The organism is Mesorhizobium sp. M1329, assembly GCF_040318035.1.
In the GTDB taxonomy this organism is placed as follows: domain Bacteria; phylum Pseudomonadota; class Alphaproteobacteria; order Rhizobiales; family Rhizobiaceae; genus Mesorhizobium.
In genome coordinates this window covers 1-57,671 of record NZ_JAMYLN010000005.1, presented here as the reverse complement: position 1 = coordinate 57,671, position 57,671 = coordinate 1, and the positions used below count along the sequence as shown (strand labels likewise).

Genomic DNA, 57,671 nt, shown 5'->3' with positions numbered 1-57,671 from the left:
GAAAAAGACGATCATCGTCAGACACAGCATCGTCAATGCCATGGTGCCGAGACGCCTGATTACGAAAGAAAGCATGGCGGTCCCCTGCCGGTCGGGTTGGGGGTTCGAACCGGTTTGCAAGCCGTGCCCTGCCGTCAGCGGCAGAACAAGCCTTCAGACCAGTCCCAGATGCAATACCCTTTTTATTGCAGACCCAGGCCGAAGAGTCCGCAACTTTTTGCTGCGCCGACTTCCGGTCCAAGGACCATGCAAAGAGCGAGGGAAAGGGGCGAGACGCCCCTTTCCGGATCGTCCGGTCAGGCCTGTTCGAGCCAGACCTTGCCGTAGTCACGCTCGAAGGTCGGGTGCATCTTGTAGTTCTGCACCGCCTTGACCGAATGGCTGTAGAGCTTGCGCCAATAAGGCTGGATGATAATGCCGGAATCCTGCAGGATCTGCTCGATATCCTTCATCATTTCCTTGCGCTTGGCGGCGTCGGCAACTGCCAGCGCAGCGTTGAGCTTGGCGTCCCACTCCGGATTCGACCAGGCCGTCTCGTTCCAGGCTTCACCTGTGCGATAGCCGATCGCCAGAACCTGGACGCCGAGCGGCCGCATGTTCCAGTTGGTCATCGACAGCGGATACTTCGTCCAGTCGTTCCAGAACGTCGAACCCGGCAGCACCGTACGCTTCACCTTGATGCCGGCGTCGCGCATCTGCGCGGCGATCGCATCGCCTGTGTTCTTGTGCCAATCCTCGTCGACCGTGATCAGCTCGTGCTCGAAATCGGCCTGGCCGGCTTCCGCCATCAGCGCCTTTGCCTTGGCCGGGTCGCGAGCAACCTTCGGCAATTCGTAGTATTCCGGATGGATCGGGGCGACATGGTGGTTTTCGGCAACCGTGCCGGCATTGCCGTAGCCGAGCTGGAGGACGACATTGTTGTCGACTGCGAGCTGCAGGGCGTTGCGAACCTTCTGGTCGCCGTAAGGCTTGTTGGTCACATTGGTGCGACAGACGATCGTCGACGCGGTGACGATCTCCGACTTCACCAGGTCCATGCCGTCGAGGATCGACACATAGTCGGCTGACGTTTCGAAATTGGTATGGACTTCGCCAGCTTCGAAAGCGCTGACCATCGCCGCCGGATCGGTGCCGTAGTCGATGAACTCGATGCCGTCGAGGAAGACGTCACCATCCCACCATTTGTTGTCTTCGCGGCGCTTGTAGACCACTTTCTGGCCGACATCGTAGGAGACGAGCTCGAACGGCCCGGTGCCGATCGGGCAGGACTTGAAGTCGCCGCCTTTTTCGTCGAACGTCTTGTGGACAATGAGGCCGGGATAGTCGCACACGTTGGGAATGAGGGCGATATCCGGCTTGCTGAGCGTCAGCTTGATCGTGTGGTCATCGACCTTGGTCACCGCGCTCTCATCCAGCTTGTCGTCCTTGACCAGAGAACCGAGGCGACCGGGCATGGAATTGCCTTCGGCCTTCTTGTCGGCCCAACGCTTGAGGTTGAAGATGACGTCGTCTGCGGTGAACGGATCGCCGTTGTTCCAGGTGACGCCCTTGCGCACATGCAGCGTGTATTCGGTAGCGTCGTCATTCACGTCCCAGCTCTCCAGCAGATAGGGGCGGAATGTATATTCGGTTGTATATTTGACCAGCGGCTCGAGCGCCTGACGCTCGGCATTGGCGATTTCCGACCAGTCGGACTTGCGCGGATCCTTCGGATCCTTGATCCATTGCGCGACCTTCAATACGCCGCCTTTCTTGCCCTGGACCTCTTCCGCCCTGGCCGGCGTCGGGTCTGCAAGGCCAAGCATGCCATAGGCCATCGCCGTCGACGCGCCGAAGACGCTGGCGAGAGCCAGAAATTCGCGACGATCCATCTTGCCTGCCTTGGCGTCTTCGGCCATGGCTAGGATGTGATCGGGAACGCGGTCGCCGTTACTCTTGTAGATCGTCATGACTAACTCCCATTGTTGGCTTTCTGCCTTTTAACATTCCGCATTCGCGCCATGATGTCAAAGACGGCGCGGATTGGGAACATGCTAAGGAATGTGCAACTTTGAAAGCAGGGCGGTTCGCGCGATAACGACAGTCTTGGCGCAAATTTGCTACTGCGCCAGGGATTTCGTCCGAAATCTCAACGGGCGATTAAACTGGGACATTCGCCGCTGCGCCGCTCGTTCTTCGGAGACCAACTGTCCTGCGCGAACGGCCTGTTTCAATATTCTCGTTCGTAGAAAACACCGCCTTTGGCTTCGCCGGCGTCGGTTGCCTCACCACGCAGCTTGACGCCGCGCCCAACGTCGAGATCGACGGTTGCCTTGCCCGAACCCGGCCTATCGCCCTTCTGGATCGTCACGTAGGTGCGGTCGTTGAGATACTTGCCCGCCGAGACGGCGGTGCCGCCCTGTTCGTCGGTGATTACGTCGAGATCGTCGACGCCGATCGCGCTGCGCAGGTTCTGCAGCAGGGAGGTCGAGCCGCCGACGCCGGCCAGTTGTCCGGCAGCCTCGGCAAGCTGCGCGATCTGCAGCGGCGACAGGTTCGACATCGAACGGCCGAAGATCAGCTGCGCCAGCACCTCGTCCTCCGGCAGCGCAGGTACCGAGGAGAAGCTGAATTTCGGGTTGTTCGCCTCGCCCGACACCACGATGGTCACGGTGGCGCTGGTCGTCTTCGATTGCGCCGTAAGGTTGAGGTAGGGCACCAGAGAGCCGGAGAAGCCGACTGTGCCTTCGGTGAAGGTCAGCCGCTTGGCAAGGATCGTCAGCCGCCCGCGCCGCAAGGTGAAGGTGCCGATCGCCTGGGGTGACGATGCCGGACCGGTCAGCCGCAGCGAACCGCCGAGCTCGGCGTCGACACCCCTGCCCTGGATGAAGATCTGGCTCGGCGCATTGACCGTGACGTCGAGGTTGAGGCCGCTGCCTCCACTGCCGTTGCTTGCTGCGGCCGGGCGCAACGCCTTGTCCTGCGCACGCACGGCGGCCGGCGCATTCTTGTGCTTGACGTTGAGCTCGGCCAGCGAACCGGGCAGCTTTTCGGGTACGGTGATGACGGTCTTGGCCAGATTGACGGTACCGGAAATCACCGGCGCGGAGGTGAGCGGTCCCTTGACGGTCAGGTCGCCGCCAAGATTGGCGGTGACCACCTTGCCGTCGGTATAGCGGCCGTCGACGAGCTTGATCGACAGATCGGCCGGAAAGCCCTTAGCCGGATCGATGCCGACGGTGCCGCTGGCCGAAAGGCTGCCGCGCGTCGACGGCGTGCCGGTCAGGCGATTGATCCTTGCCACGCCGCCACCGATGGCGACGTCGGCAGTGATGTCGTTGATCGCAAGCCCCGAGCGCGCGTCGAGCAGGCGGGCGCCTGACGTGCGGACTGTGCCTGAGATCACCGGCGACGTCGCCGGGCCGCGTACCTGCAGATCGACGTCGGCCGTGCCGCTCAAGGACAGGCCTTGTGCGGCGAGTGTCCTGGTGAGAAAGGCGAACGGCACCTTGCCGGAAAAATTGAGATCAAGGGTGGGCGCGCCTGATGTCGTCATCGTGCCGCCGCCCTTGAGGCCGAGGCCAGCGGCATCGCTCATGTTGGCGTCGAACGTCAGTCTGTTGCCCGAATACGTACCTGAGGATGAAACGCCCATGCCGCCGAAACCTGCACCACGGGTCTGCGACGTCTGAACGCCTGCGGCGTCAATCTTGAAGGCAACGGCCGGATTGGCCGGCACGCCCGTCACCTTCACAGTGCCCGAGATGGAACCGGCGGCATCGAGGCCCGGCGAAAAACTGTTGGCTATCGAGATCGGTACGCGCGCCAGCGTCGCGTTGAGGTCGAGCGCTTGCCCAGCCTTGCCCGTGACCGTCGCCGTGCCGCCGCCGAGGTTGAGCACCAGCCTGTCGAGGCTGGTCACTCCATTAGCGATGTTGATGGTCGAGGCCTGGGCGATGGCCGCCTTGATGCCGCGGATGGTCGCCTCGCCGGAGGCAAGTTCGACCGTCGTCGTACCCTTGACTGCCTTGACCCGGCCGGCGGCCTTCAGCGGAATATCCTTGACGGAGGCGCCACCGGAAAAGCCGGTCCATTCGCCGTCGCGCTTGAGATCGACGTTGACGCCCCGAATAGCCGTGCCGCCGGAAGTTACGCTCTCGGCACGGATTTTGCCCGAGATCACCGGTGCCGCCAGATAGTTGGCGATCAGCGCATCGATGCTCACGGCCTTGGCCGAGACATCGCCGCGCGAGATCGAGGCCGTTGTCGCCTTGACGGCGACCTGTGGCACGGTGCCCGCCTTGGAGAAGGCGATCGTGCCGCGTACATCGCCATCGGCCTTTTCCAGTGCCAGGGCCGCAAGCGGACCGATATCGGGCAGGTCGAGTGCCACGGTGCCGGCTGGCACAAAGGCATCGTCGAGCGCCAGGTCGCCGGAGACACGGTTCTTGCCGAGCGACAGCAAAAGCCCGTTGATGGCGCGTTTGCCGTCCGATGTCGCCAGCACAGCGCTGCCCTGCAGCGGTTGGCCGCCGACATTTCCGGTGAGTTGCACATTCGCAGCCGGGTTGGCGGCATCAGCCTTGCCGGTGGCGGTGAGCTTCAGCCCGGTGATCTCGCGTGCGGCCACCGAAAGCTTGTCGCTGTTGACAGTCAGCGACAGATCCGGCGCGGTGCTGGCGCCTTGCGCATTCAGCGCGAAAGAAATGGCGCCTTGAGCGTCCTTGGATAGCAGCGAGACGTCGCCCAGCGCGCCTTTGACGTCGGCGCTGAGCTTGTTGTCGGCAAGGCTCGCCTGCCCGCCTGCCGTCAGCGAACCAGACGACAGCCTGACTGTGTTGGCGATGACATTGCCGTTGGCGTCACGCTTCAGCGCGGCACTGAATTGCGTTCGCTCGGCGAGCACGCCACGCACCGCCCCCGGCAGTGCCGCCGAGGCGGCGTCCGCCTTGACATTGAGGTCGATGGCGCCGTCGGCCAGCGAGACCCGCCCGTTGAAGCCGCTGTTCAACGCGTCGCTGGTCACCGTGCCGCTATCGACGACGATGGCATCGGCGGCAAGGCTGCCGGCGAGTTTGGCGGTGACCTTGCCGGCGATCAGCGGCGCGATGGTCGGATTGTCGAGGCCGATTTTTTCAGCGATCACCGAGCCGGAGATCGGCCCGCTCCGGGCTTTCACGTCGAAGCGGTCGGAGTGCAGCGCAAGCGTGATGCCCTCGATCTTAGCTAGATTGGTGGCGGCCGATGGCAGCGTCGCGGAGATGTCGAGCTTCGGCTGGGTGCCCTGCCCGGCCGCCTTCAACGACAGTGCCTGCAGCTCGAGCTTGATCGGGCTCGCCTTGCTGCCGAGCGACAGCGGCAGACTCGGGCCGGTGGATGCGAGGTCGAGCGAGAAATCGCTGGCGCCATTCGGATTGATGGTGCCGGCTGCCTTGCCGGAGATTTTCTCGCCGGCAAGCGTCGCCTGCTCGATGGCGAGGCCGCTGGCCGACGAGAAATGGCCTGCCGCATCGAGATTGAGCGGCCCGAGCCCAGCCTGCCGGGTCTGGCTGGTTTCGGCGCCGCTGAGCCGGGCGTTGAAGCGAATATCTGGGGCAGCCGACGATCCCGTGACCTGCGCGGTGCCGCTGAGCGCGCCCACGGCATCGAGGCCTGGTGAAAAATCATTGGCAAGTGCTGCCGGCAGCGCCGACAAGGTGGCAGCGAGATCGAGCGTCTGGCCAGCCGTACCCGACACAGCAACCGAACCGCCGCCGACACCGAGCGCCAGTTTCTCTATGCTCACCATGCCATTGGCGATTGTTAGCGCCGATGGCTGCGCGATAGCTGTCTTGATGCCGCGGATGGTCGCCTCGCCCGAGGCAAGCTCGATGCTGGTGGTGCCGTTCGCCACCCTGACCCGCCCGGACGCGCTGGCCGGAATGCTGGCGACCGTGGCGCCGCCGGTAAAGCCGGTCCAGTCGCCATTGCGCTTCAGGTCGACATCGATGCCGCTGATCACCGTGATTCCGGAGGTGATCGAGTCGGCCTTGATCTTGCCGGAGATTGCCGGTGCACTGAGATAATTGGCGACCAGCGCGTTGACAGCGATTGTCTTTGCCGCCAGTTCGCCGCGCGAGACCGCGGTGCTCGTCGCATCGATCGCGACCGTCGGCGCTCCGTCGTCGTTCGCAAAGCGGATGGTGCCGCGCACGTCGCCGGCTACCGTTTGGCCGGCAAGTCTGGCCAGCGGAGCAATATCGGCGGCATCGAGGGTCAACGTGCCGAGCGGCAGCAGGTTGTCGTCGAGCCCGAGGTCGCCGGAGACCCTGTTGTCGGCCAACGAGACGGCAAGTCCATTGATGGAGCGCTTGCCGTCGGTTGTTACCAGCGATGCCTTGAGGTCGAGCGGCTGGTCGTCGACCGAGCCGGTCAGCGAGACATCGGCGGCGGGACTGGCGATATCGGCCTTGCCGCTCGCACTCAGCTTGATCTGCTTCACAGCATGACCGGACGCCGTCAGGCTGTCGCTGTTGGCCGAAACCGAGAAATTCGGTGCGCTGCGCGCGCCGCTTGCGGTCAGCGCGAAACCGACCGCGCCGCCGACCTTGGCGCCGACCAGCGGCGACAGCACCGACACGTCGCCCAGCGTGCCTTTGATATCGGCCCGGATATCGGTGCCCTGCGCACTGGCGGTGCCGCTGGCGCTAAGCGTGCCTGAGGTGAGTTGCAATGCGTTGGCGGCGAACGCACCATCCGGGTCGCGTGTCGCGGTTGCGGAAAACTGCACGCGCTGGCCGAGAACCGAGCTGATCTGGGGCGGCAGCGCCGTCGAGGCCGCGTCGGCATTCATTTTGAGCGTCATCGACAGATCGGCAAGCGCTACTGTGGCCGTCACGGACGCATTGAGGGCGTCGCTGCGCAGCGTGCCTTCGTCGACGACGACCTGTTCCTTGCTGACCGAGCCGGCGAGACCGGCGCTGACCCTGCCCGTTACCAGCGGCGCCAAGGTCGCGACGTCGGTGTTCAGGCCGGCCGCCGTCAGCTTGATGGTGACGGGCCCGCTACGGTTCTGGATGTCGAAGCCGTCGGAATGCACTTGCCCGATCAGGTCGTCCACCCGCGTGCCGCCCGCCACCACCGAGACCAGCGACGCGCCGATATCCACCATCGGCGCCTTGCCATCGCCGAAAGCGCGGGCCGTGGCATCCTTGATCGCCACGGTTATCGGCTGCGCCTCGCTGCCGAGGCTGAGCACGATCGGCGGCCCCTTTGCGGCGAGCTTCACCGAAAGGTCGCTGGTGCCGTTCGGATCGACAATGCCAGCGGCGGTAGCGTGGATGGCGCCGCTGTCGATATTGGCGCGCTCGACATCGACGCCGCCGGCCGCGGTCGCTGTGCCGGCGAGGTCGAAGCTGGTCTTGCCGGCAAACAGCGGTTTCAGGGTTTCGGGCAGGAAGCGCTCGAATTCGCCATCGCCATTGGCCTCGACATAATGACCCTTGTCGGTGAGTTGATGGCGACCGGTAAGCTGGGTGACGATCCGGCCGTCGACAACGAAGGTCCCGATGCCATTCCAGTTGGCGAGCGGTCCGGTGCCGGAAACGACAATGTTGACCGGCGGCGCGCCCGGCAGGTTGAGCAGGTTGGCGATGATGCCGCCGGCCGGCTCGGATGCCTTAAGGTCGAGATCGAGTTTGTTGTCGGCCGGCGCGAAATGGGCTTTGGCGTCGACCATGCCTTGCTTGCCGTCATGGCGAACGATCTTGAGGTTGGTCTCGATCGCCAACGGTGAGGCGTCCGCCTTGAGTGCCCCCTTGGCTGCAAGTTCGGCGACACCGCTGCCGGCCAGAGCCTGCCCGAGCGCGATTTCGGGAAGGTCGAGTTGCCTGACGTCGATGGAAACCGGCAGCGTCGTCGCTCCGCCTTGGCTCGGCTGTGTACTGGCCACCGGCAGCCTTGCCAACTCGATACGCTCTGCCCCGATGCGATCGGCGCTGAAGCTCTTCGACAGGAGTGCCAGCGGCGACCAGTCGACGGCCACCTTGCGTGCCACCATCCAGGCGCCTTCGCGATCCTCCAGAACGACATGATCGACCCTCAGCGCGCCCGACCAGATGCCGTCGATGCCGACGACAGTGACCTTGCGATCACCGGTCGAGGCCATGGTCGAGATGATGCCGGCAAGGTTTTCGCGGCCGCCCTCGGTTTTGGTCAACACGACGAGCGCCCCCACCGCCGCTGCCGCGACGATGAGCAGCGTGTAGAAAAGGATACGGAGGATGCGCTTGAATATTGCCATCAGAATGCCTGGCCGATGCCGGCATAAATGCCGAAATGAGGATCGTCGGGGCCGCGGTTGAGCGGCACTGCCGCGTCGATGCGCAGCGGCCCGAACGCCGTCAGATAGCGCAAGCCTACACCCGCGCCGACCTTCATGTCTGAAAAATCGGGGACCTGCCTGGTCGACACCGTGCCGGCATCGACGAACGGCACGACGCCGATCTTGTCGGTGACGGCGATGCGCATTTCGACCGAGGTCTCGAAGAAGGAAAGCCCGCCGATCGGCTCTCCGTTGCTGTCCTTCGGGCCTATGCCTTGATAGGCATAGCCGCGCACCGAACCGCCGCCGCCTGAGTAGAAGCGTCGATCTGCCGGAACATCTTGAAGACCGGCGCCGATGATCGAGCCGATGGCGACACGTTCGGCGAAAACGAATTTCGAGGCCGAATCGAGCGACTGGTAGGCCGACCCCTCGCCCTTCAGCTTGACGAACGCAGCCCCGCTCAAAATGTCGTAGCTCGGCTCGCCATAGGCCAGCACCCTGAAGCCGCGGGTCGGATTGAGCTTGCTGTCGCGATTATCGTAGACATATTGCAGTGGAATGCTGGCGATCAGATAGGTGTGCTTGCCGAAAGCGTCGTGGATCCTCGAATAGTCCAGCGCGACTTGCGCGGAAACCGTCTGCTTCTTGTCGAGTTCGTAGGATAGGCCGGTGCTGCCCTTGACCGAGAAATGGTCGTAGGCGTCGGGGTGCTCCAAAACGGTATTGACGCTGGCAATGAATTTCGACGCCGGCCCGACGACGCCCGGCTTTTCGAACATGACGCCGGCATTGTAATTGAGCTGGGTCAAGTCGTTGCTGCCGATGCCGCTGATCTTGCCGTCGATGCGCAGCTTTTCGGCGCGGCCAAACAGATTGCGGTGCCCCCAATAGCCTTCGAGGCCCAGCCCTTCGGTATTTGAGAAGCTGCCGCCAATGCCGAAATAGCGTGGCTTGCGTTCGCTGACCTCGACACCGATCGGGATATTGCCCTCGGCGTCGAGCGCGTCGGCTTCCTTCACCGTCACGCTGTTGAAGACCTCGAGCCCGAGCAGCCGGTCGCGCGCATCGTCGATCTCATCGGGCGAATACTGGCGGCCGCGCTTCAGGCCGGTCATATATTCGGTGAAGTCGCGGTCGACCTTTTCGGTGCCCTCGACAGTGGTGTCGCCATAGCCGGCGACCGGCCCGGCCGCGACGGTGAGCGTCACGTCGAGCGTCGAACCGGCGTGCTCGGCGACGATCTCGCGGCCCGTCACCTTGGCCAGCGGCCTGCCTTCTTGCTTGAGTGCCCGCACGATCGCCGCCTCGGCCTTGAGCACGGCGCCCGAACTGGCGTCACCCCCGGCGATCAGGCCGAAATCGGCACTTGCCAGCCCCGCCGCATCGCCTTTCAGCCTGATGTTGCCAAGCGTGAATTTCGGCCCGGCCGCTATGCTGATCACCACCGGTATCGGCTGCGGACCCGAAAACTCGGCATCGGGCGGCAGATCGTCGAGCGGCTTGCCCTGAATAGTGATGGTGACGACACCCTCGTAGCGGGCGTCCGCGTAGAGCGCGGCGACAAGTTGCTCACGGTCGCTGCGCGCCTTGGCCAGCAGGCCGAGAGAACCGGATACCGGGTGTTCCTCGTCGGCCTTCAGCGCCGAGGCGTTTTCGAGCTTCTCGACGAGATCCTTGTCGGCGTCCGGCGCCTCGATCGTCACCGCATAGCGCAGCGGGTCGACGATATCGGCATCTTCGTCTTTGGATCCCCACAGCTTGATGCCGAAAATCTCGAAGGCTGCCGCACTTCCGGTTTCGGCAACAAGTGCCGTCGAGCACAACAATGCGAAAAGCAGGGCGCGCGAAAGCGCGCGCCGTGGCGCGGTTCCTCCCGACATCTGCCTTTCATACGCCGGCATTACGCTCCTAGCCTAACCCGCAAACCTAAAATTGGAATGAAGTTCTGAAGCACTCGTAAAGGGGCCACAATCCAATTGCTGAAATAGACAGGGCTTGGAACTCACACCTTCTGCGTCGCCGCAAGAAAGCGTGATCCCCTGTCCTATGGAGCTACTACCGGTCATCGGCCGGAAAGCAAACCGTTGGCAGGCGGATCCTGCCGCGTCCTGATGTTGACAAGCGCGACTGAAGCTTGAACATTTCTGGACGTAAGCACTTGTCTGGAGGGGTTTATGGCAATGCGCGCGGCTCGTGGTCTATCGATTCTTTTCCTTCTCTTTTTTGCCTGGAGCGGTGTCGCGCAAGCGGCCGAAGCCCGGCGGGTGGTGACATCGGACAATTCCGATTATTTCGGTTTCGATCTCAGATCCGACCAGAATGTCAGCCTCGACCAGTGCAAGACCACCTGCCTCGGCGACCCGGCCTGCCGCGCCTTCACCTACAACCTCAAGGCCAAATGGTGCTTCCTTAAATCCGATTACAATTCGTTGAAACCCTTCGGCGGCGCCGTCGCCGGCAAGGTCGTCAACATCGATGGCGATCCCGACATCCGCGCGCCACCCGAACTCGCCTTCTTCCCCAACTGGATGGCCGACCAGGCCCAGCAGTACCGCAACAAGCTCACTAGCCCGACCTACGTCAAGCCGACCGAGGGGCTGACGGCGCTGAGGGCCGCCGCCGAACAGTCGGCGCTGACGGGCGATCATCGCTCGGCCATGAACAAATACGAGGCGGCGGTTTCGGTGTTGCCTGATGATGGCCAGCTCTGGCTCGAGCTGGCGCGCGAAACGCTTGCCGTCCATCCGACCGCCAACAGTTCGGAGCCGTCGACGCTGCCGGCGAACGCCACTTCCGCCGCCTTCAACGCCTACAAATTGCTGCGCACCACAAAGACGCGCGCCGACGTGCTGGCCCTGCTCGGGGACGGCCTTGATCGCCGCGATCTCTACAGGCCGGCCCTGCAGGCCTACGAGGCGAGTCTCGCTCTCGTCAATTCGCCGGGAGTCAGGGCCGCCTACCAGGATCTCAAGGCCCGCAAGGGCTTCCGCGTCATCGATCATACCGTCGATGCCGACACCAGCGCGCCACGCATCTGCGCGCAGTTCTCCGAGGAACTGGTCAAGACCGGCGTCGATTACTCGCAGTTCGTTACCGTCGACAACGCCGCTCCCAAGGGCGTCGACGCCAAGGACAAGCAGATCTGCGTCGAAGGGCTCGAGCACGGCCAACATTATGACGTGACCTTCCGCGCCGGTCTGCCGGCCGCCATTGGCGAGGTCACCGCGGCACCGGTGGTTCTGTCGATCTACGTGCAGGACCGCGCGCCTTCGGCCCGCTTCACCGGCGACAGCTTCGTGCTGCCCGCCGGCGCACGCCGCGGCATACCGGTCGTCACCGTCAACATGAATGCCGCCGAAATGAAGCTCTTCCGCATCGGCGACCGCTCGCTGGCCCAGCTTCTGTCGGGATATCAGTTCCTGCGCCAACTCGACGGCTACGATATTTCGAACATCTCCGAACAGATGGGCGAGCCGGTCTGGCAAGGCCAGCTCGACATCGCCAACGACCTCAACAAGGAAGTCACCACCTCCTTCCCCATCGACGAGGCGTTGCCGAAGCGCAAGCCCGGCGTCTATGTGCTGACCGCACAAGCCGTCGACGATCGCAGCGACGACTATGATTCGCACGCCACGCAATGGTTCGTCGTCTCCGATATCGGCCTGTCGACCTATACCGGACAGGATGGGCTGAATGTCTTTGCCCGTTCGCTCGCAACCGCCAGACCGATCGCCGGCGCCGAGCTGACGCTGCTGGCCAGAAACAATGAAATCCTCGGCACCGCGACCACCGACGCGGAAGGGCGGGCGGTGTTCAATCCCGGCCTGACGCGCGGCGACAGCGGCATGGCCCCGGCCGTGCTGATGGCCAAACAGGGCGACGACGATTTCGTCTTCCTCGATATGGGCCGGGCCGGCTTCGACCTGTCCGACCGTGGCGTCGCCGGACGGCCGGCACCTGGCGCGCTCGACGTCTATGCCTGGACCGAGCGCGGCATCTACCGCGCCGGCGAAGATGTCCATGTCGCGGCCCTTGCCCGCGACAGTGCCGCCAAGGCGGTCGAGAATCTGCCGCTGACCTTCATCTTCTCGCGGCCCGACGGCGTCGAGGACCGCCGCATCGTCAGCGATGGCGCATCGGCCGGCGGTCACGCGGTCGACCTGCCGCTGGAACCCAACGCCATGCGCGGCACCTGGACGGTGGCGATCCATACCGATCCCAAGCAGGCGGCAGTCGCCAGCCAGATGTTCCTGGTCGAGGACTTCGTACCGGATCGCATCGAGTTCGACCTGTCCTCCGACAAGCAGGAGATCGCCCAGGGCGAGACCGCCAACATCACCGTCGACGGCCGCTTTCTCTACGGCGCGCCGGCGGCGGGCCTCGCGCTCGAAGGCGAATTGACGCTGTCGACCGGCCGCGACTGGGACCGCTTCAAGGGCTATTCCTTCGGTCTGGCCGACGAACAGTCGGCCGAACCGACGGTGACGCCCTTCACCGGCCTGCCGGTGGTCGGCGAGGACGGCAAGGCGACCTTCCCGGTTTCCGTCGATCAATTGCCATCCACCACCAAGCTGGTCGATGCAAAGGTCACGGTCAGGATGCGTGAAACCGGCGGCCGTGCGATCGAGCGCTCGCTGAACATCGGCATACGCCCGCAGGGCCACATGATCGGCATCCGCCCGGATTTCGACGACGACGAGGTGCCGCAAGGCGGCACGGCCAAGTTCAGCCTGATCGCTGTCGACCCAGACGGCAAGCGTGAGGCGCTGAAGGGCGCGCAGTGGTCGCTGGTCAAGGTGGAGCGTAGCTACCAGTGGTACCGCTCGAGCAACTCCTGGAACTATGAGCCGGTCACCTTCACCAAGGCGGTGGCCAACGGCCAGGTCGACCTGAGCACCGATGGCGAGGCGACGGTGTCGCTGCCGGTCGACTGGGGCCGCTACCGGCTCGAGATCGAGACAGCGGATCCGGAAGGCCCGGCCACCAGTTACGAGTTCGACGCCGGCTGGTATGTCAGTTCCACCACCACCGAAACGCCCGACGGCCTCGAGATCGCCCTCGACAAGGATACCTATGCGGCGGGTGAAGTGGCCAAGCTCAAAGTGTCGCCGCACTTTGCCGGCGAGCTGCTCGTCACCATCGGCGCCGACAAGCTCCTGAAGACCGTCACCGCCAGCGTGCCGGCCGGCGGCAGCACCGTCGATATCCCGGTCGGCGACGACTGGGGTGCCGGCGCCTACGTCACGGCAACGCTGTTCAGGCCGGGCGATGCGCAAGAGACACGCATGCCGGCGCGCGCCATCGGCGTCAAATGGCTGAAGCTCGATCCCGGCTCGCGCAAGCTTGCCGTCAGCCTGGCGCCGCCGGACAAGACCATGCCGCGCCAGCAGCTGTCGATCCCGGTCGCCGTTGCCGGCGTGCAGCCCGGCACCAACGCCTATGTCATGATCGCGGCCGTCGACGTCGGCATCCTCAACCTGACCAACTACAAGGTGCCGGATCCGGAGAACTGGTTCTTCGGCCAGCGCATGCTCGGTCTCGAGGTTCGCGACATCTATGGCCGGCTGATCGACGGCTCGCTGGGCACAACCGGTAAGCTGCGCACCGGCGGCGATGGCGCCAACATGCAATCGCAAGGCAGTCCGCCGACCGAAAAGCTGGTCGCCTTCTTCTCCGGCCCGGTCCAGCTCGATGCCGACGGCAAGGCGCGGATCGACTTCGACATTCCGCAGTTCAACGGCACCGTGCGCGTCATGGCCGTCGCCTGGACCAAGGAGGCCGTCGGCCATGCCCAGTCCGACGTCATCGTGCGCGATCCGGTGGTGATCACCGCCGGCCTGCCGCGCTTCCTGGCGCCCGGCGATTCCGCCGTCATGCGGCTCGACGTCTCCGACACCGACGGCCCCGCTGGCGACTACAAGCTGACCATCGACACGACGGGCGACCTGTCTACCGGCAGTGCCGCCTTGCCTGAAAAGCTGACGCTGGCCAAAGGCAAGCGGCAGACACTGACCGTACCATTGATTGCGCAGACTGCGGGCAACGCCTCGATCACCATCAAGCTTGCGCATGCCGACGGCACCGCCGTCGAGCAGACGCTCTATGTGCCGGTGCGCCCGGCGCAACTGCCGGTGACCACCCGCATGGTCGTCGACCTCAAGGGCAATGGCGGCGCGCTGCGCGTCGACAAGGAACTGCTGGCGGCAAGCCTGCTCGATGGCGCTTCGGTCAGCGTCGGGGTTTCGCAGGCGGCTGCCTTCGATGTGCCGTCGCTGCTGATGACGCTCGACCGCTATCCCTATGGTTGCGCCGAACAGACCACCAGCCGCGCCATGCCGCTTCTCTACGTCAACGAGATGGCTTCCGGCATCGGCATGGCCAGCGACCCCGATCTGCATGGCCGCGTCCAGGACGCCATCTACAAGGTGCTGAGCTACCAGGCCTCGGCCGGCAGCTTCGGCCTGTGGGGTCCGGGTTCCGGCGATCTGTGGCTCGACGCCTATGTCACCGATTTCCTGACCCGAGCACGCGAGCAGAAATACGACGTGCCGGCTCTGGCGATGAACCAGGCGCTGAGCAATCTGCAGAACGCGATCGGCTACGATCAGGACGTCCAGGATCGCGGCAGCGAGATCGCCTATGCGCTTTATGTGCTTGCCCGCAACAAGAAGGCCTCGGTCGGCGATCTGCGTTATTATGCCGACACCCAGCTCGAAGCCTTTACCAGCCCGATGGCCGTTGCCCAATTGGCGGCGTCTCTCGCGCTCTACGATGACACCCAGCGCTCGGAGGCAACCTTCCAGGCCGCGCTGCAGCTGGCCAAGTCGACGCCCGAGTATGACTATTACCGGTCCGACTATGGCTCGCCACTGCGTGACGGCGCGGCGATCCTGGCGCTTGCCGCGGAAAGCAAGCCGGTGCCGACCATCGTGCCGGCGCTGATCCAACTGGTGACCAGGGAACGCGCCGACGCCAGGTGGACCAGCACGCAGGACGAGTCCTGGATGCTGCTGGCGGCCCGCGCGCTGAAGGCCGGCAATGATTCGATCGCGCTGACCGTCAACGGCGCACCGCACGCCGGCGGTTATTCGGACCAGATCGCCGGCAGCGACCTGGCCGACAGTCCGCTGACCATCGTTAATACCGGCAGAAATCCGCTGCAGGCGGTCGTCACCACCGTGGCCTCGCCGATCCAGCCTCTGCCGGCCGGCGGCAATGGCTTTACCATCAGCCGTACCTACTACAGGCTCGACGGCACAGAGGCCAACGTGACGGAGGTCAAGCAGAACGAACGCTATGTCGTCGTGCTCAAGGTTTACGAGCAGAACACCTGGCCTTCGCGCCTGCTGATCACCGACCTGTTGCCGGCCGGCTTCGAGATCGACAATCCGGGCCTGGTTTCCAGCGCCCAATTGACGAACTTCTCCTGGCTGGCGCAGACCGATGCCGCCCATCTCGAATTCCGCGACGACCGTTTCGTTGCGGCATTCAATCCGAACGACGGCGACGGCGACCGCAATATCACGCTCGCCTACGTCGTGCGCGCGGTGACGCCGGGCACCTACGCCCACCCGGCAGCAACGATCGAGGACATGTACCGGCCGCAATATTCGGCCCGCACCGCCACCGGCATGATGGAGGTCAAGGCGCCGTAAAGGCACCGTTGGTGACGATCATGAACAGAACGCTGGTGCTGCCCCTCATCCGCCTGCCGGCACCTTCTCCCCGTACAGTGACGGGGAGAAGGGGACTGTCGCGATCGTCGGCACCTGTTTTTCAACGTTGGAAACTGGCGAAAGCCTCGATGCAGGCTCCTTTCTCCCCGTCACTATACGGGGAGAAATGCCCGGCAGGGCAATGAGGGGCAGCGCCATGTTCTCAAGAAAGCTCCTTCACCGCACCGCCATCGCAAGCATCTCCTTCGCCGGTCTCGCTGCAATCACCGCCGCCGCCCTCTGGCAGCTCGACCGCGCTTTTCCGCCGCCGCTGCCGATTGCGCTGACGGTCTCGACCGAAGTGCAGGACCGTGACGGCCAGCTGTTGCGCGCCTTCGCCACGCCGGACGGCTACTGGCGGCTCGCTACCAGCCTGGACCAGGTCGACAAGCAGTTCGTAGACATGCTGGTCACCTATGAGGACAAGCGCTTCTGGGATCATCAAGGCGTCGACGTGCTGGCACTGGCGCGTGCCGCCGGCCAGTTCGCGACCAGCGGCCATATCGTCTCCGGTGGTTCGACGCTGTCGATGCAGCTCGCGCGGCTGATCGAACCGCGCGACAGCCGCAGCCTCGGCTCGAAGATCAAGCAGATGCTGCGCGCCGTCCAGATCGAACGGCGGCTTTCCAAGCGCGAGATCCTGGAACGCTATCTGACGCTGGCGCCCTATGGCGGCAATCTCGAAGGTGTGCGCGCCGCTTCGCTCGCCTATTTCGGCAAGGAGCCGAAGCGGCTGACGGTCTCGGAGGCGGCCCTGCTCGTCGCGTTGCCGCAATTGCCGGAAAAGCGGCGCCCCGACCGCAACCTCGACGTCGCCCATGCGGCCCGCGACCGCGTGCTGACCCGCATGGTCTCGGCGGGCCTGCTCGGCGAACGCGAGGCCGCGCGAGCCGCGCTCGACGATGTGTCGGGGCTGCGGCGCACCTTGCCGGCACTCGCTGCCCATGCGGCCTATGCGATGCTGCCCAAGGCAATCCCCGGCCAGAAGCTGCAACTGACGATCCGCAAGAGTGTCCAGGAAGGGCTGGAGCAGGTGGCCAAGGATGCCGCCGCCAGGCTCGGCCCTCGCCTCTCGGTGGCCATGGTGCTGGCCGATTCCCGCACCGGCGATATCCTTGGCGAGGTCGGCTCCGCCGATTTCTTCGATGCCAGCCGTTCGGGCTGGATCGACATGACCAAAGTCGTTCGCTCGCCTGGCTCGACGCTGAAGCCGTTCATCTACGGCCTCGCCTTCGAACAAGGCCTGGTGGCGCAGGAGACGCTGATCGAGGACAGCCCAGCCGATTTCTCCGGTTACCGGCCGAAGAACTTCGACATGGGCTATCAGGGCGATGTCAGCATCAGGCAGGCGCTGCAATTGTCGCTCAACGTGCCGGCGATCCGCGTGCTCGACGCGGTCGGCCCGGCTCGGCTGATGGCGCGCTTTCGCCAGGCCGATGTGACCCCTATCCTACCCGTCAACGAAGCGCCCGGCCTGGCGATCGGCCTCGGCGGCGTCGGGGTGACGCTGCGCGACCTGGTTCAGCTCTATACCGGGCTTGCCAATGGCGGCAAGGCACACACGCTGCATGACGGCACCGAGCCGGCGAATGCCGAACGCTCAACCACCACCATCCTCGATGATCAGGCGACCTGGCAGATCACCGACATCCTGTCGGGCGTCAAGCCGCCCCAGGGTGCCGCCCAACGCGGCATCGCTTACAAGACCGGCACCTCCTACGGCTATCGCGACGCCTGGTCGGTCGGCTTCGACGGCCGCTATGTGCTCGGCGTGTGGGTCGGCCGCCCCGACGCCGGCGCGGTGCCCGGCCTGTCCGGCTACATCTCGGCAGCGCCCATCCTGTTCGAAGGCTTTGTCCGTTCCGGCCTGGCCGCCGTGCCGCTGCCAAGCCAGCCGTCCGGCGTCCGGCGTCCGAAGCGCGAGGAGCTGCCGGTGACGCTGACGCGCTTCGGCGTCGGCACCGATGGGCTGGTGCAGGCGACGCCGACCGAACCTGCGCCAACCATCATCTTTCCGCCCGACGGTGCCCGCGTCGATCTCGACACTTCCTCGGCCGACGCCTCGCCGCTGGTTCTCAAGCTGCAAGGCGGCCGCGCACCATTCCGCTGGTTGGCCAACGGCAAGCCGCTGGTCGGCATCGACCGGCGGCGCACCGCGACCTGGCAGCCGGACGGCGCCGGCTATTCGACCCTGACCGTGATCGACGCGGCGGGACGCGCGGCCAGCGTGAAGGTTTTTGTTGAATAGACGGCGCCAAGCGATTAACTGAATTGGTTTTCCATAGGTCGGCGGATAGCAGGATATTCACCCATGCCTGTTCCGAGGCACCCCCCTCTGGCCTGCCGGCCATCTCCCCCGCAAGGGGGGAGATCGGATGTCTCCATCGTTTTCGCCAATCACCAAGGTTGGAGAGCAAGCGAGGTGGCGGAGCTGCCAATCTCTCCCCTTGCGGGGGAGATGGCCGGCAGGCCAGAGGGGGGTGTGCCGAAGCGCGCCCTGCAAAAGATTGCCGCGGTCCTTGCCACGTTGTTCGCAATCATCCTCTCCGCCTCCGCCGCTGACCTCCCGGCCGGTTTCGTCCGCCTTGCGGACATCGACCCGACGATCCGGCAGGATATCCGCTATGCCGGCCTCGAAAATTTCCTGCATCGCAAGGTAAGCGGTTACGATGCGCCGGTATGCGTCCTCACTAGGCAAGCGGCGCAAGCGCTTTCGGGAGTGCAGAAAGTGATTGCTGCCGAAAGGCTGACGCTGGTCGTGTTCGACTGCTACCGCCCTGCACGGGCTGTCACCGACATGGGTGAATGGACAAAAACGGGCGGGCCACCGGACCCGCAATGGTACCCGAAGATCAAGCGCAAGGATCTCATCGCCAAGGGCTATATCGGCGAACTGTCCACCCATTCGCGCGGATCGACGGTCGATGTCGCGATCGCGCCAGCCGATCGCAAGAGCGCTCCGAAACCGGCCTGCGGCGCGACCGATGCCGACACGCTCGATTTCGGCACGGGTTTCGACTGTTTCGATCCGGCGAGCGAAACGGCTCACCGACCGATAGCCAGTGGAGCGGCGGCAAACCGCAAAAAACTTGTCGAGGCGATGCGGCGCCGGCGGCTTCAAGAATTACGCGCGCGAATGGTGGCACTTCACGCTGGAGAACGAGCCGTTTCCAAGGGAGCGCTTCAACTTTCCCGTTACCGCCGAATAGCCAGCCGAACCTTCGGACGCGACGCAGCCATTGCCGAAGAGCTGGCCGTCTCTAGTTAATCGCGTCGGGAGCGCGGTCGGTCCATGCGGGGAAAATAGTTCCTCGCATCGCCGAAACTAGGCGAAAAATTGCTTCAATGAGCCAAAAAAGGCAACATTGAATGCATCTAAATTCTATCAATTCGGTAGATTTGGCGCGAGTTCAACGGAGGCGGAAATGACCAAACCTCATTTCAGGAAACTGCTCGGCGCACTGGTCGCCACATCTGTCCAGTTCGGCACGCTCGGTTTCGCGTTTGCCGACACCACCATTCTCAACGTGTCCTATGATCCGACGCGTGAGCTCTACAAGCAATTCGACGAGGCCTTCATTGCCCACTGGAAGGCCGAGACAGGCGAGACGGTCACCGTCCAGCAGTCGCATGGCGGGTCGGGTGCCCAGGCCCGCGCCGTGATCGACGGGCTCGACGCCGACGTGGTGACGCTGGCGCTCGAAGGCGACATCAACGCGATTGTCTCGAAATCGAAGAGGATCAATCCCGACTGGCGGACGAAATTCGAAAACAATTCCGCGCCCTACACCTCGACCATCATCTTTCTCGTCCGCAAGGGAAACCCCAAAGGCATCCATGACTGGAGCGATCTGGTCAAGGACGATGTCCAGGTGATCACACCCAATCCGAAGACCTCCGGTGGCGCGCGCTGGAACTATCTCGCCGCCTGGGCCTACGCCAGCGCCAAGGATGGCGGCGACGAGGCCAAGACCAAGGAATTCGTCGGCAATCTCTATGCGCATGTCCCGGTTCTCGACACCGGTGCGCGCGGCGCCACCGTGACCTTCGCGCAAAAAGGGCTGGGCGACGTGCTGCTCGCCTGGGAAAACGAGGCCTATCTGGCGCTCGACGAGTTCGGCGCCGACAATTTCGATATCGTCTACCCGCCGACCTCGATCCTGGCCGAGCCGCCGGTCGCCGTGGTCGACGCCAATGTCGACGCCAAAGGCACGCGCAAAGTTGCCGAAGCCTATCTGAGCTATCTCTATTCCAAGGAAGGCCAGACGATCATCGCCAAGAACCATTATCGCCCTTCGAAGCCGGACCTGGTACCGGCGGAGGACCTGGCCAAGCTGCCTGAGATCAAGCTGATCACCATCGACGACCCGCTTTTTGGCGGCTGGAAGAAGGCACAGCCTTATCATTTCGGCGATGGTGGTATATTCGACCAGATCTACAAGCCGGCCCAGTAGCATTTAGATCAGGACGACATGACCACAGCACCCGCCAAGGCGGGGTGGCGGTTCAGACAGCCGAGCGTCATTCCGGGTTTCGGATTGACGCTCGGCTTCTCGCTTGCCTACCTCACCCTCATCATCCTCATTCCGCTGTCCGGGCTGATCTGGCGCTCGGCGGCGCTCGGCTGGACCGACTTCTGGGCGATCGTCACCGACCGCCGCACCATCAACGCGCTTGAAATCAGCTTCGGCACCGCTTTCATTGCCGCCGCCGTCAACGTCGTCTTCGGCACGATCGTCGCCTGGGTGCTGGTGCGCTACAGCTTTCCAGGCCGCCGCATCGTCGATGCCATGGTCGACCTGCCCTTCGCGCTGCCGACGGCGGTTGCCGGCATCGCGCTGACCACGCTTTACGCACCGAACGGCTGGATCGGAAGCCTGCTGACGCCGCTCGGCATCAAGGTCGCGTATACGCCGCTCGGCATCGTCATCGCGCTGGTCTTCATCGGCCTGCCTTTCGTCGTGCGCACCGTGCAGCCGATCATGGAGGAGATCGACAAGGAGGTAGAGGAAGTGGCCGCCACGCTCGGCGCCAATCGCTTCCAGATCATCAGCCGCGTTCTGCTACCCGGACTGGCGCCTGCTATCGTCACCGGTTTCGCGCTGGCCTTCGCACGCGGCGTCGGCGAGTACGGTTCCGTCATCTTCATCGCCGGCAACCTGCCCTTCAAATCCGAGATCGCGCCGCTTCTGATCGTCATCCGGCTGGAGGAATATAACTACGCCGCGGCGACCGCGATCGCGGCGATCATGCTGGCGCTGTCCTTCGTGATGCTGCTGGTCATCAACCTGGTGCAGACCTGGAGCCGCAAGCGCTATGGCTGACCCGGAGATCAAATCCTACGCGCCGCACCACGAGAGCCAGTCGCCGGCAGTGACCGAAAGTCGCACGGCGAGAACCGTGCTGATGATCGTGACCTTTGCCTTCCTCGGCATTTTCCTGCTCCTGCCGCTGATCATCGTCTTCAAGGAAGCTTTCGCCAAAGGCATCGAGGCCTACACACAGGCGCTGGGCGAACCGGACACGCGCTCGGCGATCCGCCTGACGCTTCTGGTGGCGGCGATCTCGGTGCCGCTCAACGTCGTCTTCGGTATTTCCGCCGCCTGGGCGATCGCCAAGTTCGAGTTCAAGGGCAAGGCGTTCCTGACCACGCTGATCGACCTGCCGTTTTCGGTCTCCCCGGTCATTTCCGGCCTGGTCTATGTACTTCTGTTCGGCGCGCAAGGCCTGCTCGGCGCCTGGCTCAAGGCGCATGGCATCGTCATCCTGTTTGCCGTGCCGGGCATCGTGCTTGCCACGATCTTCGTCACCTTCCCCTTCGTCGCCCGCGAATTGATCCCGCTGATGCAGGAACAAGGTAACGGCGACGAGGAGGCAGCCCTGTCGCTCGGGGCCAATGGCTGGCAGGCGTTCTGGTATGTGACGTTGCCCAACGTCAAATGGGGATTGCTCTACGGCGTGCTGCTGTGCAATGCCCGCGCGATGGGCGAGTTCGGCGCGGTCTCGGTTGTGTCGGGCCACATACGCGGGCTGACCAACACCATGCCACTGCATGTCGAAATCCTTTATAACGAGTACAATGCCGCCGCCGCCTTTGCCGTCGCTTCGCTGCTTGCCGGCCTGGCGCTCGTCACGCTGGTCTTGAAAACACTTCTCGAGATGCGCTACGGCGCCGAGATCGCCGCGACGCGCGGACACTGACAAAATGCATGTCGCCCAAAACTGGGAACCGGTTTTGGGATAACGACATGCATCAACTACAAAAGGGATTTGCATGGAAGTTCGCGTTGCCAACGTGCGCAAGGAGTTTGAGCGGTTTCCGGCCCTCCACGACGTTTCGCTCGACATCAAGTCGGGAGAACTGATCGCTCTGCTGGGACCTTCCGGTTCCGGCAAGACGACGCTGCTCAGGCTGATTGCCGGGTTGGAGCGGCCGACCCGCGGAAAGATCTTCTTCGGCGAAGAGGATGCCTCGCAAAAGTCGATCCAGGAGCGCAATGTCGGCTTCGTCTTCCAGCACTACGCGCTGTTTCGCCATATGACGGTCGCCGACAATATCGGCTTCGGACTCAAAGTCCGGCACGGGCCGTCACGCCCGTCGGCGAAGGAAATCCGCCGCCGCGCCTCGGAACTCCTCAACCTCGTTCAGCTTTCCGGCCTAGAAAAACGCTATCCGGCGCAACTTTCGGGCGGCCAGCGCCAGCGGGTGGCGCTGGCCCGCGCCATGGCGATCGAACCAGCCGTGCTTTTGCTCGACGAGCCGTTCGGCGCGCTCGACGCGCAGGTGCGCCGCGAGTTGCGCCGCTGGCTGCGCGACATCCACGACACCACGGGTCATACCACCGTCTTCGTCACCCATGACCAGGAAGAGGCGCTGGAGCTTGCCGACCGCGTCGTGGTGATGAGCCAGGGCCGCATCGAGCAGGTCGGCACCGCCGACGAGATCTACGACACGCCGAACTCGCCCTTCGTCTACGGTTTCATCGGCGAATCGAGCTCGCTTCCAGTCAAGGTCGAGGACGGCCAGGTCTGGATCGCCGACCGGCCGATCGGGCTTTCCGCACCGCACGCACCGCAAGGCGAAGCGACGCTGTTCTTCCGCCCGCACGACGTCGATCTGGTGGAAGAATGCAACGGCTGCATCGCCGGCACGGTCGCCGCCAGCCGCCGCGTCGCCGGCACCAGGCGGGTCGAGCTCGAAATCGGCGGCGAACGCCAGCGGGTCGAGATCGAATTGCCCGTCGATCATCCGGCAGCGCAGAAAAGTCGCGTGGCTTTTCGGCCGCGGCGCTGGAAGCTTTTTCCGGCTGCTTGATCCTCTATCAGGCGCTACACCAGCCAGTTCTCGACCTTCAGGCCTTTGATCCGGTTGAACTCCCCGGTGTTGGCGGTCACCAGGGTAGTTCCCAGCGCGCGGGCGTGGGCAGCAATAAAAAGGTCATTTTGGCCGATGGTCTGGCCCCTGTCTTTCAGTTCTGCGCGAATCGCGCCGTACTCGGTATCCATCGGCACATCGAGCGGCAAGACGGGAATCTCAGCCAGCAATTCCTCGACCTTCTTGTGCAACTTGGCTGATCTTTTCTTGACGCAGCCATATCGCAGTTCCGACGCAACCACGATGCTGGTACACACGGCGGCGTCTCCCACGCGCAGGACAGCGCTTGCGGCTTTCCCGGCCGGATTTCGGATCATGTCGCTGACAATGTTCGTGTCCAGCATGAATCGCATCAAAAAAATTCCTCGGATTTGACAGGCATATCCTCGACTTCGGGAAAGTCTTCCTCGGCACTCGGCGGCGGCTCTTTCGCCCATTGCGCGAGCAGTGCGGTGAGGCCAGGTTTGCGGACCGGCTCGATGATGAGGCGGTCGCCTTCACGGCTGATCAAGACCTTTTCGCCGGGAAGTTCGAACTCGACAGGAATGCGCACCGCCTGGCTGCGATTGTTACGAAACAGCTTCGCCTCCTTCGGCGGGGTTGCTGAATGGCGGTTTTGAGACATGACAACAGCTCCTTGTATATACTATTGTATATGCCAGACAGGGCGGCGATGCAATCGCCTTGCACCGCGTTGGCCGGCCGGGAACCATCGTGCACGCCGACGGCATCGGCACCGCTGCCAGGCTGTCCTGAGACTCTGCTTGAAAGAAAAAACTAGAAATCGCCCACAGCGGGAATATTTCTTCTATCGACAACGTGGAGCGGCCGCTCTGCGTCCCTCGTCGCGCACGATGTCTTGCCGCTATGGTCCGGCATTAAGCGCATGGCATTGGAGCCCTGTTTCATGAAGCGATTTTTGCTTGGCGTCGCCACGTTGGCTGGCCTGTTCCTCGCATCCTCCCAAGCCTGGTCGGCCGACAAACTGCTGAACGCTTCTTACGATGTCGGCCGCGAACTGTTTGCACAGGTCAACAAGGCGTTCGTCGCCGCGCACCCAGGCGTCACCATCGATCAGTCGCATGCCGGAACGTCGGCACAGGCACGCGCCATTGCCGAAGGCCTCGGCGCCGACGTGGTCACCTTCAACCAGGTCATCGACATCGACTTCCTGGTCAAGAAAGGCCTTATCTCCGCCGACTGGCAGAAGGACTTTCCGGACAACGCCTCGCCTTTCTATTCGCTGCCCTCCTTCCTGGTGCGCGCCGGTAATCCGAAGCACATCAAGGATTGGAACGATCTCGTGCGCGACGACGTCCAGGTGATCTTCCCCAATCCGAAAACATCGGGCAATGCGCGCTACACCTATCTCGCGGCCACCGCCTACGCCAAGGAAGCCTTCAAAGGCGACGATGCCAAGGTGAAGGAGTTTGTGACAAAGCTGTTCAACAACGTGCCGGTGTTCGACAGCGGCGGGCGCGCCGCGACCACCACTTTCGTGCAGCGGGAGATCGGCGACGTGCTGATCACCTTCGAGTCGGAAACGCGCGGCGTCCGCAAGGAGTATGGCGAGGACAAATTCGAGCAGGTGACGCCTTCGGTCAGCCTGTTGGCGGAATTTCCGGTGGCGATCGTCGACACGGTCGCCGACGAGCACGGCACACGCGATCTCGCCAAGACCTATCTCGACTTCCTCTATGCGCCGGAGGGCCAGGACATCGCAGCCCGCAACGGCCTGCGGGCCCGCGACCCGGCCGTCGCCGCCAGATACAAGGCTGAGTTTCCCGATGTCCGCCTGCTGACGGTGGATGACGTCTTCGGCGGCTGGGCCAAGGTCCAGGCCGAGCATTTTGCAGCGGGCGGCCTGCTCGACCAGACTTACGGCAGCCGCTGATGTCGCCAACCTCGCGGATTGATTGAAAGCCGGCGCTTGCCGGCTTTCTCTCCATTTTGCCCCGCCGAAATTGCAGCTTCCGCACATTCCGGACCGCCCGCCCGCCAAAACGTTACGAAGAATCAACGCGTTTGCGCGCAATATGTCGTCGGACGGCCTGTCTGCGCGAACGGCATCGCACGGCCAAACCGTCATTATTTGCACACAAACAGCCGCCAGATGCGGGTGGTTGGGGCTTTATGGGTCGGTTCGGGCATGCTTACCAAAAAAGGCAAATACGGCCTCAAGGCCCTCGTGCATCTGTCGGGCCTGCCGGTCGGCCAGCTTGCATTCGTCAACGACATTGCGGTCGCCAACAACATCCCCAAGAAATTTCTGGATGCCATCCTGGGCGAGTTGCGCAACGCAGGATTCGTCCAGAGCCGCAAGGGTAAGGAAGGCGGCTATCGTCTCGCCCGGCCGGCTTCCGAGATCAAGATCGGCCATGTCGTGCGCGTCCTCGACGGGCCGCTGGCGCCGATCCCCTGCGCCAGCCGCACGCAATACCAGCGCTGCGAGGATTGCGACGAGGCGACCTGCCAAGTCCGGCATATGATGCTGGAGGTCCGTCAGGCAATCGCCGAGGTGCTCGACAACCGCAGCCTCGCGGCCATGCGCGACGCCGACAATGACGATTTCCCAGTCGAACTGACGTCGCAAATCTAGCGCGCGAGCAGGCTCAAGGCGGTCGCGACGGTGTCGGCGACCGGACGCGTGCCATCCAAGGTTATCGCCGCCTCGTCCGCCGCTGGCGGCTCGAGCGTGGCGAACTGGCTGTCGACCAGGCTTGCCGGCATGAAATGACCCTTGCGATCGCCGACGCGCTTTTTTGCCGTTGCCGGGTCGATCTCCAGGTAAACGAAAACGATATCCGGGCAAAAGCCGCGCAGGCGATCGCGATAGCTGCGCTTCAACGCCGAGCAGGCGGCGACCACACCTTGCCCGCTTGCGACCGATGCTGCCATGCGCTGGCCGATCGCGTCGAGCCAGCCCTCGCGCAGCGCGTCGGTGAGCGGCTGCCCGCTCGCCATGCGCGCGACGTTTTCGGGCGGATGCAGCCTGTCGCCTTCGATAAAGACGGCGCCCGATGCCGCTGCAAGCGCTTCGCCGACGACCGACTTGCCGCAGCCGGCGACGCCCATCACCACGATGGCGGATGTCGCTCGTCCAGTGCTCGCCGGCTTATATGCCACGTCTTTCCCGGTCATGCAGGTCAGCGGCTTGCCGGCGCGCGGCCATAGAGCAGCAGCATGGCGACGATGACGACGCCGTAGATGATCTGCCGTCCCGCCTCCGGCATCTGCATGACAGAGAGAATGGATTGCAAAAGCGTGATCAGGATCACGCCGGCGACGGTGCCGAGATAGGAGCCGCGCCCGCCGAGGATCGAGGTGCCGCCGAGCACCACCGCGGCGATCGACGGCAGCAGATAGGCATCGCCCATCGATTGTGCCGCCTTGGAGGCATAGCCGGCCAACAGCACGCCGCCGAAGGCGGAGAGCCCGCCCGAAACCGCAAAGGCGATCATCACCACCCGCCTTGTATCGATGCCGGAAAGATAGGCGGCACGCTCGCGATTGCCGATACCGTAAACGGTGCGGCCGAAGCCAGTGCGGGTCAGCACGAACACCATTGCGGCGCCGATCAGCGCCCAGATGAGGACCGCATTGGGCACGCCAGGAACGGCAAAGCCGGTCGCCACATAGCGCATCGCACCGGTCGCGGAATCCTGCGGCGAGAAACCGCCCGTATAGACCACCATCAGCCCCTGCGCGACGGCGTTGGTGGCAAGCGTGATGATCATCGAGGGAATGCGCAGATAGGCTACGCCGATGCCGTTGACGATGCCGATCAGGACGCCGCAGAAGATGCCGAACGGAATGGCAAGCGCCACGCCAACGGGACCGTATGCGGCCGCAGCGCAGGCCATCATGGCGCCGGCCGCCACCGACCAGGGAACCGACAGGTCGATCTGGCCGAGCAGGATGACCAGCATCATGCCGGTGGCGATGACGCCGAGAAACGACGCCACCTTGAGCTGCTGCAAAAGGTATTCAGGCGACAGGAAGCTGCGCGAATAGAGGCTGCCGAGGAACAGCAGCAGCACGATACAGGCGAACGCCGTCAGCACCGCCGGATCGGCGCGGCGGAGGAATTTCGGCATGCGGCCGGCGAGACCGCTCACAGTCGTTTCGCTCACAGGAACCACTCCAGCCGGTTGCGGACCCGAAACAGGGCGAAGGCGCCGAGGCTGACCGCGATCAGCAGGATGACGCCCTGGAACAGGGGCTGCCAGAGCGGATCGAAATCGAAGACGAACAGCAGGTCGCCGATGGTGCGGAAGGCAAGCGCGCCGAAGATCGCGCCGATGGCGCTGCCCTTGCCGCCGAACAGCGACACGCCGCCGAGCACGACCGCGGCAATCGAAAACAGCGTATAGGCGTTGCCGCTGGCATAGGCCGCATCGCCGGTATAGGTGAAGAACGTCAGGAACAGCCCGCCGATCGCTGCAAGCAGCCCGGCAAGCGCATAGGCGGCGAACTTTCCACGCCGGATCGGCACGCCGGACATGTAGGCCGCCATCTCCGAGGAGCCGGCTGCATAGGCGGCCCGGCCGAGCACCGAGCGGCTGAACGGCACCCAGACAACGAGCACGACCGCCAGCAGCGTCACCAGGCTCGCCGGCACAAAACCAAACAGGCGCCCGGTCAGCGCATCGGCGAGCCCTTCATTGACCGAGCCGCCCGGAAACGGCCGAAGCAGCAGCGCGATGCCGAAATAGACCGCGCCGGTGGCGATGGTGGCGACGATCGGCTGCAGGCGTCCATAGATGACGATGGCGCCGTTGATTGCCCCGCACAGCAGCCCGGTGCCGAGCACGGCGATGACGCCGAAGGCGGTCTCGATGCCGGTGCCGACGACCAGCCACGACGCCAGGCAGTTGGTCAGCGTGAAGATCATGCCGACCGAAAGATCGATGCCGGCGGTGATCACCACCAGCGTCTGCGCCATGGCGACGAAGGCGAGCAGCACGCCCTTGTTCGAGGCCGTCTGTACGACGTTGGCGGTGAAACCCGCCGGATGGTTCGAGGTGTAGATGACGAACATGACGACGAAGATGCCGAACGCCAGCAGCGTTCCGCGCTGTTCGGCAAGCCAGTAGCGCCAATCCTTCACGCGTCCGCTCCTTGCCTTGGCATCTCTTCGTGAATGTTGAGCGCGCTGGCGATCAGCGCCCGCTCGGTGATTTCGGCGCCGACCAATTCGCGCTTGACCGCACCGTCATAGAGCACCAGCACCCGGTCGCAGCAGCCGATCAGCTCGTCATAGTCGGTCGAATAGAACAGGATCGCCGCACCCTGGTCGGCAAGCTTGCGCATCAACTGGTAAAGCTCCTGCTTGGTGCCGACATCGATGCCGCGCGTCGGATCGTTGAGCAGGATGATGCGCGGCTGCCGCATCAGCCATTTGGCGATGACGACTTTCTGCTGGTTGCCGCCGGACAGCGCGCCGACCGGAATGTCGAGGCCGGCCGTCTTGATCGCCAGAAGACCGACCATGTCGTCGATCAGCCGCTGCTCGGCGGCGCGATCGATGATGCCGGCCCTGGACAGCCGGTCGAGGGCGGCGAAGGAGAGGTTTTCGCGCACCGTCATCGGCAGCATCAACCCTTCCGTCTTGCGATCCTCCGGGATCAGCGCCATGCCGATCCGGTCGTCACGCGCCGCGGCCGGACTGGCGATCGCCACCGGCCTGCCGTCGATCAGGATCTGGCCCGACAGGCCGCGCAGCACACCGAAGAAGGCGAGCAGCAATTCGCGCTGGCCCTGGCCATCGAGGCCGCCGAGGCCGACCACCTCGCCCGCCCCGACCGACAGCGAGACATCGTGCAGCCGATCCGTCCAGGACAGGCTGCGCGCCTCCAGAACCGGCGTGGCTGCAGCAGCCGCCCGCGCGGGCTTGGGCGGAAAAATGTGGCTGTACTCGCGCCCGATCATCAGTTCGACGACCTCGTTGTCGCTCTTGGTGCCGGCCGCATAGCTGGCGACATTGCGGCCATTGCGGAATACCGTGCACTGGTCGGCCAGCTCGGCGATCTCGTTCATGCGGTGCGATATGTAGAGGAGCGCCAGCCCTTCCGAACGCAGCCGCTTCAACACGGCGAAAACCCTGGCGACGTCAGCCGCGGTCAGCGCCGAGGTCGCCTCGTCGAGGATCAGGATGCGTGGCTTGCGCGCCAGCGCCTTGGCGATCTCGACCATCTGCCTTCTCGAAAGTGGAAGATCCTTGACCAGCGCCAGCGGATGGATATCGGAGGCGCCGGCGCGAGCAAGGGCTTCTTCGGCGATGCGGCGCTGCGCCTTGCGGTCGATCATGCCGAAACGCTTCGGCGGATCGGAAATGACGATGTTGTCGGCAACACTGAGTTCGGGGACGAGCGACAGTTCCTGGAAGATGCAGACGATGCCGGCCTGGTTGGCAGCGGCCGGCGAAGCGAAGCTCACTTCGTTTCCGTCCAGCATCATGCGGCCCTCGTCGGGCGCGACAACGCCCGCCATGACCTTGATCAGCGTCGATTTGCCGGCGCCGTTCTCGCCGAGAATGGCGTGGATGCTGCCTGGAGTGACCGACAGTTCAGCCTTCTCCAGCGCCCGCACGCCGCCATAGCGCTTGGATATGCCTTCCATCCGGAAGAGCGGAACCGCACCGTCCATCGGCCCTCCCCAGGCGCTTGGCAATCAGGATGTCGAGCGCCGACGCCGCGGGATTTCCCGCGGCGTCGGGCTGTTGGAGTTTACTGGTTTTCCTTGCTCTGGCCCATGATTTCCTGCGCCGTGAAATTGATGCCGCAGGTCGGGAAGGAATTGCCGACGAAGAAATTGTCGGATTGGTCGGGGAAGAAATCCTGGCCTGCCTTGAAGTTCGGATCCTCGACGATCGCCAGCGGCAGCTTGACCGCTTGCGGCACGACCTGGCCTTCAAGTGCTGCAATCGCCGTCTTGATGGCAACCGCGACCTGAGCCGGGCCGGTGCCGGCCGACGAGCATTTCAGCCCGTCAGCGGCGAACTTGGCGCAGAATTTTCGGAAGCCATTCTCCGTCTCGCCGCCGAACGGCACAAACGGATGCTTGGCATCGATCATCGCCTGCACGATGCCGGTATCGCCGCCCTGTCCGGTAATGCCGTCGAAGGGGCCGTTGGTAGCAATGGCATCGGCCGTAGCCTTTTGCGCAACGCCGTCATCCCACTTGCCGACGACCTCGGTGACATCCCATTTCTTGCCGGAAGCGTCGAGAACCTCGTGGATGCCGCTATGGCGATCGGTGTCGACGGACGTGCCGGCGACGCCGCGCACTTCCAGCACCTTGCCACCGTTCGGTATGTGCTTGACCAGCCAGTTGCCCCACAATTCGCCAAGGCCTTTCTGGTCGACATTGACGTTGATGGCATCCTTGGTGTCGAGGATGTTGTCGAAGGCGACCAGCACCACGCCGGCTTCCTTGGCCCGCTTGATGACAGGGCCGAATGCGGTCGGGTTCTGGGCGTTGACGACAATCGCGTCATAGCCGGAATCGATGAAATTGTTGATTGCCGAAATCTGGGCCGGCACGTCTTCGCCGGTCGAGACCACCTTGAATTCCTTGAGCTTGGCCGCGACCTCCGGCTGCGCTGCATAGGCCTTTGCCGTCTGCACCATCTGGATGCGCCAAGTGTTGGCGATGTAGCCGTTGGCCAGAGCGATGCGGTACGGGCCGTCTTTCTTGGGAAACTTGAAGAACTGCGTATCGGCCGACCAGGGCGCGAAGCAGTCAGGCTCGGCCGATGGCCCCTTGACGATTTCAGGTTCGGCGATCGCCGACGAGCTCAGCATGACGAAAGCAGTGGCGGCAACGATACCGCCAACGAGTGACTTGATCATCGATATTCCTCCCAGTTGCAGTTTTGTTTGTTCTTACGCCGATGAATTTGCGCGTTTCGGCCCGGCACCTCCCGCCGTACCCGTTGCGCGTTCAGGTGGCCGAATGCCGACCCGATCCCCTCCCTTGTTGCTCCGGCTAGTCCCGCAAAAACTATCATATTATACATAATAAACAAGCGTGAGCTGTCGCTTATGTATAATAAACAGCCTACCATCTTCGGGGCGACATTCCGCCCGGCGACAACTGGTAGCGCTACCATGACGTAGTGTAAAGCGCCATTGCGTTGAAGCTCGCTTCAGCGCGCCGTGCTCTCGCGCCGCTTGAGTTCGAAGCCGAGGTCGACGACTCGCTGCTCCGGCCTGTTGCCCTCGATCGCCGCAAGCGCCATGGCGACCGCCCGCCGGCCGATCTCGTAACGGTAGGTCCGAACGCTGGTGACCGACGGGAAAGCTACCTCCATCATGTCGAGATCATTGAAGCCGACGATGCCGACCGTCTTCGGAACCGCGATCGAAGCGCGATGGCATTCGAACAGCACGCCGAGGGCGATATCGTCATTGTTGCAGAACACCCCGTCGAGGCTCGGCACCTTGGCCAGCGCGTCGCGGAACAATTCGCGGCCGAGGGTGACGCTGGAGGGCACCGGCGTCGTGGTGGTGAGCCGCGCATCGAACAGCCCGGCCGCCTCCATCGCTGCGCGATAGCCGGCCAGGCGCCGCTGCGAACGCGGATCCATGCGCGCACCGATGAAACCGATCCGGCGATAGCCTGCCTCGATCAGATGTTCCGCAGCCGCCTTGCCGCCCTCGAAATGTGAGAACCCGACCATCATGTCGACCGGATCTGGCCCGGTCTCCATCACCTGCACCACCGGACAGCCTGCCGTTTCCAGCAGTTTTCGCGACGCCGGAGTCTGGTCGATGCCGGCCACGATCAGCGCCGCCGGGCGTTGCGGGCCAAACACCTGCAGCAGCCGCTCTTCCTCGAGGCCGGAATAGTGAGTGTTGCCGAGTTGGATGCGGAAAGGGCCGTCCGACAGGCTGTCGTAGATGCCACGCACCACTTCGGCAAAGACGTTGTTGGTAAGCGAGGGCACCAGGACGCCAAAGACCTCGGCGCGCGCCGAAGCCAGCGCCCGCGCATTCGGGTCGGGCACATAGCCGAGCTCGTTCACGGCGGACTCGATCTGGCGGCGCAGATCTTCTGAGACACGTCCCGGCTCACGCAAGGCACGCGATACGGTAATGGCGCCGACGCCGGCCTTGCGGGCGACATCGGCGATGGTCGGGCGGCCGCCGCCGCGGCGTGAGCGCGGCTTGATCACCGTATTGGTCCCAAAGCCGGGCAACCGCCCGGACGCGACCGTGAGACGATGTTCAGCGTTTTTGCCACTGCTGCTGCCATGCCAACCTGGCCCGTTGCCACACCCTTGTCTGGCGTCGCGCAGCCTTCGGCTATTGTCAAGCGACGGCCGGAGAGACCGTATCCGTACCGCCGTGCTTCAGGCCGTCACGGCAGCGCTGCGCCGGGCCTTCCACAGCAGCAGCACCATGGCCAAAATATTCAGCAGGTTCCAGGCAATGCCGTTGAGGAACGCGGCGGCATAGGAACCGGTCAAATCGTAGATCCAGCCCGACATCCAGCCACCGATAGCCATGCCGAAGATGGTCGCCATCATGACGATGCCGACGCGCTGGCCAGCCTCCTTGGCTGGCATATATTCGCGCACGATGATCGCATAACAGGGCACGATGCCGCCCTGCGACAGGCCGAAGACCAGCGAGACGACATAAAGCGATGCAAGCCCGTCGAACGGGATATAAAACAACAGCGACAGGCATTGCAGCACCGAGCCGATCAGCAGGGTTTTCACGCCGCCGATGCGATCGGCAAGGAAGCCCGAGCCAAGCCGGCTGACAACGCCCGCGGCCAGCATGATCGACAGCATATCGGCGCCATGCGCCACGCCGTAGCCGAGATCCATGCAATAGGCGACGATATGGACTTGCGGCATCGACATCGCCACGCAGCAGCCGAGCCCGGCGACGATGAGCAGCGCCTGCAAGGCCGCCGGCGACAGCGAGATCGGCTGGACCACGCGGCTGCCCGGCGATCCCGGAGCCGCCTGGGGCGGTGCGCCGCGCCTGAGCAGCAGGATCAAGGGCACCATGGTGACCAGGCAGACGAGGCCGATCGCGGCATAGGTGAAGCGCCAGCCTTCGGTCTGCATGACATAGGGCATCGCCGTCGGCCAGATCGCTCCGGCGAGATAGTTGCCGGACGCGGCAGCCGTCACCGCGACACCGCGGCGCCGGTTGAACCAGTGCGAGATGTCGGCGATCAAAGGGCCGAAGATCGCCGACGAGCCGACGCCGATCAACAGGCCCTGGACGAGGGTGAACTGCAGGATAGAACTGGTAAGCGACGCCAGCAGGAAGCCGGCGCCAAGCGCGATCGCGGCAATCAGTGCCGGGATCCAATACCCCATGCGGTCGATGGCGCGGCCGAACAGCACATTGCCGGCGGCAAAGCCGACCATGGTCGCGGTGTAGGGCATCGAGGCAGCGGCGCGATCAACGCCGAATTCTGCCTGCACGGCGGGCAGCACCACGACCACCGCCCACATGCCGACCCCGCCGATCGTTGCCAGCAGCATCGAGATGCCCAGCCGTATCCAGGCATAGGCACTGTCGATGCCGGAACTTCCTGCCTGGCTTGAGACGATTGGGGTCAAGAGCGTTTCCTGTCCGCAGTTCTTGAATCGGCGGTTCTGACCACTATCGGCGCATTCGCATCGCCGAGCAGCGCCACGACAGGCAAATCCGTGGCTCCAGGGATTCGGGCCGAGGTGGAACAGGGGTGCGCCACAAGGCGTTTTCCCGGCAACGACCTAGTGGAAGGAGTTTGCCATGACCGCTCAACGGAAATGGTCCGCCGACGTCACCGAGCATAGCGACGCGCTGGACCTCGAGGAACACATCTTCGAATCCCACGATCCCAAAAAGATTGCCGCCTCTTTGAAGCGATCGGCCGAGCACAGCGATCGACGCAAGGCAGGGCCGTTTCAATCCGCCATGTCGATGCTGAATTTCTACATCAACCGCGCCGGCAAGAACCTGCCGGCGGCGCAGAAGAAAGTGCTGGAGGACGCAAAGGACGAGCTGCGTGCCCTCTTCGGGCGCCCCAAAGAGGACTAGGGTTAACATTGGTTCTGCCAAATTCGGCTGAACTGGACCTAGTGACAGGGCCTCTTTGTCGCCAGTTTGCAGGCTCGGCTTGTATTCCCAAGCCTGCAAAAGCCTGGCGTCATGACGGTCAAGATCGGCATCAATCCCATCACCTGGAGCAATGACGACGTTCCGGCGCTTGGCGGCGATACGCCCTTGGAGACCTGCCTGTCGGAAACCGCGCAGGCCGGCTACCGCGGCACCGAGCTCGGCGGCAAATTTCCGCGCCAGGCTGAAGTGCTTGGGCCGCTCCTGTCTTCCTATGGCCTGGAACTCGTCTCCGGCTGGTATGATGGCCGCATTCTCGACCGCACGGTCTACGAGGAATTCGCGGCGATTACCCCACATCTGCAGCTGTTGCGCGACCTTGGCGCCAGGATCGTCGTCTACGCCGACACCTCTCGCGGTCGCCATGACGGCATTTTCGCACCGATCTCCGAGCGTCCGCGCCTCGCCGACAGCGACTGGCCGTCCTATGGCGAGAAACTGACCGCACTCGCCGACCGCATGGCCGCATTCGGGGTCGGCATGGCCTTCCACCACCACATGGGCACCATTGTCGAGACGGACGATGAAGTCGACAGGCTGATGACGGCGACGGGCCGAAGCGTCGGCCTGTTGTTCGATACCGGCCATTGCCTGTTTTCGGGCGGCGACCCGCAATCGCTGCTGCAACGGCATCTCGACCGCATCGTGCATTTCCATTGCAAGGATGTTCGCAGGGCGGTGCTGGAACGGGCACGCCGCGAGGACATGAGCTTCATGGCGGCGGTAATGGACGGCATTTTTACCGTGCCCGGCGATGGCTCGGTCGATTTCCTGTCGTTGCTGAAACCCCTCGCCGCGCGCGGCTATGAAGGTTGGATCGTTGTCGAAGCTGAGCAGGATCCGGCCAAGGCACATCCGCTGACCTATGCCAGCAAAGGCTATTTCTCGCTGCTCGCCACCGCCCGCGAAGCCGGTTTCGAAGTGGCGACGCGGCAGGCAGACTGACCGGACCGTATTGCGAGCCGGAGGAACATGATGGGCGCGCGCCTCGATGGGGTTAGCGACGCGAAAGCGCCCGGCGATCCGCGCCGTCTTGCTCCCTGTGCGGCGCGGATCGCAGAATCCCGGCTCTGGATTTCAAACCCCGACTTTCAAGCTTGAGGCCGGCCGGAAGCCGTGCCTTGATGCAACCGAGGAGGAGCGACATGGCTTTCGAAGCTGCGCTTGGCATGGAACGGCTTTGCACCATCCGGGAGATCGCCGAGAAGGCGGAACTTGGCGCCGCCACCGTGCATCGCGCGCTGAAGAACAGCCGCGAGATCCGCCCTGAAACCAGGCGACTGGTGCTCGACACCGTCTGCCGGCTCAACGAGGAAAAGATCGCCCGCGCCGCCCGGTTCGTCGGGGGATAGTGCCGTGGCCGACCAGATGCGCCTTTCCCTCGACATCATGTCGGTCGACCGTGCTTCGGAAGAACCGATGCATCGTCAGATCTACGGCGCGTTGCGACGCTTCATCCTTGACGGCCAGATCCCGCAGAACACGCTGCTGCCGTCGACGCGCTCGCTGGCCGAAGATCTGAAGGTCGGGCGCAACACGGTCATCGCCGCCTATGACCAGCTCCTTGCCGAAGGTTTCATCGAGGCGCGTGCCGGATCGGGCACCTGGGTGGCGCCGATCCAGCAGAACCGTCCCCTGGCATCGCTGCGCGCCGGACTGGCAGCGCCGCAAAAGCTGTCGCGGCGTGGCCAGACCATCGTCAACGGCCCGCAACCGCCACGCAATGCCGGCGTCATCAATTTCCATCCGGGCGTCCCCGAAACGGCATCGTTTCCGTTCACCATCTGGTCAAGCCTTCTGGTGCGCAATGCACGCAGCCGCGACGAGAGCCTGCTTGGTTATCTCTCCTTTGCCGGCCACCCCGGCCTGCGTCAGGCTATTGCCTCGACCATCGGCCTGTCGCGCGGCATCAGCTGCACCGCCGACCAGGTGATCATCGTCACCGGCGCGCAGGCAGCGCTCGATCTCGTCTCGCGCGTGCTGATGGACGAAGGCGACCATGTCTGGATGGAGGAGCCCGGCTATCTCGGCGCCAAGAGCGCCTTTCTCGCCAGCGGCGCCAGGCTGGCACCGTTGAAGGTCGACCGGCGCGGCTGGCGTCTTGCCGATCCGGAGCTGCCGCCGCCGCGGCTGATCTATGTGACGCCATCCTGCCAATGGCCGTTCGGCACCATCATGCGCATCGAGGAGCGGTTGCAGCTGCTCGACATCGCCGAACGCAACGGCGCCTGGATCGTCGAGGATGACTATGACGGCGAATACCGGTTCCGCGGCCGGCCGGTGCCGGCGCTGCGCGGGCTCGATCATGCCGACCGCGTCGTCTATATCGGCAGCTTCGGCAAAACACTGATCCCGGCGCTGCGCATCGGCTATCTGATCGTGCCGCGCGAACTGTCGGTGCCGTTCGACCGGGCAGTGAGCATCACCGGCCAATTCGCGCCGCTGATCCTGCAGGCAACGGTCAACGACTTCATCACGCAGGGCTATTTCGCCACGCATCTCAAGCGCATGCGCCGGCTCTATGCGCGCCGGCAGGCGAACTTCGTCAAGCTGTGCCAGGAGCATCTGGCCGAATGGCTGACCGTCACGGAAAACGATTCCGGCATGCAACTGCTGGCGAGCTTCGTCAGGCCCTATAAGGACAGCGACGTGGTTGCCGCCGCCGTCAAGGAAGGGCTCGACGTCCAGGGCATCTCCATCAACTATCACTCTACTGAACCCGAGCACGGCCTCCTGCTCGGCTATGCGGCAATGGACGAACGCCAGATCCTGCGCGCCGTGCTTGCCCTGCGCGCCGCGTTTCTGAGGTTGGACAGAAGCTAGGGCAAGCGCGTCATCTCGTTCACCGCGGTTGCAACATTCGCCCGAGGCGATTAGAAATACGGCATCGGTCCTGGTCCTTCGCCGCGTTCGCGCAAGGAGCCACTCACAGGCCGAATCTCCCCGAAAACCAGAAGCATGCTAACCGCCGAAATTGGCGGAGCAACGCATTCGTCTGACCGTGAGGACTGCCATGAGAACCGCATCCTGTGCCTGCGGGCAACTGAGGATCTCCTGTGAGGGAGACCCGCGACTGGTCGCGCAATGCCACTGCCTCGACTGCCAGAAACGGACCGGCAGCACATACGGCGTCGCGGCCTTCTTCGCGCGCGACAAGGTAGAAGCCGAAGGCAACGCCAGTACCTACAGGCGATCGGCTCGGAGCGGCCATCACGTCACTTTCCATTTCTGCCCGGGCTGCGGCTCGAGCGTCTTCTGGGAGCCCGAGCGAAAGCCTGAATGGATCGCCGTCGCGGTCGGCTGCTTCGCCGATCCCGCCTTTCCGGCCCCGGCGCATGTTGGGTGGGAAGAACGGCGTCATCCCTGGGTTTCCGGTTAGCGACGCCAACCCGCCAGGGCAGCGCTTTATCTTACTGGTTGATCTCGGGTTCAACGAGCTTCGCCAGATTTCGCAGCGACTCCTGCCAGCCGAGATAGCAGGCCTCAACCGGGATGGCGTCTGGAATACCGGCCTGCGTGATATTCACTTCGGTGCCGACCGACACTTTCTTCAATGTCACGGTCACCTCGATCTCGCCGGCCAGGTTGGGGTCGTCGAACCGGTCGGTGTAGCGCAGCTGCTCATTGGGCACGAGCTCGACATATTCGCCGCCGAACGAATGGCTGTCGCCGGTGGTGAAGTTGCGGAAGGACATTTTGAACGTACCGCCGACTTTCGCCTCGAAGTGATGAACCGTGCAGGTGAAGCCGTTCGGCGGAAGCCATTTCGCAAGTGCATCCGCTTCGACGAACGCGCGGTAGACTTTCTCCGGGCCGGTTGTCAGAACGCGGTGCAGACGTACGGTGCCGGGCATATCGTTATTCCTCCGTATTGGTGATCGATGCCCCCTAGGACGAGCGGAGCCCGGCCTATCCGACACGGGCCTGCCGATTTTTTGATTACCGGTTATGCCGGCCGGACTCCTCGCCCGGCCACCGGACAAGGAACTCGGCCGCAGAGTAGCAACCCGCGTCGGAACTGGTCTAGTTCACACTGTCGAATTTCTGCAGATCAACCGGTGCCGCCTGGCGCAATTCGACATCATCGAGCGAGACATTCTCCAGCGCCACCCGCGCCGCCGCATCGATGTTGTGGATCATGTCCTGAGTATCGGTATCGCTGTGCGCCGGGTTCATGGCGACCATCACGGTGCGGTTGAGGATGTCGAGCGAGCGCTTGCCGAGGTCGTCGGAATAATCCAGCCGCAGGCCCTGGTTCTCGGGCAGTGCGTAAGGATTGAGCGCCGGATGATGCGCGCCTTCATGCATCAGCACCTGGTCCCACTGGGTGAAATTATGGCGGCCGGTCTTGCCGGCTACGACGCTGGGAATGGTCTTCGAAAAAGTCTGCGCCGCCTGCTCGCTCGGCAGCAGGTACATCACCTGTGCGGCACAATCGTCGTCCGCGCTGTTCATCGGCGACGGCGTCAGCCCGAGATTGCTAAGGTGGCGGGTGCCGGCCAGCACCGTCTTCTTCTCGGCCCGCATCGCCTCGATGATGCCGTCCAGCCGATCGAGCTGGACGTTGAGCATCGCCCCCATCAGTTCGGAAGCACGCGCGCCGATGCCGGCGAAGGGTTTGATGCTGTCGCTCCTGCCCTGCCAGTAGAAATGGCAAGGGTCGATGGCGCAGCGCGCCCGCTCTGCCACCTTCGGGTCGACGGTGGCAATGCCGCCGCCCTCGCCCGAGGTCATGTTTTTGAAGTAGTTGAAGGAATAGGCGCCGGCATGGCCGATCGAGCCGAGCTTGCGGCCGTCATAGCCGCCGCCGATGCCCTGGCAGACATCCTCCAGCACCAGCAAGCCGCGCTTGGCCGCAATGTCCATGATCGCATTCATGTTGCAGGCCGCGCCCCACATATGCACCGGGATGACCGCCCTGGTGCGCGGCCCGATGGCATCGCGCAAGGCGATGGGATCGATGGTCAGGCTCTCGTCGATGTCGACGATGACGGGAATGGCCCCGACCGACAGCACCGCGGTCGCGGTCGCCATATAGGTGTGCGCAGGCACCAGCACTTCGTCGCCGGGGCCGATGCCGAGCCCGATCAGGCCTGCGGCGAGCCCATAGGTGCCGCTGGCGGCCAGCGCGAAATGCTCGACGCCAAGATGCTGCGCATAGCGGGCCTCGAAGCGGTCGCATTCGCTGTCCTTGCCGTAACGAAACAGCGCACCCGAGCGGATCACCCTGGCAATGGCTTCGATTTCCTCTTCGCCGGCGGTGTACATGACAGGCCTCCAAGTTACTTGGTAGTTTGGGTCACTTGATAATGTGGTCGCTTGATGGTGTGGACAGCTGTAGGCTTGTCGGCACAGTTTGAAAGAACCACTCCGCCGCTATTCGACCAAGCCATCTGCGCCCGGAAGACGGTTCCTATGACTGGTTTTGAACCCTGATTGGGGAAATCGGCAGCTAAGTGTCTCAGCCGGCAGGCAAATCGTACCTATCCGAATTCGCCAAAGTGGCCCTGTCGGACAGGCAGGTTTCGGCGTTCCATTCCGGCCAGTTGGGCAAACGGTTGGTTCCATGAAATACGGGACACACTTTGGAAGACCCCCGAAGCCGGTATGCCGGCGGGAGGGCGGCCATTCGTGAGCGCCGCCGGCTCCAGCAAACGGATCGTGCTCCATGAGGACGATGTCGGCATGTGCCACGGCGCCAACAGCGCCTTCCTCGAATTGAGCGGACTGGGTGTCTGCAGTTCCGGCGCGGTGATGGTGCCGTGCCCCTGGTTCCTCGAAATGGCCGAAAGCACCGTCGCCAACCCTGCCCTTGACCTTGGCGTCCACCTGACGCTGAACAGCGAGAAGCAGCATTACAAATGGCGGCCGTTGACCGCGCCGTCGCGGGCGGCCGGCCTGACCGACGAGTTGGGCTTCTTGTGGCCCGATGTGGCGACCACGCGCCGCAAGGCGGTGCCGCAAGCGGTCGAGGCCGAGCTTCGCGCCCAGATCGACACCGCCTATCGCGCCGGCATCGACGTCACCCATCTCGACGCGCATATGGGCGCGGCATTGTCGCCGGAATTTTGCGACATCTACATCAAGCTCGGGCTCGAATATCAGCTGCCCGTGCTGCTGACCAAGACCCTGTCCGCCTATTCCCCCAACGACAATCTGGTCGGCGTCACCGAGGAGGCGTTCCAGCGCGGCGTGGCGCTGGCCCGTGCCGGCGGCTTTGCCATTTTCGACGCCGCGATCCAGACGACCTGGGGCCGGCCGCGTTCCAGGCCGATCGAGCCCGCTTACAAAGCGCTCATCGAGGGTGTGCGCGAGGGCCTGACCTTCTTTTGCCTGCATTGCAACGCGCCCGGTGAACTCGAGCTGATCGAGCCGCGCGCCGCCTATATCCGCACCGAAGAGTACGAGCTGTTCCGCGACCAGGGCTTTCGCGACTGGCTCGCCGCACAGCCGATCGAAATCATCGGCATGAAGCCGTTGCGCGAGGAGCTTCGCGCGACGCTCTCGGCCAGGCGCTCAACAACAACGCCCCGCGGCGACACCGCGGGCGAACAGCGATTGGCGTCGGCAAAGGCCCGCAAAGCGGCCACCCGATCCGCGACGTGAGCCGATCGTCGCGGCCGGAAAACGGCGCCAGAGGGATTGGAACTGCAACGACAGATGGGAGAATAAGATGAAAGCTCTTCTGAAAGTGGCATTGGGCGCCTTCGTCTCGGCGGGCCTGATGACAGGTATCGCGCATGCCGCGGGCCTCAAGGATCCGAAGGACGTCCGCATCACCTTCGTGGTGCACGGGTCGGCGTCCGATCCCTATTGGTCGGTGGTCAAGCGCGGCGTCGATGACGCGGCCGCCCTCACCGGCGCCAAGGTCGAATATTACGCGCCGCAGGTCTTCGACGTGGTCGAGCAGGCCCGGCTTCTCGACGCCGCCATCGCCACCAAGCCGGACGGCATCGCCGTCTCCATTGCCGATGCCAATGCACTCGGCAAATCGGTCAAATCCGGGCTTGCCGCCAATATTCCGATGGTGGTTCTGGATTCCGGCGAAAAGGAAGGCGCCGAGCTCGGCACGACGCTCTATGTCGGCACCGTTTCCGAATATGATTCCGGCAAGAAGGCCGGCGAGCGGCTGGCCAAGGAAGGCACGCTCAAGGTCGTTTGCATCAACCACGAGGTCGGCAATGTCAGCCTCGACCAGCGCTGCCAGGGCCTCAATGACGGGCTGAAGCCCTCCGGCGGCGGCACCGAGGTTCTGGCCGTGGCGCCGGATCCGGCCGACATCCAGCGCCGCACCGAAGCCTATCTGTCGGCGCATCCCGACACGCAGGCCGTCTTTGCGCTCGGCGCCACCGCCGCCAACCCGCTGATCCCGATGTTCCGCGACAAGGAACTGTTCGGCAAGCTCAAGCTCTACACCTTCGACATCAGCCCGGAGGTTCTCGACTCGGTCGTGGCCGGCGAAATGGGCTTCGGCATGGACGCCCAGCAATATCTGATGGGCTATCTGCCGGTGATCTATCTGGTCGAACAGGCGACGCACGGCTTCTGGCCGCAGAACAATTCCTATACCGGACCGCTGTTCATCGACTCGCCAGAAAAAGCCAAGGCGATCCTGGCCCTCGCCAAAGAGGGTATCCGCTAGGCAAGCGCTCCGACGGAACGGGAGAATGCGCCAAGCGCTCTCCCGATCCGTTCGAAGATTGCGAATTGAGCGATTGGAGAGCCTAATGGCGGTCGTGGAAGACAAGGCGATACCTCCGGGCGAACTGAAGGCGACCGACCGCTTCGGCATGACATCGAAGCGGGCCGCCGGCGCCGACGAGCGGTTGGCCAGCACCGGCAAGCTGACCCAGTGGTTGCGCCGGCCGGAAGCCGGTGCTGCCGGCGGGCTGCTTGCGACGATCATCATCTTTGCGCTGCTGCCGGGCGCGGCAAACCTCTATTCGCTGCAGGGATCGATGACTTTCCTGACGCTGTCGGCGGAGCTCGGCATCGTCGCCACTGCAGCAGCACTCCTCATCATCGCCGGCGAGTTCGACCTTTCGGTCGGCTCCATGGTCGGCTTTGCCGGTGTCGTCATCGGGCTGACGGTGAAGTACTGGGGCCTGCCGCTATGGGGCGGTATTGCCTGCGCCTTCGCCGTTGCCATCCTCACCGGCTATCTCAACGGCCTGATCGTGGTGAAGACGCGTCTGCCCTCCTTCATCGTCACGCTCGCCACGCTCTATATCCTGCGCGGACTGTCGATCGGCATCACCCGCGCCGTCACCGGCCGCACCCAGATCCCCTACATCCTCGAAGGCGCACCGGACCCGGCAACGGCCGGCATTTTCAACGGCCATCTGCTCACCGGCCTGTTCCACTGGATGGGCGCGCAAGGCTGGATCGCCACCCGCAGCGACGGCATTCCCTTCGTCGCCGGCATTCCGATGTCGATCGTCTGGTGGCTCGGCCTGACGGCGCTGGCCGGCTACGTGCTCACCCAGACGAAATATGGCAACTGGATCTTCGCTACCGGCGGCGACCTGATCGCCGCCCGCAACGTCGGCGTGCCGGTCGATCGCGTCAAGATCAGCCTGTTCGTCTACACCGCCTGCGCGGCGACGCTGCTCGCCACCATCCAGGTGATGGAGGCGGGCTCCGCCGACACCACGCGCGGCCTGCTCAAGGAATTCGAGGCGATCATCGCCGCTGTCATCGGCGGCGTGCTGCTCACCGGCGGCTACGGCACCGTCTATGGCGTGCTGTTCGGCGCGCTGATCTTCGGGCTGGTGCAGATGGGCATCTTCTACACCGGCATCGACACCGACTGGTTCAAGGTCTTCCTCGGCATCGTCATCCTGATGGCCGTGCTGGTCAACAACTACATCAGGCTGAAGGCGCTCGGCCGCGGAGGTGGCAAATGACTGCGCCAGCCCAAATGAGCGAACCGGCCCGAACGACCGAACCGGCAATGGAACTGCGCGGCGTCAGCGTCAATTTCGGCTCGGTGCGCGCGCTCCAGGACATCGACATCAAGGTCTATCCGGGCGAGGTCCACTGCCTGCTCGGCGACAACGGCGCCGGCAAGTCGACGCTGATCAAGGTTCTGTCGGGCGTCTACCGGCCGAGCAAGGGCGAAATCCTGGTCGACGGCAGACCGGTCACCTTCCGCAGCCCGCGCGACGCGCAGGAGCTCGGCGTGGCAACGGTATTCCAGGACCTCGGCATGATCTCGCTGATGTCGATTACCCGCAACTTCTTCCTCGGCCGCGAGCCGACCAAAAGCAGCCTGCCCTTCTCGCGCATCGACAAGGAGCGCGCCAACACCATCGCCAGGCAGGCGATGGCCGATATCGGCATCGACGTGCGCGATCCGACGCAAGCCGTCGGCACGCTGTCGGGCGGCGAGCGCCAGTCGGTGGCGATCGCCCGCGCCGTGCATTTTGGCGCGCGCGTGCTGATCCTCGACGAGCCGACCTCCGCGCTCGGCGTCCACCAGGCGGCGATGGTGCTGAAGTTCATCATCGAAGCACGCATGCGGGGCCTGGCCGTGATCTTCATCAGCCACAACATCCACCATGCCTATCCGGTCGGCGACACCTTCACGCTGCTCAACCGCGGCCGCAATCGCGGCACCTACGCCAAGTCCGAGATTTCGCGCGACGAGGTCATCTCGATCATGTCGGGCGGCGAGGATTTGAAAGCGGTCGAGGCGGAGATTGCCGGCCTGCTCGCCCAGATCGGCAACCGGCCGCCTGCGGCGCCTTGAGCTGACATCAGGACATTGCGGGGAATGATGGCATGAGCAGGTTACGCGTCGGGGTCGTCGGCGCCGGCATGATCTCGCAGGTCGAGCATATCCCCAATCTGCTGCGCCTCGGTGAATTGTTCGAGGTCGTCGGGGTCGCCGATCCCTCGAGGATTTCGCGGCAGTTCGTCACTGACACCCATGGCGTTGCCAATTTCGAAACGATCGACCAGCTCTTCGACCAGCGCCTCGACGCAGTGGTGATCGGCTCGCCGGACCCGCTGCACCACGAACAGGTGCTGGCGGCGCTGGCGCTTGGTCTGCATGTCTTTTGCGAAAAGCCGCTCTGCTATTCGCTGGCGGAAATCCTGGAGATCGTCGCCGCGCGCGACGCCGCCAGGAAAATCGTTCAGGTCGGCTATATGAAGCGCTTCGATCCGAGCTACCGGCTGGCGCTCGCTTCGCTGCCAGGGACATCAAGCACGCTGCGCTCGGTCTCGGTGGAAGTGAACGATCCCGACGCCTGGCCGTTCATCGCCCATCAGCCCTACAGGCGCGGTACCGATATCCCGAAAGACATGATCGCCGCTGTCGTCGCCAGGCAGAAGCGCCAGGTCGAACACGCCATTGGCGTGCCTTTCACCGACCTCGCTTTCCGTGGATTTACCGGCGCTTACAGCTCGGCCTTGATTCACGACGTCAATGCCGTCCATGGCCTGCTCGATGCGCTCGGCGTGCCGGACGGCGAAGTCGTCGGCGCGCAGATCTTCGCCAATGGCGACGGCGGCCAGGGCGCCGTCAAGCTTTTGGACGGACAGGCGCTGTGGACCATGACGCATCTCACCGCGCCCAGGCTCGCCGACTACAAGGAGCGGGTCACGCTGTTCTTCGACGATGCCAGCCTGGAGCTCGAATTCCCCTCGCCCTGGCTCAATCATCATCCGACCCGGCTGACGGTGACGACCTCGGACGGTCACACGCTGTCGAAGCGGGACTTGCGTGCCGGTTACGCCGAGGCCTTCGTCGAGGAGATGCGTGGCTTCTGGGCGGCGATCGTCAATGGCGAACCCGTCGTCAACCCGCCCGAACACGCCGCTCGCGACCAGGCCTTGCTGATCGGGCTGACCCGGCGGCATCTGGCGACCGCACCCGTCGACTGAGTGCCTGTAGCCGAACGGCAGCTACCTGGACTTGATGACGCTGTCGGTATTGGCCAAGAGCTTGCGCACCGCATTGCGCGCCGCGTCCGGCCGCTGCAGGCGGATGCTCTTCTCGATCGCCTCATGCAGCCGCTGAGCATGCTGCAAATCGTCGAGTTCCCGCGTGGTATAAGCGAACAGATGATCGAACGCCGATTCGATCAGCACGCCGAGCGGCACCAGCAGGTCGTTGCCCGACGCGCGCAGGATGGCGAGGTGAAACCGCGTGTCGGCGCGCGTGCGCTCCTGCAGGTTGGTCGCCTCGCCCATCTCGCGGCAGGCCTGGCTGATCTCGGCCATCTGCTCGTCGGTGCGCCGCATGGCGGCGAAGGCGCTGGCCTCCGGCTCGATGATGTGGCGGAATTCCTGCACGGTCCTGAGGAACACCTCGCGGTCCGGCGAGGTCGCATACCAGGCCAGCACATCGCGATCGAGCAGGTTCCAGCGTTCCTTCGGCTCGACCCAGCTGCCGATTTTGGGACGTGACGACAAAAGGCTCTTCGCCATCAGCATTTTGATGGCTTCGCGCACCGCCGAGCGGCTGACGTCGAAGGTCTCGGACCATTTGGCTTCGTTGGGCAGGATGGTTCCCGGCGGATAGTCGCCGCGCACGATCCTCAGCCCGATCTCATTGGCGAGCGATGCATGCACGCTCGACCCCGGCATGCGTGCCGCATCAGCCCGGCGAACACCGCTGGTGCGTTCGGCGAACGCCTCGGCCGCTGTCTTTCGCTTATTCGGCTTCGCGTCCTGCATAGCTCCACAAAGTCCGGATTTGGAGGCGTGTCAAGGAGATGAAATCGACGGCAATATCTCAGTTTGATTTTCCGTATCCGTCGCCTCGCTGGCCGACATCGCGCTTTGCCGAGCGCTCACGCCGGAGCGCCGCGAACGGCTTCTCCTTTATCCCGACTGAATTCCTCGATCAGGAAATCAAGGAAGACGCGGATTTTCGGGGCGAGATGCTGCCGTGCCGGATAGACCGCGTAGAGCGTGGTTTCGACCTTTTCCCAGTCATCCAGAGCCGATTGCAGCCGGCCTGCTTTCAGGTCGCTCTCGACATAGGGATGGGGGATCAGGCTGACGCCGAAGCCGGCGCGCAGCGCATCGCGCACGGCAAGGCTCGAGGAGACCGAATATCGTCCGTCGATGGCGATCCGCTCGCTGCGCCCGTCCTTGCGGAACTCCCATATGTCCACATGTCCCGAGAGGCTGAACCGGATGCAATTGGCCGCCTTCAAATCGGCAGGCGTTTTGGGCTGGCCATGCTTCTCGAAATAGGACGGAGCTGCGCAAAGCACGTGCGGCATGACCGCAAGCTTTCTGGCGACCAGGCTGGAATCCTCGAGATTGTCGCTGCCGCGAATGGCTAGGTCAAAACCCTCCCGCACGATATCGACGCGCCTGTCATCAAGGTGCAAATCGAGTTTCAAATCGGGATAGCGCGATAGAAACGCGGGAATGGCAGCCGAAAGCCGTGTCAACGTGACGGTCATCGGTGCGCTGACCCGCAACGTGCCGCTCGGCGCGGCCTTGATCGGACCGAGGACCTGGTCGGCCCTGGCCAGCGCATCGAGCCCCTGCGTGACATGCTCCAGATAGATCCTGCCTTCTTCAGTCAGGGCCATGCGCCGCGTCGTCCGGTTGATGCGCCGCACGCCCAGATGCGCCTCCAGCTCTGCGATGTTCTTGCTGATCGCGGGAGGCGAGAGACCGAGCCGCCGTCCGGCTTCGGCAAAGCTGTTCAGTTCAGCCACTTGGCGGAACACCTGCAGCGCGGTCAGGCGATCCATCTCACCATTCTCTTATAGTAAACAATGTCTTTCGATTGTCACATATTATCGTCTGTTGGTAAATTCTATATCTGCTTCCCGAACGGCTTTTTCAGGTTCGGAATGACATGATGACCAACCCCACAATCTCCCTTATCGAGCGACGCATGTCGGCCAATCGGTTCGATGCCTCGCACGCATTGACGGATGCCGAGGTCGACGAACTGGCACGTCTCGCAACGCGCGCGCCAACCGCCTACAACCTTCAGAATTGGCGGTTCATCGCCGTGCGGACGCCGGAAGCAAAGGCACGGCTGCGCAGCGTGGCCCATGGCCAGGCCAAGGTGCAGGAGGCAGCCGTCACGTTCATTGTATGCGGCGTGCTGCCCGACCACGCCGCCCTCAATGCAAGGCTGCTTCCTTTCGTCGAAGCCGGCTTCATGCCGGCGGATATGGCTTCGGGCTGGCAGGAAGGCGCCCGCACCCAATATGCCGATCCTCGGGCAGCCCGCGACGAAGTCGTGCGCTCGGCAACGCTTGGCGCTGCGACGCTGATTTTCGCGGCCGAAGCGCTGGGGCTCGTCGCTGGTCCTATGGGAGGCTTCGATGCCGAAGGCGTGGCTCGCGAGTTTGGCCTTGGACTGAATGAAGTGCCGGTGATGCTCATCGCGGTCGGCCGCGCCGCGCCCGGAAACTGGCCGCAAAAGCCGCGCCGCCCTCTTGCCGAAGTTCTGGAAATCTTATGAAAACCCACCGTTCCGATCTGTTGCTTACAGCCATTGCACCCGCGATATGGGGCAGCACCTATATCGTCACGACGCAGTTCCTGCCGAACTTTTCGCCGATGACGGTTGCGATGCTGCGAGCCCTGCCCGCCGGATTGCTGCTGCTCGCGATCGTCCGGCAACTGCCGACGGGCATCTGGTGGCTGCGCAGTTTCGTGCTCGGAGCCCTCAACATCTCGATCTTCCTGAGCATGTTGTTTGTCGCCGCCTACCGGCTTCCGGGCGGGGTCGCGGCGACGGTGCTGTCGGTCCAGCCGTTAATCGTGATTTTCCTTGCCTCTGCCCTGCTTGCCAGCCCTGTCCGTCGGTTGGCGATCGTCGCCGCCCTTGTCGGGATCGCAGGTGTTGCATTGCTGGTGCTGACCCCGAATGCGGCGCTCGATTTAATCGGCGTTGCCGCCGGCCTCGCCGGAGCGGCCTCCATGGCCTTCGGCAGCATATTGGCCCGTAAGTGGCAACCGCCAGTATCGCTGCTTACCTTCACGGCATGGCAACTGACCGCCGGCGGTCTCCTTCTCGTTCCGGTGGCCCTGCTTTTCGAACCATCCATCCCGCTCCCGACCGCGGCCAACCTGCTTGGACTGGTGTGGCTCGGGCTGATCGGTGCGGCGCTGACCTACGTCCTCTGGTTCCGGGGCATTGCGCGACTGGAATCCGCAGTGGTGTCATCGCTGCTTTTCCTCAGCCCGGTGACCGCCGTGCTGCTTGGATGGGTATTCCTGGACCAGACGCTGACCTTGCCTCAAATCGCCGGCGTCGTTTTCGTCATCGGCAGCATCTGGCTGGCTCAACGCCCTAGTCGCAACGAGTCCTAATGCATATCGCGCAAAAGTGTGCAGCGGTTTTGCGATTACGACATGCATCAAACAAGAACCTAAAGCGCGTCGCATGGAGGCCGGTCGAACGCGACGCGCTTTAGGCCGCCGACTTGTGTCGGCGGATTGTTCGGCACTATGGTCAAGCGGCGGAGGATCTGCCGATGCCACAACGCCCCTATGATGAGCGCCTGCTCCGTCAGGCGTTCGACGTCGCGCGCAAAGCCCGCGATGCCGGCGAACATCCCTTTGGTTCGCTCCTCGCCGACGAGGACGGCAATGTGTTGCGCGAGCAGCCCAACGGTTACAAAGCCGGCGGGGGCGACCGCACCGCTCATGCCGAAAGGCTGCTGGCCTCCTGGGCGGGGATGAATATCAGTCTCGAAAAACTGGCTTCCTGCACCCTCTACACTTCGGCCGAACCTTGCGCGATGTGCTCCGGGACGATTTATTGGGCGGGCATCGGACGGGTCGTCTTTGGGCAGAGCGAACACGACCTCAAGCGGCTGACGGGCGCACATGTCGAGAATCCCACACTCGACCTGCCCTGCAGGATCGTCTTCGAAGCCGGGCAGCGTCCGACTGAGGTCATCGGCCCGCTGCTTACCGATGAAGCGGCGCAACTCCAGGCCGAATTCTGGAAAGACAAGTAGGGTCGGGACTCGTTGATTCAGAGGCAGAGGTGACTGACTGCCACCTGATGCAATTCCAGGAAAAGTGTGAAACGGTTTTCCGTCCGGAATTTGCGTCAAAACAAAAAGATAGATCGGTTCGGCGTTCCGTGAAACGATGAAATCGTTCTAATTTAAAGGCCTGTCAGCAATTTCTTAAGCAGAGCGTTAAGAGTTTCCTGCTCCGCCAGCGTCAGCACGGAGATTAATTGCTCTTCCAGCGCCACCATTGGACCGATCAAATCGTCTGTCGCGCGCTTGCCGCCAGTCGTCAGCGCAATTTGCTTGCCGCGCCGGTCGGCGGGATCGGGGCGTCGTTCAACCAGCCCGGCGCGCTCCAGCCGGTCCAGGCGGCTCGTCATGCCGCCGGAGGAGATCATTGCCGATTCGTAGAGCTGAGTGGGTGAGAGCATATAGGGTTCACCGGCGCGCCTGAGCGGCGTGAGCACATCGAACTCACCTACGTTCAGGCCCGCTTCTTTGAGCAACGGGTTCATGTGATCGCGGATAACCCGCGCGGCCGCATCGAGCAGGCGACCTACCGTTTCAACAGGCAACAAGGGAAGATCGGGGCGCTCGCGAGCCCATTCCTTAGCTGCGGCCTCGGCGCGATCCATGGCAAAATATTCCCTCGGCAAAATGTATCTTGCAATCAAGATACATTGCGTCTACTTACATTGCAGCAAGATAATAGCGCAGCGCGCATCCCTGGAGAAGGCGAAATCGATGCCCAAAATGATTTTCGTGAACCTGCCTGTCCGTGACCTGTCGGCGTCGACGGCGTTCTACGTGGCGCTAGGCGGCACTGTGAACCCACAGTTTTCGGGCGAGAAATCCACCTCGCTCATGTTCTCGGACACGATCGGGGTGATGTTGCTGACCCATGACCACTACCGCGAATTCACTACACGCCCAATCGGCGACGCACGACGCGACAGCCAGGCAATGATCGCCCTCACTGTCGATAACCGCGACGCCGTTGATGCAACACTGACCAGCGCGGTCGCGGCGGGCGGTCGCGCCGATCCCAACCCGGCACAGGATCTTGGCTTCATGTATAATCGCCACATCGAAGACCCAGATGGCTACGTTTGGGAAATCGTATGGATGAACCCGACGGCGAACGCCTGAACGTAGGGCGTGGGCGCATCGGGCCGTAGCGGGTGTGAGCCTAGCCTCGCGACGAGCAATTGCGGGCTGGCACAGTGCCGGTTTCGCGTCAGCTGTGCCCGTCAGCTCGTCTTGACATATTTCCGCCAGCTGTGTTCCGGCCGGAAGCCGAGCATGTCGCGTGCCTTGCGGTTCGAGAGCAGCGTCTCGTATTCGCCAAGTTCGCCCTTGACCGGCACATCGGGATAAAACCGCTTCAGGAGTTCGGCCGTCGGCAGGTCGGACGAGGTGTCGTCATTGGCGGCGTTGAACACCTGATAGCCGAGCCCGTCCTTCTCGATGGCGCGCAGCGTGATCTGGCCGAGGTCGCGCGCGTCGATGTAGCTCCAGGCGATGCGCTTGCGGAAACCCGGATCGGCGAACCATTTCGGAAACAGCGAATATTCATGCGGCTCGATGACGTTGCCGATGCGCAAGGCATAGATGTCGGAGCCATCGCGTTGTGCAAACGCCCGCGCGGTCTTCTCGTTGACGACCTTGGACAGCGCGTAGCTGTCCATCGGATCGACGTCGTATTCCTCGTCGAGCGGAAAATGCGTCGGATCGCGCGGTTCGTTGGCGAAGACCAGGCCGTAGGTCGTCTCGCTGGAGGCGATCACCACCTTGCGGATACCGAGCTTCACCGCAGCCTCGATGACGTTGTAGGTGCCGAGCGCGTTGATGCGGAACACCTCGTTGTCGGGCGTGATCATGATGCGCGGGATGGCCGCGAAATGCACCACGGCATCGACCGGCTGCGTGCGCAGCGACGGGTCGAATTCATGCAGGCCCATATAGCTCGACAGCGCATTGAACACCTGCCCGCTATCGGTGATGTCGGTGATCAGCGTGCGCACCTTGGGATTGTCGAGCGGCTTGGTGTCGATGTTGAGCACCTGGCAGCCCTGCTCGACCAGATACTGCACGACGTGGCGCCCGGCCTTGCCGCTGCCGCCGGTGAACATGATCCGCTTCGTCATTTTGCTCTCCCTGGAATTCATGTGTATTGTCAGACAATATCGAACTCTGCAATCGCCTGCCACGGCATGCGGCAAAAACCCGCTTCAACAATTCGCCGGCCAGGGTGCAGCGCCGTCATCCATCATTGCAAAATAGGACGAAACGATATGAACACGACCGCCGCGAGCGAAAAGATTGGCTTCATCGGGCTTGGCCTGATGGGCCACGGGATCGCGAAGAACATCGTCGACAAGGGCTATCCGCTGACGTTTCTCGGCCGCAAGAACCGCACGCCGGCGGAAGACCTGCTCGGCCGCGGCGCCAGGGAAGCGGCGACCTCGCGCGACGTCGCGGCGGCATCCGATATCGTCTTCATCTGCGTCACCGGCTCGCGCGAGGTCGAAGCCATCATCCGCGACCCAGGCGGCCTCAAGGAAGGCCTGAAGCAGGGATCGGTTGTCGTCGACTGCTCGACCTCGGATCCTGTCTCGACGATGGCGCTGGCCGCCGAGCTCAAGGCGCTCGGCGTCGATTATGTCGATGCCCCGCTCAGCCGCACGCCGAAGGAGGCCTGGGAAGGCACGCTCGATGCCATGGTCGGCGCGCCCGACGCGGTCTTTTCCCGGGTGAAGCCGGTGCTCGACACCTGGGCCGGGCGCATCGTCCATATCGGCGACACCGGTGACGGCCACCGCATGAAGCTGCTCAACAATTTCATTTCGCTCGGCTACGCCGCGATCTATTCCGAGGCGCTGGCGCTGGCGCAGAAGGTCGGCATCTCGCCGCCGCGCTTCGACAGCGTCATCCGCAACGGCCGCATGGATTGCGGCTTCTACCAGACCTTCATGCGCTGGACGCTGGAAGGCGACCGCGACGCGCACAAATTCACCATCGCCAACGCCTTCAAGGATCTCACCTATCTCGAATCGATGGCGGGTGCTGCCGGCATCGCCAACCCGCTCGGCAACGCCACCAAGAACGCCTTCGCCGGCGCCTTCGCGGCCGGCCCCGCCGACCAGTATGTACCGATGCTGGCCACGCATGTCGGCAAGGTCAACGGCGTCGACCTCATGCCGACCAGGGATGGCAAGAAGCAGACGATCTGAGGCGGCCGATCAGCTCCCTGCCACGCAACATTCCGGGGTAAGCGCACCGGCGAAGCTGCCGACCTCCCCTGAGGCAGTGCAATCGCATGTAGGCAAGAGCCCCCTCACCCGGATTGCCAACCGAATTGCGAAGGGCAATTCGGGACAATCCGACCTCTCCCCTCGGGGAGAGGAGGTCGCCAGCGCCGGCGTCAGCCTCTTCTCCCCAGTGGGGAGAAGGTGGCCGCGAAGCGGCCGGATGAGGGGGGACCCCCTATGCGATTTGCCCTGCCTGCAACTTCCGAAACAAAAAACCCGCCTCGGTGGGCGGGTCGTTGGAGCCAATTGGCACCATTACCGAAATTAATAGCATAGCTGCCGGCACAAAGCAAGAACAAAATGCACTGCGGTCGCACAAAAAACACGATTTCCTTCACCGCCGCGAGCTTGCGCTCAAACATGCCGCAGCAGGCGCCGTCGGCGAAGCTGCCGATCTCCCCCCTTGCGGGGGAGATGCCCGGCAGGGCAGAGGGGGGTGCTGTCCCGCCGACCTGTGAACCAGCCGCAGTCAAGTCCTCAGGCTGAATCTCAGTTGGAATGCTGAGGGCCAAGTTGGCAATCCTTCCCACCCCCCTCTGTCCTACCGGACATCTCCCCCGCAAGGGGGGAGATCGGATGACGCTTCTGCTTTCGCCAATCACTAACATAAAGCAGGGCCTAGGCTGGCGTCAGCCTCGGTGCCTAAATCACCGTCGCGACCGCCCGATAACGTCGTCGGTGTTGGCGAGAAGCCTGTGCACCGCGGCACGGGCTGCAGCGGGCCGCTGCAGGCGGATGTTCTTCTCGATCGCCTCATGCAGCCGCTGAGCATGCTGCAAATCGTCGAGTTCCCGCGTGGTATAAGCGAACAGATGATCGAACGCCGATTCGATCAGCACGCCGAGCGGCACCAGCAGGTCGTTGCCCGACGCGCGCAGGATGGCGAGGTGAAACCGCGTGTCGGCGCGCGTGCGCTCCTGCAGGTTGGTCGCCTCGCCCATCTCGCGGCAGGCCTGGCTGATCTCGGCCATCTGCTCGTCGGTGCGCCGCATGGCGGCGAAGGCGCTGGCCTCCGGCTCGATGATGTGGCGGAATTCCTGCACGGTCCTGAGGAACACCTCGCGGTCCGGCGAGGTCGCATACCAGGCCAGCACATCGCGATCGAGCAGGTTCCAGCGTTCCTTCGGCTCGACCCAGCTGCCGATTTTGGGACGTGACGACAAAAGGCTCTTCGCCATCAGCATTTTGATGGCTTCGCGCACCGCCGAGCGGCTGACGTCGAAGGTCTCGGACCATTTGGCTTCGTTGGGCAGGATGGTTCCCGGCGGATAGTCGCCGCGCACGATTCTCAGCCCGATTTCGTTGGCGAGCGACGCATGCACGCTCGAGCCGGGAAAGTGTGCGGCGTCGGCACGCCGAACGCCGGCCGGCCGCGCAGCCTCGGCCTTCAACTTGGCGGGTCGCTTTTTTGATGTCGCGTCCGGCATTGGTATTCCCCGGCAGCTTCTTGTCGAAAGCCTGAATTCAGGGCACGACAAAGCAGCGGCCTACGCTCCAAAGCAGCGTCGCCTCGTGCGTTTTGTATGGACGATGCGTGACGGGGCGCCCGCCGGGCGCCCCGAAACTGCGAACCTACTTCTGGATGCAGGTGTCGACGGTGTCCTTGGTGCATTCGTCGAGGCCGGTGAACACCGGATCGGCGACCGGCTTGCCTTCGACCAGGTCGATCATCACCGAGGGCGCCTTGTAGCCCATCTCGAACGGCCGCTGGCCAACCAGTGCGGTCACCAGTCCGTCACGAGCAATCGCCACCTCGTCGCCGATCGTGTCGGCGGCGCCGATGACAAAGGCGTTGCTGGCGATCTTGTCGGCCATCGGCTTGAACAGGTCGCGGTAGGGCTGCGGAGCGCCGAACAGCGGCCAGCCGCCCATGATGCCGAAGGCGTCGAGATCGGGATTGGCGGCGAGGATGTCGGTCATCGCCTGCACGCCCTTGGCGCCGTCGTCATTGGTGAACACCGGGCAGCCGGCAACTTCCGTCCAGCCGCCTTCGCCCGCCAGCGCCGCGAGGCCTTCCTTGCCCGAAAGCGCGTCACGCATGCCCTGCGCGCGGCGCAGGATGTTGTCGGCCGCCGGATTGCCTTCGATGGTGCAGATCTTGCCGCCATTCGGCTTGGCCTTCTTGATGTATTCGCCGATCTTGTGACCCATCAGGTAGTTGTCGGTGCCGAGATAGGTCTTGCGCAGCGCCGCGTCCTCCTTGCTGAGGTCGGCGTCGAGGGTCATGATCGGGATCGACGGATTGGCGCTTTTGATCGTCTGCGCGATCAGCGGCGCGTTCGATGGCGAAATCGCCATTGCCACCGTGTCGGGCTTGCTGAGCATGTCCTGGACGATCTGGGCTTCACCGGCCTCATCCGAGGTCGATGCCGGTCCGGTGTAGAAGCACTCATATTCCGAGCTGGCGTTTTCCTTGTTCCATTTCTCGCAACCCTGGTGGATGGCCTCGAAGAATGGATTGTCGAGACCCTTCACCACGATGACGAGCTGTTTCTTGGCCATGGCCGGCCCGGCACCCAACGCCATGACGGCGGCGGCAGCGAGCAATAGTGATTTCCTCATGTCAGTCCTCCCTTTTGAAACAAACGGACACCGCGTGCCCGCCACACACAGACCGACCCGGAGCAAGATGACAGAGGACGTCGCACTCGTGTCGCCAAGCCAGGTCGATAAGCATTTTCATCTTCAGTCTCAGACCGGCACCGACAGATATCGCTGGTTGCCAAATCCCTGACCGACAAACCCTCACCGATTCCTTCCGGCAACCCGGGACATCGGCGCAAGCTCCTCCGACACTTAGCTAATATCGCCTTGTCACCGACGTCAATGCTATTTGTCCTACAAAACTGATTTTTCGAAAGAAGCCGTGGTTGACGCCAAGAAGGCTTATGCGTAAATGGGCGAAATCGCTGCTCCCGGGAGGAACTGGGGAGAGCGAAAGGCCGCGGCAGAACCGCAGGCCGCAACGCACGGGGAGGCAAGAAGGCTGGTGGCGGTTCTCGAACTCACCAACATCTCGAAGCATTTTGGCGCCATCCAGGCGGTCAACGACGTTTCGTTGTCGATCGAGGCCGGACAGGTTGTCGGCCTGATGGGCGACAACGGCGCCGGCAAGTCGACGCTGGTCAAGATGATCGCCGGCAATTTCCCGCCGAGCCATGGCACTATGCAGATGGACGGCAAGGAGCTGATCCTGCACAAGCCGGTCGAGGCGCGCCAGCACGGCATCGAAATCGTCCATCAGGACCTGGCGCTGTGCAACAATCTGACGGCAGCCGCCAATGTCTATCTCGGCCGTGAATTGCGCCGCGGCCTCGGGCCGCTTCGCATCCTCGACTATGCCGCGATGTACAAGCGTGCCGGCCAGATCTTCGCCGAACTGAAATCCGAAACCCGCCCGCGCGACCTGGTCAAACAAATGTCGGGTGGCCAGCGGCAAGCGGTGGCGATCGCCCGCACCATGCTTTCGCAGGCCAAGATCGTGCTGATGGACGAGCCGACGGCGGCGATCTCGGTGCGCCAGGTCGCCGAGGTGCTGAACCTGATCCGCCATTTGCGCGACCAGGGCATCGCCGTCGTGCTGATCAGCCACCGCATGCCCGACGTCTTTGACGTTGCCGACCGCGTCATCGTCATGCGGCGCGGCCGCAAGGTCGCCGACAAGACGATCGCATCGAGTTCGCCGGAAGAAGTCACCGGACTCATCACCGGCGCCATCGAACAGGTATGATTGACGCCTCAACCAGAGTAAAAAAGGTCGATAATGGCAGTCACCCTTGATCAGACGATCGCGCACAAGCAGCACACCTTGCTGAGCAAGGTGTTTGCCAGCCAGACCTTCTGGGTGGTGATCGCGGTCATCCTCGCCTGCCTGTTCCTGTCGGTGGCCACGGATTCCTTCGCCACGACCAAGAACCTCTACAACATCACCCGCAACGTCACCTTCGTCGCCATCGTCGCGCTCGGCATGACCTTCGTCATCATCACCGGCGGTATCGACCTGTCGGTCGGCTCGGTGCTTTGCCTGTGCTCAATGGTGCTGGCCGTGACCATGCATGCCGGCTACGGCATCGAGATCGGCATTGGCGCTGCGATCGCGACAGCGCTGATCATCGGCGCCTTCAACGGGGTTCTGATCGCCTATCTCGGCTTTCCGCCCTTCGTGGTGACGCTCGGCATGCTGTCGATTGCACGCAGCCTAGCCATGGTCGCCTCCAACAACACCGTCGTCTTCCAGTTCGGGCCGGACCACGACAAGCTGCTGGCGCTGGGCGGCGGCGCCTGGGTGTTCGGCATCGCCAATCCGGTGCTCTACATGATCGTGCTGGCGTTGATCACGGGCTTTGTGCTGCGCTGGACGAAATTCGGCCGGCACATCTTCGCCATCGGCGGCAACGAGCATGCGGCAACGCTGACCGGCGTTCCGGTGCGCCAGATCAAGGTTGTCGTCTACATGATCTCGGCACTGGCGGCTGGCCTTGCCGGCATCATCCAGACCGGCTGGCTGGGCGCGGTCACCACCAATCTCGGCAACGGCATGGAGCTTCAGGTGATCGCCGCCACCGTCATCGGCGGTGCCAACCTAGCCGGCGGCATGGGCACAGCCTTCGGCGCGGTCGTTGGCGCGGCGCTGATCGAGGTCATCCGCAACAGCCTCGGCCTGCTCGGCATCAATGCCTTCTGGCAAGGCGTGTTCATCGGCGGCGCCATCCTGCTCGCCGTGCTGTTCGACCGCATCCGCAATTTCAGGCGCAACGACTGACGTTCAAGCGCTAACGTCCCCTTCTCCCCTTGTGGGCCTGTTGCGCAGTAGCGGAGGGATGTTTGAAGGGATCGGATTGCAGGGATTTCGCTCGTATTCTTGAGCTCTGGCGCCTTGGTGGGGGTTTTGGCGGCGGTGCGG

General features: G+C 63.5%; 47 protein-coding genes (1 of these 47 running past the window's edge). 26 read left to right on the top strand and 21 right to left on the bottom strand.

Translation table 11 applies throughout. The features are described from left to right. The 4 genes from NKH21_RS06570 to NKH21_RS06555 form a co-directional block, all read right to left on the bottom strand. A protein-coding gene (locus tag NKH21_RS06570; RefSeq protein ID WP_352564378.1) for an ABC transporter permease crosses the window boundary here: on the bottom strand, positions 1-75 show its 5' end (the start). Its footprint begins 960 nt before the window's first position; 75 of the gene's 1,035 nt are visible here — the first part of the coding sequence; the start codon lies at positions 73-75; its stop codon lies beyond the left edge, outside the window. Positions 76-296: 221 nt separating this feature from the next. Beyond that, the gene (locus NKH21_RS06565) at positions 297-1,949 is read right to left on the bottom strand and encodes an ABC transporter substrate-binding protein (RefSeq protein ID WP_352491081.1); all 1,653 of its coding nucleotides are present in this window, start codon (positions 1,947-1,949) and stop codon (positions 297-299) included. Positions 1,950-2,209: 260 nt separating this feature from the next. Then, entirely contained in the window at positions 2,210-8,260 is a 6,051-nt protein-coding gene (locus NKH21_RS06560) for a translocation/assembly module TamB domain-containing protein (protein ID WP_352863642.1), read from the bottom strand. Beyond that, positions 8,260-10,185 carry an autotransporter assembly complex protein TamA gene (locus NKH21_RS06555; RefSeq protein ID WP_352564374.1) on the bottom strand — a complete coding sequence of 642 codons (1,926 nt, stop codon included), beginning with the start codon at positions 10,183-10,185 and terminating at the stop codon, positions 8,260-8,262. Before NKH21_RS06555 ends, NKH21_RS06560 begins: the two co-directional genes overlap by 1 nt. 273 nt (positions 10,186-10,458) lie before the next feature. On the opposite strand from NKH21_RS06555, the gene NKH21_RS06550 reads away from it, so the two are divergent. From NKH21_RS06550 to NKH21_RS06515, 7 genes are all read left to right on the top strand, one after another. Further along, complete coding sequence (locus NKH21_RS06550; RefSeq protein WP_352863640.1) at positions 10,459-15,939, top strand: alpha-2-macroglobulin family protein; 5,481 nt, start codon at positions 10,459-10,461, stop codon at positions 15,937-15,939. Positions 15,940-16,156: 217 nt separating this feature from the next. Then, positions 16,157-18,247: a penicillin-binding protein 1C gene (pbpC, locus tag NKH21_RS06545; protein WP_352564371.1), complete on the top strand. Its 2,091-nt coding sequence runs from the start codon at positions 16,157-16,159 to the stop codon at positions 18,245-18,247. A gap of 174 nt (positions 18,248-18,421) precedes the next feature. Beyond that, a complete protein-coding gene (locus NKH21_RS06540; protein WP_502911858.1) occupies positions 18,422-19,267 on the top strand; it encodes a M15 family metallopeptidase in 846 nt (281 codons plus the stop codon). Positions 19,268-19,424: 157 nt separating this feature from the next. Further along, positions 19,425-20,453 carry a sulfate ABC transporter substrate-binding protein gene (locus NKH21_RS06530; RefSeq protein WP_352491075.1) on the top strand — a complete coding sequence of 343 codons (1,029 nt, stop codon included), beginning with the start codon at positions 19,425-19,427 and terminating at the stop codon, positions 20,451-20,453. Between the two features lie 18 nt (positions 20,454-20,471). Further along, a complete protein-coding gene (cysT, locus tag NKH21_RS06525; RefSeq protein WP_352665961.1) occupies positions 20,472-21,323 on the top strand; it encodes a sulfate ABC transporter permease subunit CysT in 852 nt (283 codons plus the stop codon). After that, complete coding sequence (gene cysW, locus NKH21_RS06520) at positions 21,316-22,200, top strand: sulfate ABC transporter permease subunit CysW (RefSeq protein WP_292658912.1); 885 nt, start codon at positions 21,316-21,318, stop codon at positions 22,198-22,200. The genes cysT and cysW overlap by 8 nt, the downstream gene beginning before the upstream one ends. Before the next feature lie 73 nt (positions 22,201-22,273). Next, the gene (locus tag NKH21_RS06515; protein WP_352564367.1) at positions 22,274-23,314 is read left to right on the top strand and encodes a sulfate/molybdate ABC transporter ATP-binding protein; all 1,041 of its coding nucleotides are present in this window, start codon (positions 22,274-22,276) and stop codon (positions 23,312-23,314) included. Between the two features lie 14 nt (positions 23,315-23,328). On the opposite strand, the gene NKH21_RS06510 is transcribed toward NKH21_RS06515, so the two are convergent. Together NKH21_RS06510 and NKH21_RS06505 are read right to left on the bottom strand one after the other, a co-directional pair. Next, a complete protein-coding gene (locus NKH21_RS06510) occupies positions 23,329-23,727 on the bottom strand; it encodes a type II toxin-antitoxin system VapC family toxin (RefSeq protein ID WP_502911857.1) in 399 nt (132 codons plus the stop codon). Then, entirely contained in the window at positions 23,727-23,999 is a 273-nt protein-coding gene (locus NKH21_RS06505) for an antitoxin (protein WP_352863634.1), read from the bottom strand. The genes NKH21_RS06510 and NKH21_RS06505 overlap by 1 nt, the downstream gene beginning before the upstream one ends. A 282-nt stretch (positions 24,000-24,281) precedes the next feature. Between NKH21_RS06505 and NKH21_RS06500 the strand changes: the two genes are divergently transcribed. Beyond that, positions 24,282-25,268 (top strand): sulfate ABC transporter substrate-binding protein, encoded by a 987-nt coding sequence (locus tag NKH21_RS06500; RefSeq protein ID WP_352863632.1) that lies wholly within the window; start codon positions 24,282-24,284, stop codon positions 25,266-25,268. 255 nt (positions 25,269-25,523) lie between these two features. Then, positions 25,524-25,973, top strand: coding sequence for an RrF2 family transcriptional regulator (locus tag NKH21_RS06495; protein ID WP_006202816.1), 450 nt, complete (start codon positions 25,524-25,526; stop codon positions 25,971-25,973). Here the strand turns inward: NKH21_RS06495 and NKH21_RS06490 are convergent. From NKH21_RS06490 to NKH21_RS06460, 7 genes are all read right to left on the bottom strand, one after another. Beyond that, positions 25,970-26,515: a gluconokinase gene (locus NKH21_RS06490; protein ID WP_352564362.1), complete on the bottom strand. Its 546-nt coding sequence runs from the start codon at positions 26,513-26,515 to the stop codon at positions 25,970-25,972. The two genes, NKH21_RS06495 and NKH21_RS06490, sit on opposite strands and share 4 nt — an antisense overlap. A gap of 5 nt (positions 26,516-26,520) precedes the next feature. Then, positions 26,521-27,507: an ABC transporter permease gene (locus tag NKH21_RS06485; protein WP_352564360.1), complete on the bottom strand. Its 987-nt coding sequence runs from the start codon at positions 27,505-27,507 to the stop codon at positions 26,521-26,523. Beyond that, the gene (locus NKH21_RS06480) at positions 27,504-28,484 is read right to left on the bottom strand and encodes an ABC transporter permease (protein ID WP_352564358.1); all 981 of its coding nucleotides are present in this window, start codon (positions 28,482-28,484) and stop codon (positions 27,504-27,506) included. Before NKH21_RS06480 ends, NKH21_RS06485 begins: the two co-directional genes overlap by 4 nt. Then, positions 28,481-30,022: a sugar ABC transporter ATP-binding protein gene (locus tag NKH21_RS06475; RefSeq protein WP_352564357.1), complete on the bottom strand. Its 1,542-nt coding sequence runs from the start codon at positions 30,020-30,022 to the stop codon at positions 28,481-28,483. Before NKH21_RS06475 ends, NKH21_RS06480 begins: the two co-directional genes overlap by 4 nt. A gap of 80 nt (positions 30,023-30,102) precedes the next feature. Then, positions 30,103-31,227, bottom strand: coding sequence for a sugar ABC transporter substrate-binding protein (locus NKH21_RS06470; protein WP_352564355.1), 1,125 nt, complete (start codon positions 31,225-31,227; stop codon positions 30,103-30,105). A 296-nt stretch (positions 31,228-31,523) separates the two neighbouring features. After that, on the bottom strand, positions 31,524-32,552 hold the full coding sequence (gene gntR, locus NKH21_RS06465; RefSeq protein ID WP_352863629.1) for an HTH-type transcriptional regulator GntR: 1,029 nt from the start codon (positions 32,550-32,552) through the stop codon (positions 31,524-31,526). 177 nt (positions 32,553-32,729) lie between these two features. After that, the gene (locus NKH21_RS06460; protein WP_352564351.1) at positions 32,730-33,962 is read right to left on the bottom strand and encodes an MFS transporter; all 1,233 of its coding nucleotides are present in this window, start codon (positions 33,960-33,962) and stop codon (positions 32,730-32,732) included. 175 nt (positions 33,963-34,137) lie between these two features. Between NKH21_RS06460 and NKH21_RS06455 the strand changes: the two genes are divergently transcribed. From NKH21_RS06455 to NKH21_RS06435, 5 genes are all read left to right on the top strand, one after another. Next, entirely contained in the window at positions 34,138-34,425 is a 288-nt protein-coding gene (locus NKH21_RS06455; RefSeq protein ID WP_023675825.1) for a DUF3175 domain-containing protein, read from the top strand. 111 nt (positions 34,426-34,536) lie between these two features. After that, positions 34,537-35,448 (top strand): myo-inosose-2 dehydratase, encoded by a 912-nt coding sequence (gene iolE, locus NKH21_RS06450; RefSeq protein WP_352863626.1) that lies wholly within the window; start codon positions 34,537-34,539, stop codon positions 35,446-35,448. A gap of 200 nt (positions 35,449-35,648) precedes the next feature. After that, complete coding sequence (locus tag NKH21_RS06445; protein ID WP_352453276.1) at positions 35,649-35,855, top strand: LacI family DNA-binding transcriptional regulator; 207 nt, start codon at positions 35,649-35,651, stop codon at positions 35,853-35,855. A 4-nt stretch (positions 35,856-35,859) separates the two neighbouring features. Then, a complete protein-coding gene (mocR, locus tag NKH21_RS06440; protein WP_352863624.1) occupies positions 35,860-37,326 on the top strand; it encodes a rhizopine catabolism transcriptional regulator MocR in 1,467 nt (488 codons plus the stop codon). 190 nt (positions 37,327-37,516) lie between these two features. Continuing rightward, entirely contained in the window at positions 37,517-37,882 is a 366-nt protein-coding gene (locus NKH21_RS06435; RefSeq protein WP_352863622.1) for a GFA family protein, read from the top strand. A gap of 31 nt (positions 37,883-37,913) precedes the next feature. Here NKH21_RS06435 and NKH21_RS06430 read toward each other — a convergent pair whose 3' ends face one another. Both NKH21_RS06430 and NKH21_RS06425 read right to left on the bottom strand, forming a co-directional pair. Then, positions 37,914-38,357: an SRPBCC family protein gene (locus tag NKH21_RS06430; protein ID WP_352863620.1), complete on the bottom strand. Its 444-nt coding sequence runs from the start codon at positions 38,355-38,357 to the stop codon at positions 37,914-37,916. 169 nt (positions 38,358-38,526) lie between these two features. Continuing rightward, positions 38,527-39,771: a DegT/DnrJ/EryC1/StrS family aminotransferase gene (locus tag NKH21_RS06425; protein WP_352863618.1), complete on the bottom strand. Its 1,245-nt coding sequence runs from the start codon at positions 39,769-39,771 to the stop codon at positions 38,527-38,529. Between the two features lie 363 nt (positions 39,772-40,134). On the opposite strand from NKH21_RS06425, the gene NKH21_RS06420 reads away from it, so the two are divergent. From NKH21_RS06420 to NKH21_RS06400, 5 genes are all read left to right on the top strand, one after another. After that, positions 40,135-41,109: a polysaccharide deacetylase family protein gene (locus NKH21_RS06420; protein WP_352863616.1), complete on the top strand. Its 975-nt coding sequence runs from the start codon at positions 40,135-40,137 to the stop codon at positions 41,107-41,109. A gap of 67 nt (positions 41,110-41,176) precedes the next feature. Further along, positions 41,177-42,145: a rhizopine catabolism ABC transporter substrate-binding protein gene (locus NKH21_RS06415; RefSeq protein ID WP_352863614.1), complete on the top strand. Its 969-nt coding sequence runs from the start codon at positions 41,177-41,179 to the stop codon at positions 42,143-42,145. 148 nt (positions 42,146-42,293) lie between these two features. Continuing rightward, positions 42,294-43,409 carry an ABC transporter permease gene (locus tag NKH21_RS06410; RefSeq protein ID WP_352456268.1) on the top strand — a complete coding sequence of 372 codons (1,116 nt, stop codon included), beginning with the start codon at positions 42,294-42,296 and terminating at the stop codon, positions 43,407-43,409. 14 nt (positions 43,410-43,423) lie between these two features. Continuing rightward, complete coding sequence (locus tag NKH21_RS06405; RefSeq protein WP_352564536.1) at positions 43,424-44,254, top strand: ATP-binding cassette domain-containing protein; 831 nt, start codon at positions 43,424-43,426, stop codon at positions 44,252-44,254. Positions 44,255-44,286: 32 nt separating this feature from the next. After that, positions 44,287-45,393: a Gfo/Idh/MocA family oxidoreductase gene (locus NKH21_RS06400; RefSeq protein WP_352863612.1), complete on the top strand. Its 1,107-nt coding sequence runs from the start codon at positions 44,287-44,289 to the stop codon at positions 45,391-45,393. Positions 45,394-45,414: 21 nt separating this feature from the next. On the opposite strand, the gene NKH21_RS06395 is transcribed toward NKH21_RS06400, so the two are convergent. Both NKH21_RS06395 and NKH21_RS06390 read right to left on the bottom strand, forming a co-directional pair. Next, positions 45,415-46,188, bottom strand: coding sequence for a FadR/GntR family transcriptional regulator (locus NKH21_RS06395; RefSeq protein WP_352863610.1), 774 nt, complete (start codon positions 46,186-46,188; stop codon positions 45,415-45,417). A 116-nt stretch (positions 46,189-46,304) separates the two neighbouring features. After that, positions 46,305-47,225 carry a LysR family transcriptional regulator gene (locus tag NKH21_RS06390; RefSeq protein WP_352863608.1) on the bottom strand — a complete coding sequence of 307 codons (921 nt, stop codon included), beginning with the start codon at positions 47,223-47,225 and terminating at the stop codon, positions 46,305-46,307. 110 nt (positions 47,226-47,335) lie between these two features. Here NKH21_RS06390 and NKH21_RS06385 point away from each other — a divergent pair, with 110 nt between their 5' ends. From NKH21_RS06385 to NKH21_RS06375, 3 genes are all read left to right on the top strand, one after another. Further along, a complete protein-coding gene (locus NKH21_RS06385) occupies positions 47,336-47,950 on the top strand; it encodes a nitroreductase family protein (RefSeq protein ID WP_352863606.1) in 615 nt (204 codons plus the stop codon). Then, positions 47,947-48,804 (top strand): EamA family transporter, encoded by an 858-nt coding sequence (locus tag NKH21_RS06380; RefSeq protein ID WP_352863604.1) that lies wholly within the window; start codon positions 47,947-47,949, stop codon positions 48,802-48,804. The genes NKH21_RS06385 and NKH21_RS06380 overlap by 4 nt, the downstream gene beginning before the upstream one ends. Positions 48,805-48,968: 164 nt before the next feature. Continuing rightward, positions 48,969-49,457, top strand: a complete 489-nt coding sequence (locus NKH21_RS06375) for a nucleoside deaminase (RefSeq protein ID WP_352863602.1) — start codon at positions 48,969-48,971, stop codon at positions 49,455-49,457. A gap of 152 nt (positions 49,458-49,609) precedes the next feature. On the opposite strand, the gene NKH21_RS06370 is transcribed toward NKH21_RS06375, so the two are convergent. After that, positions 49,610-50,092 carry a MarR family winged helix-turn-helix transcriptional regulator gene (locus tag NKH21_RS06370; protein WP_352863600.1) on the bottom strand — a complete coding sequence of 161 codons (483 nt, stop codon included), beginning with the start codon at positions 50,090-50,092 and terminating at the stop codon, positions 49,610-49,612. Positions 50,093-50,201: 109 nt separating this feature from the next. On the opposite strand from NKH21_RS06370, the gene NKH21_RS06365 reads away from it, so the two are divergent. Further along, a complete protein-coding gene (locus NKH21_RS06365; RefSeq protein ID WP_352491051.1) occupies positions 50,202-50,606 on the top strand; it encodes a VOC family protein in 405 nt (134 codons plus the stop codon). 101 nt (positions 50,607-50,707) lie between these two features. On the opposite strand, the gene NKH21_RS06360 is transcribed toward NKH21_RS06365, so the two are convergent. Continuing rightward, positions 50,708-51,604: an NAD-dependent epimerase/dehydratase family protein gene (locus NKH21_RS06360; RefSeq protein ID WP_352863598.1), complete on the bottom strand. Its 897-nt coding sequence runs from the start codon at positions 51,602-51,604 to the stop codon at positions 50,708-50,710. A gap of 147 nt (positions 51,605-51,751) precedes the next feature. On the opposite strand from NKH21_RS06360, the gene NKH21_RS06355 reads away from it, so the two are divergent. Further along, a complete protein-coding gene (locus NKH21_RS06355) occupies positions 51,752-52,690 on the top strand; it encodes an NAD(P)-dependent oxidoreductase (RefSeq protein WP_352863596.1) in 939 nt (312 codons plus the stop codon). Between the two features lie 725 nt (positions 52,691-53,415). Here NKH21_RS06355 and NKH21_RS06350 read toward each other — a convergent pair. Then, positions 53,416-54,195, bottom strand: coding sequence for a FadR/GntR family transcriptional regulator (locus tag NKH21_RS06350; protein ID WP_352863594.1), 780 nt, complete (start codon positions 54,193-54,195; stop codon positions 53,416-53,418). 145 nt (positions 54,196-54,340) lie between these two features. Continuing rightward, a complete protein-coding gene (locus NKH21_RS06345) occupies positions 54,341-55,330 on the bottom strand; it encodes a sugar-binding protein (protein ID WP_352863592.1) in 990 nt (329 codons plus the stop codon). Positions 55,331-55,757: 427 nt separating this feature from the next. Here NKH21_RS06345 and NKH21_RS06340 point away from each other — a divergent pair, with 427 nt between their 5' ends. Both NKH21_RS06340 and NKH21_RS06335 read left to right on the top strand, forming a co-directional pair. Beyond that, positions 55,758-56,498 (top strand): ATP-binding cassette domain-containing protein, encoded by a 741-nt coding sequence (locus tag NKH21_RS06340; RefSeq protein ID WP_023675804.1) that lies wholly within the window; start codon positions 55,758-55,760, stop codon positions 56,496-56,498. Between the two features lie 33 nt (positions 56,499-56,531). Further along, complete coding sequence (locus NKH21_RS06335) at positions 56,532-57,530, top strand: ABC transporter permease (RefSeq protein ID WP_254820532.1); 999 nt, start codon at positions 56,532-56,534, stop codon at positions 57,528-57,530. Positions 57,531-57,671 lie beyond the last annotated feature (141 nt).

Bases quoted from the DNA above. Each gene is read 5' to 3' on its own strand.
- NKH21_RS06565 (WP_352491081.1), bottom strand. From the start codon at position 1,949: ATGACGATCTACAAGAGTAACGGCGACCGCGTTCCCGATCACATCCTA.
- NKH21_RS06560 (WP_352863642.1), bottom strand. From the start codon at position 8,260: ATGGCAATATTCAAGCGCATCCTCCGTATCCTTTTCTACACGCTGCTC.
- NKH21_RS06555 (WP_352564374.1), bottom strand. From the start codon at position 10,185: ATGCCGGCGTATGAAAGGCAGATGTCGGGAGGAACCGCGCCACGGCGC.
- NKH21_RS06550 (WP_352863640.1), top strand. From the start codon at position 10,459: ATGGCAATGCGCGCGGCTCGTGGTCTATCGATTCTTTTCCTTCTCTTT.
- pbpC (WP_352564371.1), top strand. From the start codon at position 16,157: ATGTTCTCAAGAAAGCTCCTTCACCGCACCGCCATCGCAAGCATCTCC.
- NKH21_RS06530 (WP_352491075.1), top strand. From the start codon at position 19,425: ATGACCAAACCTCATTTCAGGAAACTGCTCGGCGCACTGGTCGCCACA.
- cysT (WP_352665961.1), top strand. From the start codon at position 20,472: ATGACCACAGCACCCGCCAAGGCGGGGTGGCGGTTCAGACAGCCGAGC.
- cysW (WP_292658912.1), top strand. From the start codon at position 21,316: ATGGCTGACCCGGAGATCAAATCCTACGCGCCGCACCACGAGAGCCAG.
- NKH21_RS06515 (WP_352564367.1), top strand. From the start codon at position 22,274: ATGGAAGTTCGCGTTGCCAACGTGCGCAAGGAGTTTGAGCGGTTTCCG.
- NKH21_RS06510 (WP_502911857.1), bottom strand. From the start codon at position 23,727: ATGCGATTCATGCTGGACACGAACATTGTCAGCGACATGATCCGAAAT.
- NKH21_RS06505 (WP_352863634.1), bottom strand. From the start codon at position 23,999: ATGTCTCAAAACCGCCATTCAGCAACCCCGCCGAAGGAGGCGAAGCTG.
- NKH21_RS06500 (WP_352863632.1), top strand. From the start codon at position 24,282: ATGAAGCGATTTTTGCTTGGCGTCGCCACGTTGGCTGGCCTGTTCCTC.
- NKH21_RS06495 (WP_006202816.1), top strand. From the start codon at position 25,524: ATGCTTACCAAAAAAGGCAAATACGGCCTCAAGGCCCTCGTGCATCTG.
- NKH21_RS06490 (WP_352564362.1), bottom strand. From the start codon at position 26,515: ATGACCGGGAAAGACGTGGCATATAAGCCGGCGAGCACTGGACGAGCG.
- NKH21_RS06475 (WP_352564357.1), bottom strand. From the start codon at position 30,022: ATGGACGGTGCGGTTCCGCTCTTCCGGATGGAAGGCATATCCAAGCGC.
- NKH21_RS06470 (WP_352564355.1), bottom strand. From the start codon at position 31,227: ATGATCAAGTCACTCGTTGGCGGTATCGTTGCCGCCACTGCTTTCGTC.
- NKH21_RS06455 (WP_023675825.1), top strand. From the start codon at position 34,138: ATGACCGCTCAACGGAAATGGTCCGCCGACGTCACCGAGCATAGCGAC.
- iolE (WP_352863626.1), top strand. From the start codon at position 34,537: ATGACGGTCAAGATCGGCATCAATCCCATCACCTGGAGCAATGACGAC.
- NKH21_RS06445 (WP_352453276.1), top strand. From the start codon at position 35,649: ATGGCTTTCGAAGCTGCGCTTGGCATGGAACGGCTTTGCACCATCCGG.
- NKH21_RS06435 (WP_352863622.1), top strand. From the start codon at position 37,517: ATGAGAACCGCATCCTGTGCCTGCGGGCAACTGAGGATCTCCTGTGAG.
- NKH21_RS06430 (WP_352863620.1), bottom strand. From the start codon at position 38,357: ATGCCCGGCACCGTACGTCTGCACCGCGTTCTGACAACCGGCCCGGAG.
- NKH21_RS06425 (WP_352863618.1), bottom strand. From the start codon at position 39,771: ATGTACACCGCCGGCGAAGAGGAAATCGAAGCCATTGCCAGGGTGATC.
- NKH21_RS06415 (WP_352863614.1), top strand. From the start codon at position 41,177: ATGAAAGCTCTTCTGAAAGTGGCATTGGGCGCCTTCGTCTCGGCGGGC.
- NKH21_RS06410 (WP_352456268.1), top strand. From the start codon at position 42,294: ATGACATCGAAGCGGGCCGCCGGCGCCGACGAGCGGTTGGCCAGCACC.
- NKH21_RS06405 (WP_352564536.1), top strand. From the start codon at position 43,424: ATGAGCGAACCGGCCCGAACGACCGAACCGGCAATGGAACTGCGCGGC.
- NKH21_RS06400 (WP_352863612.1), top strand. From the start codon at position 44,287: ATGAGCAGGTTACGCGTCGGGGTCGTCGGCGCCGGCATGATCTCGCAG.
- NKH21_RS06395 (WP_352863610.1), bottom strand. From the start codon at position 46,188: ATGCAGGACGCGAAGCCGAATAAGCGAAAGACAGCGGCCGAGGCGTTC.
- NKH21_RS06390 (WP_352863608.1), bottom strand. From the start codon at position 47,225: ATGGATCGCCTGACCGCGCTGCAGGTGTTCCGCCAAGTGGCTGAACTG.
- NKH21_RS06385 (WP_352863606.1), top strand. From the start codon at position 47,336: ATGACCAACCCCACAATCTCCCTTATCGAGCGACGCATGTCGGCCAAT.
- NKH21_RS06380 (WP_352863604.1), top strand. From the start codon at position 47,947: ATGAAAACCCACCGTTCCGATCTGTTGCTTACAGCCATTGCACCCGCG.
- NKH21_RS06375 (WP_352863602.1), top strand. From the start codon at position 48,969: ATGCCACAACGCCCCTATGATGAGCGCCTGCTCCGTCAGGCGTTCGAC.
- NKH21_RS06370 (WP_352863600.1), bottom strand. From the start codon at position 50,092: ATGGATCGCGCCGAGGCCGCAGCTAAGGAATGGGCTCGCGAGCGCCCC.
- NKH21_RS06365 (WP_352491051.1), top strand. From the start codon at position 50,202: ATGCCCAAAATGATTTTCGTGAACCTGCCTGTCCGTGACCTGTCGGCG.
- NKH21_RS06360 (WP_352863598.1), bottom strand. From the start codon at position 51,604: ATGACGAAGCGGATCATGTTCACCGGCGGCAGCGGCAAGGCCGGGCGC.
- NKH21_RS06355 (WP_352863596.1), top strand. From the start codon at position 51,752: ATGAACACGACCGCCGCGAGCGAAAAGATTGGCTTCATCGGGCTTGGC.
- NKH21_RS06350 (WP_352863594.1), bottom strand. From the start codon at position 54,195: ATGCCGGACGCGACATCAAAAAAGCGACCCGCCAAGTTGAAGGCCGAG.
- NKH21_RS06345 (WP_352863592.1), bottom strand. From the start codon at position 55,330: ATGAGGAAATCACTATTGCTCGCTGCCGCCGCCGTCATGGCGTTGGGT.
- NKH21_RS06335 (WP_254820532.1), top strand. From the start codon at position 56,532: ATGGCAGTCACCCTTGATCAGACGATCGCGCACAAGCAGCACACCTTG.